Source organism: Streptomyces sp. NPDC038200 (assembly GCF_055600785.1).
Genome location: NZ_JBVJYH010000003.1, coordinates 508,100 through 558,263 on the forward strand (window position 1 = coordinate 508,100; position 50,164 = coordinate 558,263).

Sequence of the window (50,164 nt, forward strand, 5' to 3'; positions counted from 1 at the left end):
ATCTACTCGGGCCGCACGCAGCATCTCCAGGCGGCGGCCGTCCTGGACGGCGCGGCCACGCTCACCGGCCGCGAGAGCCCCGAGCTGCGCCGCATCTTCGACAACCTGTACGCGTCGAACCTGGACAAGGAACAGGAGATGATCGACTGGGGGCGGAAGCGTTCCGCCATGACCTATGTCGACCAGCTGAACAGCAACGGCGCCGCCGTCATGCTCGCCAACGCCTGGGGGGACACGGTCTTCCCGGTGAACCAGTACGCCTCGTTCTACGAGAAGCTGACGGTCCCCAAGCGGCTGGAGCTGCGCCCCGGCGACCACGCGACCGCGGAACTGACCGGCCTGTTCGGACTGCCCAACGACGTGTGGACGGACACCGAGCGCTGGTTCGACCACTACCTCAAGGGCGCCGACAACGGCGTCGACCGCGAGCAGCCGGTCCGGCTGAAGTCCCGTGGCGCGGGGGGATACGAGGGCTACCCGGACTGGAAGTCGGTCACCGCGACCCGGAAGAAGCTGGCGCTCGCCGGCTCGACCACCCTCCACACGAACGTCGACTCCGGCGCGGACGGCGGTGTCGTCTTCCTCTCCAGCATCCTGGACCAGGTCGCCCAGCTGCCGCCGGTCGCCTCGATGCCGCTGCTGCCGCGGCGCTGGGCGGCCGTCTGGCAGTCGGAACGGTACGGCAGCGCCCAGCGGGTACGCGGCACGGCCCGCCTGCACACCACGCTCACCCCGACCGACGAGAGCGGCACCCTCGTCGCCTACCTGTACGACGTGGGCCCGCTCGGCATCGGGAAGCTGGTCACGCACGCGCCCTACAGCTGGCACGGACGGACGCCCGGCGAACCGATCGCCGTCGACCTGGACCTGTTCTCCACGGCCTACGACGTGCCCGCCGGGCACCGCCTCGCGCTGGTGGTCGACACGGTCGACCCGCTCTACGCCGAGCACAACCCGTCCGGCGCGCAGCTGACCTTCTCCTCACCCGCGGACGACCCGTCGTACGTGTCCGTCCCACTCGGCGAGCAGTGATCTCCGGCTGCCGCCGGACGAGCCTGGCCCGTGTGAACTGCCGCCCCCCTTACGGTCGCGGGGCCATGGGGGGCTCCCCACCCGGCAGCAGCGCCCCGGGGCCGGCCGTGGCGAGAGCCACGGCCTCGGCCCTGGGACTGCGCTGCTCACGGCGGGACACCCAGCCGGCGAACCACGAGAGCAGCATGCACATCCCGATGTAGATCGGCGAGATCACCATCACCACGGGGATGAACGGCAAATCGTAGTCGAGGTTGGAGGCGATGAGTTTCCCGGCATGGAGGAACTCCTCGTAGGTGATGAGAAAGCCCAGGGAGGTGTCCTTCAGCGCGACCACCAGCTGGCTGATGATGGCCGGCAGCATGGCGCGCGCCGCCTGCGGGACCAGGACGTGTGCCATGACCTGGGTCTTGCGCATGCCGAGCGCGAACGCGGCCTCCCGCTGGCCGCGTTCGACGGCCTCGACACCGGAGCGGAAGACCTCGGCGAGCACCGAGCCGTTGTAGAGGGTGAGTCCGGCGACCAGCGCGGGCAGCGGCTGCACCTTCAGCGCCACGAAGATGAAGAAGATCATCACGAGGACGGGCATCGCACGGAAGAACTCCACGACGACCGTGGCGAGCCGGCGCACCGGCCGGTGGTCCGACAGCCGGCCGGTGGCCAGCACCACGCCGAGGGCGAGGGAGAGCCCGGCCGCGAGCGCGAACGCCACGAGGGTGTTGCCGAGGCCGCGCAGCAGCAGTTCCTGGACGCCCTTGTACGCGAAGGGCATCCACTTGGTGCGGGTGAACTGGCCGGTGTCGAAGAGGAGGAACAGGATCCAGGCGGCGAGCGCGAGCAGGGCGACGAGGGACAGGACGGCGTAGAGGGCGTGCCGTCGCCGGGTGCGCGGGCCCGGGACGTCGTAGAGCGCGGTGGCCTCGGTCATCGGACGACTCCGAACTTCCGCTCCAGCAGATGGAACAGGGCGCTGATGGCGAGCGTGATGATCAGATAGCCGACGGCGATCCAGACGAACGTCCAGACGACGCTGTAGCCGAGTTCACCGAGTGTCTTGTACGTGCCGAGCAGCTCGGTCACGCTGAACGCGCCCGCGATCGCGGAGTTCTTGGCGAGGGCGATGAGGGTGGAGCCGACGGGCGGGATCACGGACCGGAACGCCTGCGGCAGCACCACCAGCGACAGGGTCTGCCCGAAGGTCATGCCGAGGCTGCGGGCCGCCTCGCCCTGGCCCCTGGGCACCGTGTTGATGCCGGACCGCAGCACCTCGCAGATGAACGCCGAGGTGTAGCAGCCGAGGGCGAGGACCGCGAACACCTCGAAGGGCAGCACGAGTCCGAACCGGGGCAGGCCGAGCAGCACCGCGAAGAACAGCAGGGTGAGCGGGGTGTTGCGGAGCACGGTCACCCACGCGGTGCCGAAGAACCGCAGGGAGCCGACGGGCGCGACCCGGAAGGACGCCATCACGAAGCCCAGGACGAGGGCCAGCGAGGACGCGTAGACCGTCAGTTCCAGCGTGCCGAGGAAACCTTCGCCGTAGGTCGAGAAGTTGTCTGTCAGTACGTTCATGCCGTCCTCGCTCAGCGTGCCGGGTAGCGGTCGACGGCGGGCGGTTTCGGGGCGGGCACGCCGGACAGGCCGAGCGTGGCCTCGTAGGCCGCCTTCCAGTCGCCGTTGCGCTCGCGGGCCTCCAGTGCGTCGTCGAGGGCGAAGCGCAGGGCGTTGTCGGTGCGCGGGACGCCGATGCCGTACGGCTCCCTGGAGAACGGCCGGCCGACGACCTTGAGCTCGCCGGGGACCTTGGCCGCATAGCCGATCAGGATGGCGTCGTCGGTGGTGACCGCGTCGACCTGGTAGGTGAGGAGGTTGTCGACGCAGATCGAGTAGGTGTCGTAGGCGACCAGGATCGCCTCGGGGTAGTCGGTCCTGATGCGCTGGTACGGCGTCGAACCCGCCGCCGAGCAGACGCGTCTGCCGGCGAGGTCCTGCGGGCCGTGGATGCCGTTCTCGTCCTTGCGGACGAGCAGCGACTGGCCGGCCAGATAGTAGGGGCCGGCGAAGCCGACGAGCTTCTTGCGGTTGGCGTTGATGGTGTAGGTGCCGACGTAGTAGTCGATCTGGCCGTTCTGGAGGGCCGTCTCGCGGTTGGCGGAGGCGATCGTGCGGAAGCGGACCGTCTGCGGCGGGAGGCCCAGGGAGGCGGACATCATCCTGGCGATCTCGATGTCGAAGCCGGAGTAGGTTCCGGTGGCCGGGTCCTTCTCGCCGAGGTAGGGCTGGTCCTCCTTGGCGCCGACGACGAAGTGGCCGCGCTTCCTCGCCCGGGTCCAGACCGGGGAGTCGGGGAGGCGGAAGTCCCGGGCCACCCGGTAGTGCGGGAGCCGCCCTGGCGCCGGGCCCTTGCTCGGCGGGCTGCCCTCCTTGCCGCAGGCGGCGGCCAGCAGGACGAGGAGGACGCACAGGACGCGGTGCACCCGGGTGGTACGGCACATGGGTCGCGGTCCCCCGGTTCAGTGCTCGAGGATCTTGGAGAGGAAGTCCTTGGCGCGGTCGCTGCGCGGGTTCGTGAAGAACGCGTCCGGGTCGCGGTCCTCGACGATGCGGCCGTCGGCCATGAACACGACACGGTTGGCCGAGGCGCGGGCGAAGCCCATCTCGTGGGTGACGACGACCATGGTCATGCCGTCCCGGGCGAGCTGTCGCATGACCTCCAGCACCTCGTTGATCATCTCGGGGTCGAGGGCGGAGGTGGGTTCGTCGAAGAGCATCGCCTTGGGTTCCATGGCGAGGGCGCGGGCGATGGCGACTCGCTGCTGCTGACCGCCGGAGAGCTGGGCCGGGTACTTGCCGGCCTGGTTCAGCAGGCCGACCCGGTCGAGGAGTGCGCGGGAGCGGCGGTCGGCGTCGTCCTTCCCGCGCCGCCGGACCTTGACCTGGGCGAGGGAGACGTTCTGCAGGACCGTCCTGTGGGCGAAGAGGTTGAAGGACTGGAAGACCATGCCGACCTCGGTGCGGAGCCGGGCGAGGGCCCTTCCCTCCGCGGGCAGCGGCTGCCCGTCGAGCGTGATGGCGCCGGACTCGATGGTCTCCAGCCGGTTGATCGTCCTGCAGAGCGTCGACTTGCCCGAGCCGGAGGGGCCGACGACCACGACCACCTCACCCTTGCCGACGGTGAGGTCGATGTCCCTCAGGACATGCAGCTCCCCGTAGTACTTGTTGACGTTCCGCAGTTCGATCAACGGATCGACGGCCATCCGCTGCCCTACTCACTCTCAGCCGTGTCCTGGTGGCCGCAAACTATCCGGACGACAGCGGAGCCAAGGGCCGACACGCACTTTTCGGGCAATAGCCGTATTTACGTCAGCGGGTGGGCCGGCGGGGCGGGACGAGGGCCGCGACGGGGTCAGGTCTCGGCGATCTCGGCGTACAGCTGGGACAGTTCGGGCGCGCCGTTCACGGCCCATTCCTGCCCGGCCGGCACCACCTCGACCGCGCGGCCGGAGGCGAGCCGTACGACGGGTTCGCCGCCGGACCCGATCTGCCAGACGGCACCGGGTACGGTCCGCACCACCACCGTGCCCAGGTACAGCCCGGCGTCGTGCCCCAGCCAGGGCAGCGTCTCGGGGTCGTCCCGCCAGCGCGGGACCATCTGGTCCAGGGCCTCCAGGGAGGCCGGGGTGTTGTCGAGGCGGACGCCCGCCCGGGCCGCCTGCGAGCGGAGCAGCTCGCACTCGGACAGCAGCTCGGCGACCGCCTCGGGGTCGGCGGGGGGCCTCCCCCCTGCCGGCCTCGCACGAGCGGGACGGGCCCCCGCCGCGGGGGCACCCCCGTCGTCACCGTTCTTCTTGTGCCGGGGGCCCAGGAACGGAAGGTGCATGGACCCAGCGTGGCATCACACGTCGAGGTCGACCACCACCGGCGCGTGGTCGGAGGCACCCTTGCCCTTGCGCTCCTCCCGGTCGACGTAGGAGTCCTTGACGGCCTTGGCGAACGGCTCGTTGCCGTACACCAGGTCGATGCGCATGCCGCGGTTCTTCGGGAAGCAGAGCTGGCGGTAGTCCCAGTACGTGAACGGGTGCTCGTACTTCAGCGGGCGCGGCACGACGTCGCTCAGGCCGGCCTCGCGCAGGGAGGCGAGGGCGGCGCGCTCGGCGGGGGTGACGTGGGTGGAGCCCACGAAGGCCGCCGGGTCGAAGACGTCGTCGTCCGTCGGCGCCACGTTGTAGTCGCCCAGGACCGCGAAGGGGCGGCTGCCCTGCGCGTCACCGGCCACGGCCGCCTTCAGGGCCTCGAACCACTGGAGCTTGTACGCGTAGTGCGGGTGGTCGACCTCGCGGCCGTTCGGCACGTACACCGACCAGACGCGGACCGGGCCGCAGGTCGCCGAGAGGGCGCGCGGCTCGGCCAGGCCGTCGTAGCCCGGGTCGCCGGGCAGGCCCTTGACCACGTCCTCGATGCCGACGCGGGAGAGCACCGCCACGCCGTTCCACCGGCCGGTCGCGTGGACCGCGGCCTCGTATCCCAGCTCGCGCAGCTGGTCGAACGGGAACTGTTCCTCGGCGACCTTGGCCTCCTGGAGGCAGAGCACGTCGGTGCCGCTGCTCTCCAGCCAGGCCAGCAGCCGCGGCAGGCGGGCGGTGATCGAGTTCACGTTCCAGGTGGCGATGCGCATGTCTCACAACCTACCTGGCGGGTGTGACATCGCCCGGCCCGCGCTCAGAGCTCCGTCGACGCCCCGGGAGCGAGCCGCTGGTGGTCGGTGCCGCCCAGGGCGCCGATCTGGCGGTCGTAGAGGGGGCGGGCGAGGTCGGTGAGCAGGGCGTCGTGGACGTCGTAGGCGCGCCGCGGGCCGACCTCGCGGACGTAGTCGATGACCTCGGAGATCTTGTTCCAGGGTGCCATCACGGGCAGCATCAGCGTCTCCACGGGGTGGCCGGGGACGGTGAGGGCGTCACCGGGGTGGAAGACCTTGCCGCCGTCGATCAGATAGCCGACGTTGGTGATGCGCGGGATGTCCGGGTGGATCACCGCGTGCAGCTCGCCGTGGACCTGCACCTCGAAGCCGGCGGCGGTGAAGGTGTCGCCGTGGCCGACGGTGTGCACACGGCCCGGGAAGGCCGCCGTGATCTGGTCCGCGACGGATTTCAGGGTCCAGATCTCGGCGGCCGGGTCGGCCTCCAGGGCGGCCCGCAGCCGGCCCTCGTCGAAGTGGTCCGGGTGCTCGTGCGTGACCAGGATCGCGTCCGCGCCGACGGCCGCGTCCTCCTCGGAGAACCCGCCCGGGTCGATGACGAGCGTCCGCCCCTCCTTGGCGAGCCGGACGCAGGCGTGGGACTTCTTCGTGAGCTTCATGTCTCACCATCCTGCCGCGTACGGCCGCCCGGCGCGGCGTCACTCCGCGGGTGTGGTCTCCTCCCGGATGACCTGCTGCGCCACCCGGAACGCGCTGTTCGCGGCCGGCACCCCGCAGTAGACGGCGGCCTGGAGCAGCACTTCCCTGATCTCGTCCGGGGTCAGACCGTTGCGCAGGGCCGCCCGGGTGTGGAAGGCCAGCTCCTCCCAGTGCCCGCCCGCGACCAGCGCGGTGAGCGTGATGCAGCTGCGGGTACGGCGGTCCAGGCCCGGCCGGTCCCAGATCTCGCCCCAGGCGTAGCGGGTGACGAACTCCTGGAAGTCCCCGGAGAACTCGTCGGCCTGCGTCAGCGCCCGGTCCACGTGCGCGTCGCCGAGCACCTCGCGCCGGACCTTCAGCCCGGTCTCGTACCGGTCGGGCCGCGGCCCGGCGGGCTGTTCCGGTACGGCCGCCGGGGCGATCTCGGCGACGGGCGCGGCCTGTGGCGGCGCGGCCGGGACCGGCATGGCCGGTGCGGCCGGCAGGACGGTCTGACCGGTGTCGAAGGGCTGCTGCCAGGCGGTCGAGAAGTGATGGACGAGCAGGTCGGTGACGGCAGCGGGCTGCTCGACCGGTACCAGGTGCGAGGCGCCGGGCACGACCGCGAGCCGGGCGTCCGGGATGCCGGCCACCAGGGTGCGGGCCTCGGCGGGGCCGGTGACCTGGTCGTCGGAGCCGACCAGCACCAGGGTCGGCACTCCGACCCGGCCCACCTCGGGACGTACGTCGAAGGCGGCGAGGGCCTCGCAGGCGGCGATGTAGCAGCCCGGGTCGGTGGTGCGGACCATCTGCACGGCCCACTCGGTGATCGCGGGCTGAGCGGCGGCGAACCCGCCGGTGAACCAGCGGTCGGGCGCGGTCCGGGCGATCGGGTCCAGCCCGTTGGTACGGACGACCACCCCGCGCTGCCGGAACTCGTCGGCGGTGCCGAACCGGGGCGAGGCCGCGACCAGCGCCAGCGAGGCGAGCCGCTCGGGGTGGCGCAGGGCCAGCTCGATACCGATGGCGCCGCCCAGCGCACAGCCCGCGTAGCCGAACCGCTGCACGCCGAGCGCGTCCAGCGTGGCCAGCAGCCGGCCGGTCAGCTCGCCGACGGAACCGGCCGGGTGTGCGGGGGCGCCGCCGTGGCCGGGCAGGTCGAAACGGAAGACCCGCCATTGTTTGACCAGCTCCGGCACCTGCCGGTCCCACATGTGCCAGGTGGTACCCAGTGAGGGACCCAGGATCAGGACTGGGGCGTCTTCTCGCCCGTCAAAGCGGTACTGCAGGGTGTTCGGTGGCGTCTCACTCACGCCCCAGACCCTCTCACGTCTCACGAAATCTCACACAGCCAGGTGAACCCGGCGGCTCGTGACCTCGCGGCGCGGCACGCCCCTGCACTGCCGAGACCCTCATGGGTCCACGTACGAGTTCTTCGGTGTGCACGCCTGACCGTGGGGACAGTGCGTCCTCCCGGCTCGCGCACCCTGCCAATCCCTGCGCCGCACAGCTTCCCACCCTCGGCACGGCTTCCAGACGGTCTGGCTTGCAGCAAAGCGCGTAGTGCCGTCCCCAAGGATCGGCATGACGCACCTGAAAACCTTCCGGGATTCACCGACGAACAGCCCGAACGCCGCACGGCGGGCAAGCTCTGCCTTCCCTCGCAGGAGGGGAGACGTTGGCCGTAGCCTGGCCGCCCCTCCCCCGTTGCCGTCCCTGGTCCACAGCCAGCAGCCGGCCTCCGGGTCACCTCGGTTTGACTGCCATACGGCTCGGGAGGTCGCTCAATCGGCAGGCCGCCTGAGTCAGGCTTGCCCCTCCGTCGCAGCACCATGCAGGCCGTCCCACGTTGTGGCGGCTCCGCGGGGGTCCTCCCTGACGGTGACGTCCAAGCGCAGCCGGGCGAAACGAACCGGGTGGCGCCATGCCCCGCGGTCTTGAGACGTGTCGACCACGATCTCGGCCATCAAGTCAGGCTGGACCAGTACGACATCAAGTGGGGTACGCGAGCCCCAAGAGGTGGTGAACCGCAATCCTTCCCATGGGTGGTCCGGCCCGGCCCTGCAAGCGTCAACTGCACGGCCAGTTGCCGGGCGGCGTCCGGCCGCACCGGTGCGCTCCGCCCTGCAGGACGCAGCACCCCGTCCTGATCGAAACGTCCCAGCAGCAGGGTCTGAGGGCGGCGGGACGTGCCGGTGATCGCCCTGACGATGGCCTCCGTCGTGTCCCGACGGCGCACCTTGATGAGCGCTCGGGCTCCGGGGAGGTAGCGCTGGTGGCTGCCTCGGGTAACGAGGCCCTCGATGCCGGGCACCTGGGTCCAGGAGGTGAACCACTCCTGCGCGAGGGCAACATCAGTCGTCTCCGGGCACAGCCGCCAGGGATCACTCAGGCGGTGCTCGGTGAACATGGCCTCCAGGCAGGCACTTCGCTCGACGTACGGCGTCCGCAAGAGTTCACGCCCATCGATCTGAAGGGCGTCGAACACAACGAAGTGGGCCGGCAACTCACCGGCAAGCCGGGCAGCAGTCAGTCCCCCGGAGGCCGCACGCCGCTGGAGAGCCTCGAACGAGAGTCGCTCACCGGCAAGTACGATCAGTTCGCCCTCAAGGACCAGGCCGTCAGGCAGGCTGGACGCCGCGCTCACCAGATCAGGGAACCGCCCCTGGACGAGTGCCCCCGGCGAGACTGCAGCAGCACCGGTCCGGGCGACGGACAGGGAGTGAACAAGATCGCCCTGAAGCCGTCCCGCGGTATACATCCTGCCAGGCAGGGGCGCGCACAGCGATGGTCACGCGAGATCCCTACCCAGCTCGGTGTCCGGTCTGTAGAAGGCGCATGGCTCGATGGTGGGGTCGGTGAGCGCGGCTCGTGTCTCGTGTGCTCTGATCGGGTGCGGTACGCCCTCGATCATGGAGCAGTCTGCGAGGTGAACGAGGGCGAGCTCCGGACCGGTCGGGGTGCGCTTCTGCTGCACTACGTAGCCGGTCCTCACCTGCGCTGGAGGGAAGGCGGGCAGTGAGCCACCACCCTTCACAGGCAGACTCCAGGGCGAGGCCCGCGCCACCAGCGATGACGCCGGCATGATGATCACAATGTGGCCTTGGAGTCTGACCCGCCGCTGAGCTGATGGCGAGGGGAGGCGCCGCTGGCGCCTCCCCTCGCCCGCAAGCCGTGCCTGCTCAGCCCCCGGGCGCGTGAGCGGCTCAGTCGGTGCGAATGGTGGAGCGGACCGTGGAGGCGAGGGCGTCGCCGATAACCTTGGAGCCGTTCGTGTTGGGGTGCAGTGGAGTGGCGACGTCAGCGGGGATGAGGCCCTCGATGTACCGGTCGACGGGTGCCGCGCACACGTCGTGGCCGATGCCGAGGGAGTAGGTGTCCACGAACGTCGCGCCCTGTTGCCGCGCCGTGGTCCTGAGCGTGGCGCTGAGGTGGTCGGTGGCGCCCTGGATATAGGTGGCGTCGACGTCCCAGATGGGCTGGGTGGGGAAGCAGCCGCCGGGGCGGATGTAGTTGCCATACCCGATGACGAACACCTCGGCATGCGGCGCTCGTTGCCGGATCTGCTGAAGGGCGGTGGCGAACTTCGGCGCCCAGGCGTCGATGCCAGCCTTTACGACGTCGACGCCGTCCTTGCTGTTCTTGGCGGCGCAGCTGGTGCCGACAGGCTTCGGCAGCAGGTTGACGCATTCCAAGGCGGCGGCGACCAGCCCGGTGTCATTGCCGCCAATGGTGATGCTGACGACGTCGGTCTCGTCGGTGAGGGCGTCGAATTGGGGCTTGGTCGCCAGGTGCTGAGAGGTGGTGAGGTGGTCGGCGGTGGCGCCGGAGCAGGTGACGTCGGTGAGTCTGGCGCCCAGCGCCTTGGCCGTGATGTGCGGATAGTCGGCCAAGGAGCGCAGGCACAGCGGGTTCGAGGGGTCGATCGGCGGTACGAGAGGGGCAGCGGCGAAAGAGTCACCCAGGGCCACGTACTCAAGGGGTTCGGTGCTCTCGGCAGCAACAGACGGTGTGATGAGGGTCGTCGTCAGGGTTGTTGCGACCACGGCGGCTGCCAGCGCGGTTCGCAGGCTGAGGTTCACGTGCGGCTCCTTCAACTCATGAGGGCGCGCGAGCGCACCCGGACGCCGGGGGTTCGGGGGTGGTCAGCCCTGTTTACCGGCCGGTAAGTTTGTGGCGCGATACATCATGGCGGTCCGCGCTCTTCGTGCTCCCGGTCTGGAGAACAGCATTCCGAGAGGAGTTTTGTGTCCGTGAACAACGCCAGCACGCTTGTTGTCAGTGGCGAGAGCGTGCAGCAGTACCTGCTCAGGTCCGCTCATCGGCTGGAGGCGGCGGTTTTGGAGCGGCTGACCGCGGAACTTCCGGTGTACCGGAAGCTGCCCGCTGAACAGCTCTCCGGCGATGTGGCGCGCATGATCCGTCGCGGCATCGGCGACTTCGCGGAGGTGCTGGCGAGCGGCTCCATGCCAAGTCCCGAGCAACTTGCTCTGCTGACCAGCTCGGCCACACGCCGGGCGGAGGAAGGGCTGCCGGCCGAAGCCATCGTCTCCGCCTACTTCCTCGGGGCCCGCCTCTGCGCCGAGGACGTCGCCGCAGCCGCCCGCCGTGAAGACCTTCCGGCCATCACCACCGTGCACAGCCTGCTGCTGGAATACCTTCAGCATGTCACCACCGCCGTCACGGCCGGTTACCTGCAACAGATGCAGACCACCGTCGGTGAACGGCACGGCGCCCGCCAGCTTCTGCTGACTGCCCTGCTCGAAGGCCGCGTCGACAAGGCGGCAGCCAGAGAAGCGGGCCTCACCCTCCCACCCAGCTACCTGGTCCTCGCACTGGCCGTGGGGCCGCACGCCGACGAGCACGCACCCGACATCGACACGAACGCCGCGGCACAGCGCAAGCTCAGGCGTCTGCGCACGGAACTCGCTCTCCACACCCGCGGCACGGCCCTCACCTCACTGACCACCGAGGGCGGCCTGGTACTTCTGCCCAGTGCTACCGTCCCCTCCGAACTCACCCCGGCCCACTGGGACGACACCTCACAGCTCCTGACTCATCTGCAACGCGCCGCAGGCGCCACCATCCTTGCTACAGCCGTGCCGACGCTGCCCAGCGACGTCGCCCGCATGTGTCCCATCGCCGCCGAACTTGCCCACATCGCCACCGCGTCCGAGCGCCCACCGGGCCTGTACCGGCTGGAAGACCTCGCCCTCGAGTACCAGCTCTCACGGCCCGGTCCCGCCCGCGCCCACGTCTCCCGCCTCCTCGACCCATTGGATGCTCACGCCGACCTCCTGCTGACCCTGACAACCTTCCTGCGTCATGACCTGGACCGGCACGCCACGGCCGGAGTCCTCAGCGTCCACCCCAACACGGTGCTCTACCGACTCCGCAAGATCACCGGACTAACCGGCCTCGACGCCACCCGCTCGACCGACCTTCCCATCCTGCACGCGGCGCTCATCTGCCGCACCGTCAGGGAACCTTCCGATGCGCGGCGGAGCGCATGATGTCGCTCTGCGCGCCATCGCCGCAACGGGTAAGGGCCTGATGCCCCGAACTCAACCGGCCTCCCACGCGGCCGACTCCCCACTCGGCTACACCTCGCTACCTCCGACCATTCGAAGCGGTCGCCGACTCCTTTGGTGCCCTCGACGGTGAAGCGCTCGGCTCGGCCGAACGCCCTGCGAGCGCTGCGATTTCTGCTTCTTCCACGAGTGCCCACCGTGCGGGCGCGGCAACGCCATCAGTCATGAAGGCATTCTCTCCGTCGCGGGATCGAGCCGAGTCGGGCCGGGTTAGTGTGCGGGGATCAGCGGACCGGAGGCCACCCGACCGGGGTGTCTGGGACGACGGCTGCTGGCGCAGCGGTGAGGTGGGCGGCAGAAGAGCGGCGCGTTCGGCAGCCGTATGGGCCTGCATCTGTTCGAGACGGCGCGGGCGTTGGCGTAGAGGTCGATGGAGTCGGTGAGGTGGTCCCATTCTCGTCCGCGCGTTATTCGCCGTGTCCTGGGGCACCGGAGCATGTGTTTTGCTCCGGCGGCAATTTTCATCTTGGTCCCCCAGTTCACCGAGCGCTGGAAGCAAGAACGTTCGCCTAGGGTTCTCGCCCTGGGAGAAAAGTCTTTGGCAGATCGAAAGCGATGGTCAATGGCATGGCTGCTGCACAACGGTTTCCCTGGCTCGCTCCATTGCTTCTGGCCCTCACGGGCAGCGGCTCGGCCCTCGTTCTCATGGAAGGCGCCGCGGGCATGGGGAAAACTCACGTTCTGGGCGAGTTGAGCGCTCTGCCGGAGGCCGCCGAGGCCCATCGGGCACTGTGGCGATGCGGCGTTGCCGAGGAAGTGCCGGACACGGGCACGGGGCCCGTCCTTCTGCTGGTGGACGACGTACATCGGGCGACACCGCAGGAGAAGGAGTGGCTGCGCGGTGTCGCGGAGAGACCGCGACCCGGCCTGGCGGCCATCCTGGCCTACCGGCCCGAAGAACTGGAGACCGCGGGCCTCCCCCTCGGAACACCGGCCGTTTCCTATCCCTCAGGCCTATCGGTCTACCGCCACCGCCTGCACGTCTGGGACGCGGAGCGCGTGCGCCGGGCGGCCGCGGAGGTCCTGGGCGACCGTGCGACGTACGAGGCTGCCGAGCGGCTGTACGTACAGTCCGGCGGGGTGCCGCAGGTGGTGGTCGACCTGCTCGGCGCACTTCGCGCGGGTACGCGCTCCAAGTGCACGGCTTCAGACGTGGACGCGGCCGGAGTCCCGGTCAGGCTCGCGGAACTGACACTGAGCCGTCTTGACCGACTGGCCGCCGCGGACCGGCCCGTCGCATGGGCGGCCGCGGTACTGGGCGAGCCGGCCGACCGGGACGAACTGCTCACCGTAGCGGGCATGGGTGAGGCCCGGGGCCGTGACGCAATATTGGCTGCCCTGGCCGCCGCCGTGCTGTCTGAGACGGCGGACGGACGCTATGGATTCGCCGTGCGACTCGCCGCCAAGGCCGTACGCGAACGCGTTCCTGGTCCGATCCGTCAGGAACTGCACGAGCGGGCCGCGAAGGTACTCACCCGGCGGCAGCCCGTGGTGTGGGTGGAAGTCGCGGGGCACCGCAGGGCCGCTGGCCGCCGGAAGAGCTGGCTGCGGGCGCTGGAGAAGGCAGCCCGCGCGGCTGCGGAGTCCGGCCGCCACCAGGAGGCGATCCGGCTTTTGGAGCAGGCGCTCGCTGTACCGGAGGTCGCGCCGGGCGATAGGGCCCGGCTGGCACCGTTGCTGGCCCGCAGCGCTGTCATCGGCCTCCGCTCGGACCAGACCGTGGCCGCGCTGACGCAGCTTGTCCGCGACGCCGACCTGCCGGCGGACGCCCGCGGCGAACTCCGGCTCGACCTGGGCCTGATGCTGTGCAACCAGGTCGGGGACTTCGCCGCCGGAGCGCGGGAACTGGAGGCCGCAGCCGAGGAGCTGAGCGACGTGCGCCCCGCCCTCGCCTCGCGCGCGATGGCGGCCCTGGCCATGGCCGAGTGGCCGAGCGGAACGCTGGAGGGCCACCGGAACTGGCTGCGCAAGGCCGCCCGGATCGCGGAGGACAGCGGCAACGAAGTCGCGCGGGCCGCCGTCGCCGCCAACCACGCGTCACTGGCCGTCGCGTGCGGCGACCCGGAGGCACGGGACCTGGTGGCGGCCCTGCCCGTCGACAGTCCGCTGGCCGGGTGCAGGGAGCACGCCGCACGCGGACTGTGCAACGCCGCGGACGCCGCGGTCTGGCGAGGGGCGTACCCGTGGGGGCAGGAACTGCTGTCCGCCGGCCTCGACCTGTCGGCTCGCAGCAGTGTGCCGTACATAGAGCAGACGGCACAGGCCACGAGCCTGCTGCTGGACTGGTGGACCGGACGGTGGTCCGGCCTGGCCGAGCGGTGCGAGCAGTTCGTCGCGGCGACGGCCGACATGCCCCTTGTGGCCGCCGACGGCAACATGGTCCGTGGCCTGCTGGCCTTCGCCCAGGGAGACTGGGGATCGGCCGTGCACTGGCTGACCGCCCTGGGCGCGCCTTCCCTGGAGCGCACGCGGATGCCGCTGGCCGTGGCCACTTCGGGCGCTCTGATCCGCCTCGCCCTAGCCCGCGAGAACCTGTCGGCTGCGGCCGACCAGGCCCGCGCCGCATGGTCGGCCGTGGCGGACAAGGGCGTCTGGGTGTGGGCGGCGGAACTGGCTCCCTGGGCGGTGGAGGCACTGGCTCGAGCCGGCGACATGGCGGCCGCCCGGAGCGTGGTCGCCGAGTTCGCCCGGGGCCTGGAAGGGAGGGACGCGCCGGCCGGGCAGGCGGCCGTCGTGTGGAGCCGGGCCGGTCTGGAGGAGGCCGAGGGGCGTCTGACGGAGGCGGTGCGAGCCTATCGGGGTGCCGCGGCCGCCTACCGGCAACTGTCCCGCCCGTATGCCTGGGCCCTGACGACCGAGGGAGCGGCGCGCTGTTCCCTCGCGATGGGGGAGGAACGTCTCGACGCGGCCGGTGAAGCGATGGGTATGCCTACAGCGGCCGGTGAAGCGATGGGTATGCCTACAGCGGCCGGTGACGCGATGGGGGAGCGGACGCCTGACGCCGCAGAGGAGGACACCGGCCGGTTCGATGCCATCGCTTCGCTGCAGCGTTGCGTCCACGAGTACGGCGAACTCGGCGCGGTCTACGACGCCGCGCGCGCCCGTGCGCTGCTGCGCTCGCACCAGCCCGCGCAAGCGCGCCGACCGGGGCGCCCCGCGCTGGCGGGCCAGCTCTCTCCGAGAGAGGAGGAGGTGGCGGAACTGGCGGGCCACGGGCTGACGAACCGTGAGATCGCGGCGGCGCTGCATCTGTCCCCCAGGACTGTGGAGCAGCATGTCGCCCGCGCGATACGCAAGATGGGGGTGCTGTCGCGGCACGACCTCGCTCAGGCGTGTCCGCCAAGGGCGGGACGGTAGGCGAATGCGGGGCAACGGCGGCTTCCACCGGCGTTCACAAGTGCTCGTGGCAGCCGAGGCGCGCGGCGGGACGGAGATGTGCGGGGCGACGAGGCGCGCACTGGGATGAGAAGGGAGCGGGTGACGAAACGCGCAGAGGGACGAGTAACGAGCGGCTGACTGGAAGCGGCGGCACATCACCGCGACGGGGAGAAGCCCTGGTTCCAGACGTCGACGGTGGCTGCAGCCCAGTCCATGGTCCACCCCGGACGTACGCCGCGAGCTCCCCAGCCGTTCGGAAGCCTGCCGGGCGGCGGACACCCGGCCGCCTGTGCCGCGAGGGCCGCCTCGCATGTCTCGCGTGCCATGCGCAGGGCCTGCCGGCCGTCGTCAGCGTTCCCGGGGAAGACGTGCATGCCCCGGCGGTCTGTCCGGCTGCGCGATGCTCATCATGGACACGACGACCCGGAAATGGCGCTGGGTCATGGGGCCGCCTCTCGCGTCCTGGGGTGGCTCCGGCGCGTGCCGGCATGGCACTCCGCTCAGGGCGGTACCGCAGCCGTCCGATTGCTGCTGGCGACGCCATGCGCCGCCTACCCGGGCGGATATCCGTGCTCGGCGCGTCACCCATACCTGATTAACCTCCCGCAGGGGCGCGGGACGGTGCTGTGGTGCGGAACCGGGCGGACACGGGGGCGGGCTGTCTTGGCCGGCGCCGCCCTCGCCGCCGCCCCGCGGCCGGCGGGCCTGCCATCACGTGACCTGCCGCACGAGGCCCTGGCCGTACGCGCCGTTCGGTTGACGAGGCGTTACTCCGAACCGTCCCCCGTTGACCTCACGGAACGGTGAACCGGGGGCGTTCAAAATAGGGATCCGTATCTGGAGGCATCCGGATGCCGGTCTTGGGGGCGCCTTTGTAGGTTCTCTCTCGTCGGCAGATCGCTCACCACCCCACAGTGATCGGGCCGCGGCACGAAGGGCAGCGAGCGCACTCGCTCCACCGCCTTCCGTGTGCCTCTCCCCAGTCGGCCCTCCTTCGCGCGCTGCGCCGAAGAACGGACCGGCAGCAGGATGACGGGTGCGAGTGGCCTGGCCGCCACGAGCCCGCACCGACCGAAAGGAAACAGCGCTCGGTTCACCGGATCGCCAATTCCTCTCGGCCGTCGAACGAAGCAAAGTGGCGCGGATGACCAGCGAAGTAAGCGACTTGCTTTTGGCGCGTCGTCGACGAATTCAACAGCCACCCCCAACCCTGTGGAAATTGAACAACGGCCCCCACTTCGGCCAGAGTTCAGCGCAGCGGTGAAAACTTCCCCCATACGCCGCTGGACCGGTATTTCGCGTATCGCCGACGGTTGGCTCCCTTCCTCGGAGACCCCAAAATCCCGTCAGTGAACATGACATGCTCATGCAGAAAGGAAAGTTGTGCGCATTTCCCGGATATCCCTGGTGACCACCGCGGTCGGCACACTGCTGTCGGCTACCGCCGTCACGGCCTCTGCCCAGGCCGCCCCCACCGACGACGCACCCCGCTACCAGCCGGCGATGGTCGCGGCGCTCGCCGATTCCCTCGGCATCAGCGAGGACACCGCCGTGGCCCGGCTCGACCACCAGGCCGCCCAACAGGACGAGTTGGCCGAACTCGACCGTTCGGGCGTGGCGGCGGACGGCGCCTACTTCACCGCCGACGGCAAGCTGACGGTGAACGTCTCCTCCGCCGCCGCGGCCACGCAGGTCAGACAGCACGGCCTGACGGCCCGCGTCCCGCAGCGCGGCGAGCGCGCCCTGGACCGAATCAAGGCGTCGCTCGACGCGACGGCCCTCCGCAACGCCCCGGACGGCATCACCTCGTGGTCGGTGGACCTGCCGAGCGACACCGTGACCGTCCACGTCGTCCCAGGCCGTACGTCCGCCGCAGCGGAGTCGTTCCTCAAGGCGGCCGCCACCCACGGCAGCGCGGTGCGGATCGTCCGCGACGGGCAGCGCCTCGAAACCCAGTCCACGGTCTACCCGGGCAGCAGGATGACCTGGACCAACAACCAGGGCAGCTGGCTGTGCTCCGTCGGCTACGGAGCCCACGACTCCTCTGGTCGTCAGTACCTCGTAAGCGCGGGCCACTGCGTCGCCGACCTCACCGACCTGTACTACAACAACGCCCACTTCGCCAAGGGCACCCACAGCCGCTACGCCCTGGGCACCCAGAGCGTCGACATGGGCGTCGCCCTGGTCGACTCGGACGACTCCGTCGCCACCCAGGTCGGCACCTGGGGCACCGGAGCGAACATCGCCGTCAAGGGCAGCAAGCGAGCCGCCCCCGGCGCCTCACTGTGCAAGTCGGGCCAGACCACCGGCTGGACCTGCGGCGCGGTCGGCTCCTACAACGTCTCCGTCACCTACAAGGACGAGCACGGCGGTCCGGACACCGTGGTGACCGGTCTGGCCACCTCCTCGGTGTGCACCGAGGGAGGCGACAGCGGCGGCGCCTACATCTCCGGCAACCAGGCGCAGGGCATGACCTCGGGCGGCCCCATCGGCCAGCAGTGCTGGGGCACCAACTCCCGCGGCTCCTCGTACTTCCAGCCCCTCGACGACGCCCTGTCGTACTACGATCTGACACTCAACACCAACTGACCGCCGAGTCGAAAGAGCGAGGGCGGGCCCGCGGACGGCGGGCCCGCCCAGCCCGTCGGACGCCCCCACCACAGAACGCGCGCATTCCCAGAACACGCCACCCCAGAACGTGCACCAGCGGCGCGGAGGCTCCATGAGAAGCCCACACCGCGCCGAACCCGCCGGCCAGGCCCCCACACCCTCTGGGCGTACCGCCACCCCCGACACTGAGGCAGCCTTCGCCCTTGCCTTTCGTGAGGCGGTCCAACGGCGCGGACTCTCCCTCGACCGGGTCCGCGAGCGGCTGGCAGCCCAGGGCAGCAGCATCAGCCTCGCCACACTGAGCTACTGGCAGCGCGGACGCAACCAGCCCGAACAGGCCCACTCCCTGAGCGCCGTGGACGCCCTCGAAACCATCCTCGGCCTCCGGGCCGGCACTCTGAAGTCCCTCATCGGCCCGAGTCGCCGCCGCGGCCGCATCACCGGCGAGGCTCCCGGACTGGATGCCTCACGCCAGGTGCTGGGTGAGCACTCCCATGTCGAACTCGCCCTGGGTGAGGAGTTCCCCCAGTTCAATGACGACCTCCTCGCGTTGAGCATCCACGAGACCCTGCAGATCGACGAGCACCGCCGGCGCCAGGCAGTCACCGTGGAGCAGGTCATGCGGGCCGCACGGGACGGCACCCGCCGCATCACTGATGCCTTTTCCATCTTCACTCTGAGCAGATCAGCTGCAGGGTGAGGATGACCTGGACGAGTTTGGTGGTCCGGGTGGTTGAACACCGCAGTTTGCGAAGGAGTCGCTTCATCCCGTGTTTCTTGTGCTTGCCGGAGTAGAACGGGCGGTCCGCTGCGATGCGGTCGATCGGCAGGAGCGTGCCGTCCAGGATCGGATACGCCTTCACCGACGCCGTCCGCTTTGCGTCGGCCAGGCTGGGGCGAGGGTGGCCAGGAGCTCGACGGCCTCGGTGACGTAGCGGTAAGCCGTGGTTGTTCCAACATCGAACCCAACTGCGAGCTGAGCATAGGTGCGCCCACCCGCAGCTGGGCCAGCGTGAGCAGGGCTTGACGGCCGGCACTCAGACGCCGCCAGCGTGAGCCGATCTCGCGGCGATGCCACCGCAACTGCTGAGAGAGCCAACGCAAGGCAGAACTGGACGCCTCGACGCCCGACGGATAGGCAAGCATGTGAAGCCCTCTGGTGAAGACGGTTCTCTTGGTCGAAAACCCATCTACCAGGGGCTTCATCATGTTGCCACCCCAACCGGTCGCCTTCAGAACCAAGTTGGAAGAGCTCATTGCCACCGACGTGGTGGATCCGCAGACGGGCGCCGGGCGTGCACGGCATGTCCTGGGAGCGGCCCCGCTGACGCAGGGCGCCTACGACGCGGCGCGGACGGCGAAGTTTGGGACCGAAATACCGGCCCCGCCGCTGGGGGCGGCCGACCCGCGAGCTGGCGACGAATCCACGGGATCGACCTGGCGGGCTCGGTCTTCTGTGATCACTTGGCAAGGCACCAAGGCTTACGGTGAACGCTCTTCTGCCCATCGACGTGAGCACGTCACGGGCCATGGTTGTGCCTGCCGCCTGGAACTCGCCTGGCAAGTCCGCACGGCGATCTCTGTCCTGACTGCCCACAAGCCGCCCGATCCTGTAGGCCGGTCGGGATTGCTCGTCGACGGCGGAGCGGATGTAGCTGCAGCGATCACCGGATGTCGATGTGGATCAGCTCGCCCGGTTTGGCCAGCTCGTAGGGAAGGACTCACCGCAGCCCTGTGCTATTGCAAGCGATTCGTCCGCCTCGCTACGTAGGACACGGTCTAAAGACGGCGATGTACTCATCGAAGGCCGACGCCGTCTGCGCAACTGCGGCTGGGCCTGTTCTCAAATTGTGAGGCCGTGAGCCCGAAGAGCATCCATCGCGTGAAGGTGATGCAGGCAAGGCGCGCTTCGCCCGGCTCGATCGGCCAGCAGATGCAACTCACCCGCTGGCCTGCCAGCTTGGGGATGACGCTCCGTCGGGCCAAGCAGGTCGACCTCGCGTACCAAGGGGAGGCGGGCACCGTGGTGCAGGAATGGGCGTGCGGTCAGGTCGGGGCAGAGGCGATGTAGCCCGTCACCCAGTTCGAAAACTCGCATGCCAAGTGCCACTGGTGCTCGGCGAACATCCACGGCGGCAGCGTCGCCGGGAACGCCACAGTGAGCTTTGCGCTGAATCCGCCGCTGGGGATATCGCGAAACTGGTGACGGACCGCGCCAATCTTGGTGCCGTCGAGGGTTCGCGCCCAGCCGGAGGTCCGAACCGGGGAGAGGGGGTCCTCCTCGATCGGGACGCCGGCGGTGTCCGTGTAGTCGATGAGGAACTGGGCGGCCAGCATGGCGCCCCCGGTCACCTCAATCACTTCCTGGGCACCGGGCCGGGAGCTGCTGATGAGGTAGTGGTCGGGGTTGGCGACGAGCATGGCGGGTTCGTCGTTCTGCTCTATCCGTCCGTTGAACCAGCCCAGGAAGCCCTGGGTGGTGCCGAGCGAGCTGTCGACCCGGGTCCGGCTGACCGACCACTCGCCCGCTTCCGGTGTCCCGGCCCACATCCTGCTGCGCCGTGCGGGCCAGGAACAGGTCGGTAACCAGATCCACCTTGTTCGGCCAGCGGCGGTAGACGGTCGTCTTGGTCACCTGTGCGCGGGCCGCTACCTCGGCGAGGACCAGTCCTTCGTATCCCACTTCCTCCAGCAGTTCCTCGGTCGCCCGTCGTACCGCAGCGACCACCAGGGCCGCACGACCACCCGGTCGTTGGGGCCGCTTCTGGGCTTGAACCCGTACCGTCACATCCCGCCCCCTTCCGACTGGCACACGCAGTCATCGTAGAGGGAACCCTGCGGTGTCCTCGGGGCGTACGCACGCCTCGATGACCGCGGCGACCTGCTCCACAGCGGGTATGTTGCCGTGGGCTCGCCGGCCCAGGACGAGGTCGACGACTTCGGTCTCGGCCAAGGGCACGTAGGTCACGCCGTCGAGCCGGAGGCTCTGTACCGACTCGGGCACCAGGGCCACGCCGTGTCCGGCGGCCACGAGGACGACGAGAGTGGCTGTCTCGCCGACCTCGACGAGGGAGGGCGGCTGGAAGCCGGCGCGTGCGCAGGCCGTGAGCACTCGGTCGTGCATGGCGGATCGGGGCTGTGCGGGGTGGATGACGAAGGGTTCGCCGGCCAGTGCTTTCAGGGAGACGTGTGGTTCACCGGCCAGCGGGTGGTTCGCGGGGAGGACGGCCACCAGCGGCTCGGTGCGCAGGGGGGTGACGACCACTCCCTCGGGGTGGGCGCCGGGCCGGAGGACCGCCAGGTCGTAGGCGCCGGTGAGCAGGCCGTCCACAAGCTGCGGGCTGAGGAGTTCGCCGCGCAGTTCCAGGGTGATGTGGGGCTGTTCGGCCCGTACGGTGCGGGCGACGCGCGGGAGGACGTCGTAGGTGGCGGTGCCGATGAAGCCGAGGGAGACGCGGCCCGCCCGGCCGGTGGCGAGCTCCGTCATATGGACGCGGGCGCGTTCGACCTCGGTGACCAGGGTGCGGGCGTAACCGGTTAGGTGCCGGCCCGCCTCGGTGAGTTCGACGCGGCGGGTGGAGCGGTGGAAGAGCGGGATGCCCAGCTCGCGCTCCAGCTGTTTGATCTGCTGGGACAGCGCGGGCTGGGCGACGTGCAGACGCTCGGCTGCGCGTCCGAAGTGACACTCCTCCGCGAGCACGAGGAAGTAGCGGGCTTGTCGGAGCTCCATCCGACTATTTTATGCGTCTGGCTTATCAATGGAGAAGGACTGGGTCTTGGACGTAATGAAATGCCCGGTCCTACCGTGAGGAAATGACCGAGAGTTATGTGTACGCGGCGGTGAGAACGCCCTTCGGGCGGTTCTCGGGAGCCCTGTCCGGTGTGCGGCCGGACGATCTGGCCGCCATAGCGGTGAACGGCATCCTGGCCAAGGTGCCGGCCTTGGACCCGGGTGGGATCGACGACGTGGTCTGGGGTAATGCCAACGGCGCCGGTGAGGACAACCGCAATGTCGGACGGATGGCCGTGCTCCTGGCGGGGCTCCCCACATCGGTGCCCGCCACGACCGTCAACCGCCTGTGCGGTTCCTCCCTGGACGCGGCGATCATCGCCTCCCGGGCCATCGAGACCGGAGACGCGGACATCGTTCTGACTGGCGGCGTGGAGTCGATGACCCGGGCCCCCTGGGTGCTGCCCAAGCCCGATCGGGCCCACCCCGCCGGGGACGTGACCGCCGTCTCCACCACCCTCGGCTGGCGTCTCGTCAACGAACGGATGCCGAAGGAGTGGACCGTCTCCCTGGGGGAGGCCAACGAGCAGCTCGCCGACCGGTTCGACATCGGTCGGGAGCGGCAGGATGCATTCGCCGTACGGTCCCATGCCCTCGCCGACGAGGCGTGGACGGCCGGCTTCTACGACGACATCGTCCTGCCGGTGGTGGCGGATCGGAAGGGCACGACGCTGGAGCGGGACGAGGGCATCAGGGCCGGATCCACGGTCGACAAGCTCGCCGCGCTCAAGCCGTCGTTCCGGCTCGACGGCGCGATCACGGCGGGCAACGCCTCGCCGCTGAGTGACGGCGCTTCCGCCGTGCTCCTCGGTTCTGAGGCGGCCAGGGCCCGCGTCGGCATCGATCCGCTGGCCCGCGTCGCCGGGCGCGGGGTGTTCGCGCTCGACCCGCAGGCTTTCGGTTTCGCGCCGGTGGAGGCCGCGAACCGGGCCCTGAAGAGCGCGGGTATCACGTGGTCCGACGTCTCGGCGGTCGAGCTCAACGAGGCGTTCGCCGTGCAGGCCCTGGCCTGTGTGGACGCCTGGGGGATCGACCCGGTGATCGTCAACGCCAAGGGCGGTGCGATCGCCCTCGGCCACCCGCTGGGCGCCTCCGGTGGCCGGCTGATCGGCACCCTCGCCCACCGGCTGGAGCGGTCCGGCGGGCGGTGGGGCGTCGCCGCGATCTGTATCGGGGTCGGACAGGCGCTCGCCGTGGTCCTGGAGAACGTGACGGGAGCGAGCCGGTGACCGTCCAGCTGTGTGACACCGCGGACGAGGCGGTCGCCGGCATCGAGGACGGATCCACCGTGCTCGTCGGCGGCTTCGGTATGACCGGCATGCCGGTCGCGCTCATCGACGCGCTCATCCGCCAGGGCGCCAAGGATCTGACCGTCGTGTCCAACAACGCCGGCAATGGCGACACCGGCCTGGCGGCGCTGCTGGCCAAGGAGCGGGTCCGCAAGGTCGTCTGTTCCTTCCCCCGGCAGACCGACTCCTACGTCTTCGACGAGCTCTACCGGGCGGGCAGGGTCGAACTCGAGGTGGTTCCGCAGGGCAACCTCGCCGAGCGGATCCGGGCCGCCGGAGCCGGCATCGGCGCCTTCTTCTGCCCCACCGGCGCGGGGACCCTGCTCGCCGAGGGCAAGGAGACCCGGGTCATCGACGGCAGGACGTACGTCCTGGAATACCCGATCAGGGGTGACGTCGCGCTGATCGGCGCGTACCGGTCCGACCGCATGGGCAACCTCGTCTACCGCAAGACCGCCCGCAATTTCGGCCCCGTCATGGCCACCGCCGCCACCACCGTGATCGCACAGGTCCGCGACCTCGTCGACACCGGCGGCATCGACCCCGAGACCGTGGTGACACCGAGCATCTACGTCGACCGCGTGGTACAGGAGGCGAGCGCGTGAACGAGCACATCAGCCGGGCGGATGCCGGCGGCCGACCGCTGGGCAAGCACGAGATCGCCGCCCTGATCGCCCGGGACGTTCCCCACGGCTCGTACGTCAACCTCGGCATCGGCCAGCCGACCCTCGTCGCCGATCACCTGTCCGCGGATGCCGGAGTCGTGCTGCACACCGAGAACGGCATGCTCCACATGGGCCCCGCCGCCCACGGCGACCAGATCGACCCCGACCTCACCAACGCCGGCAAGATCCCCGTGACCGAACGGCCGGGAGCCGCATACTTCCACCACGCCGACTCCTTCGCCATGATGCGCGGAGGGCACCTCGACCTATGCGTCCTGGGCGCCTTCCAGGTCTCCGCCGCCGGTGATCTCGCCAACTGGCACACCGGCTCACCGGACGCCATTCCGGCGGTCGGCGGCGCCATGGACCTGGCGATCGGGGCCAAGAAGGTCTACGTGATGATGACGCTGTTCACCAGGACCGGGGCCCCCAAGCTGGTGCCCCAGTGCACCTACCCGCTGACCGGGCTCGGCTGCGTCGACCGCGTCTACAGCGACCTCGCCGTCCTCGACATCACACCGCAGGGCGTCACTGTCCGGGAGACCTTCGGCATCAGCGTCGACGAACTCTCGGGCCGCCTCGACCTCCCCCTGCTGACGACGCGGGCCTGAACCCGGTCCGGAGTCCGACGACCGCCGGGCCATGCTTGGACCCGGCGGTCAGCCGCCGGACACGAAACCCTTCATGCCGAGGCGCCGGATCGCGTCGCCGGCGTCGAGCGGGCTCGGAGCCCTGCCTGCGGCGATCTGGGAGAGGAGGTCCGAGAGTCGTTCGCGGGCATGCTCGGCGGTGTGGGGGCCGATGACATACCACAGGCCGCGGGCCGTTGCGCGGCCGTGGTTGACGTACAGGTGCGGGCGCGTGGAGTCGAAGCAGAACGAGTCACCGGCACCGAGTTCGTACCGGTCGAACTCCAGCGTCAGCGTCAACGATCCCTCCATCAGATAGGCGAACTCGAAGCCTCCGTGCCGCATGAGGGCTCCCTCCGCCGAGCTGCTCGCGCCGGGCGGGTAGGTCACGAGGAGGGCCTCCACCATGCCGTCGTCGAAAGAGGCCAGGCGTTCCCAGCGCACGCCGCTGTCCATGTTCAGGACGGGACTGTCAGCCGCCCGCTGGAGGGTGAATCCCGGGCGGCTGACACCGGTGGGTCCGGCGGCGCCACTGGGGGCAACTTCGGCGGGCGTTTCCCTCACGTCGAGGCCGAGCAGGTCGTCGAGCGAGATGCCCAGTCTGCTGACGAGTAGGTAGAGCGTGCTCACGGAAGGCTGGGACTTGCCGTTCTCCACCTGTGACAGAAGGCTCGCCGAGACTCCTGTGTCCGCGGCGAGGGCCCGCAGGGTGATACCACGGGCCTTTCTCGCCTCGCGGAGAGCCGGCCCGATGCGTTCCTCCATGGACTGCCCCCTCCTCCCGGGGACCGGCACTCTCACCGGTCGCTGCCATTACGGAACGCTACACGCGTTCGGTGTGAGTGAACAGCTGATGGAGTCGGGGTGCCTGGCGAAGGCCGAGAGAACGGCATTTCTTCGTAACAACCCGTTGACACCACCGCCACCGATGTTCAATATGGACGCACATGTTCAGTGTGACTAAACAGAGATTTACTTCAGGTGCGCGAGCCGCCCCGTCGGGAGATCGGCCGCCGGCCGTTTCCAGAGCCGCAGGCCTGACGCGGAGGGGACCGCCGACGACGCTTCGCCGGTGCCCCAGAACTGGGAGTTGATCATGGCTGGGACGATGCGTGCTGCGGTGTACCACGGTGTGCGTGACATCCGCATCGAGGATGTGCCGGTACCCACCCCGCGAGACGGAGAGGCCCTGATCGCGGTGCGACGCAACGGCATCTGCGGCACCGACGCCACGGAGTGGGCCAAGGGCCCGGTGATGGTTCCGCTCGCGGAACGGCACCCGGCGAGCGGCCATGTGGGACCCATGATCCCGGGCCACGAGTTCGTGGGTGAGGTGGTGGACGTCCGCGGAGACGTGACCCTGCGCGTGGGAGACGTCGTCGCCTCGGGCGCCGGCGTGTGGTGCGGCGCTTGTGACCGCTGCGCACAGGGGCGGACCAATGTTTGCCGCCGCTACTACACACTGGGGCTCAACGCCCACGGCGGTCTCGCCGAGTATGTCGCGGTCCCCGCGCACACGCTGCACGTGGTTCCCGAGGGGTTGTCCCTCGATCACGCCGGCATGGCGCAGCCGCTGGCGGTGGGACTTCACGCCGCCCGTCGTGCGGGCGTGCGTGACAGGGACCGCGTCGTGGTGATCGGCGCCGGCGCGATCGGAACGTTCGTCCTCGCCGGCCTGCAGCATCTGCACGCGGCGGATGTGACGGTCATCGACCTGCCGGGCCCGAAACTGGCACGGGCGCTGAAACTCGGCGCGACGCGCACCCTCTCCGCCCACGACGACGTCATCGCGATGGTGCTGGAGGCGACGGCCGGTGTGGGCGCCGATGTCGTGATCGAGGCCAGCGGAGCCCCGGGGCAGTACGAGAATGCCCTTGCGATGGTCGCAACCGGGGGGCGAGTCCTTGCCGTCGGCCTGCCCAAGGAGAAACCGGCCGTGGACATGTTCGCCCTAACTCTCCGCGAGATCACCATCGACTCCACGGTCGCCCACGTCTGCGACGAAGACCTGCGGCCGGCCCTGGAGATCCTCGCCACCGGACCGCTGGGAAGTCTCCTTCTCGACGAGGTGATCCCCCTCGACAGGCTGGTGGATTCCGGCCTGGCGCGCCTGGCGAACGGCTCGGTGGACGGAAAGATCCTGGTGGAGCCCACAGCGCACAGCTGATGGGCTGATCCGCCTGCCCCGCCGTGGGCGTCGTGTCTCCTCCACGCCCCGGATCGGGCGGACGAGCGGTGCCTCCTTGCCGATCAGGCCGGATGGCTTGTGGAAATCGGCGCACCTTCCCAGTCGCCGCATGCGGCGATCGATGGTTCATCAACAGAAAGGCCGCGCGGGATGTTCGAGTACTTCCCCGGAAACTACGTATGGAATCTGTCCCTCAATCTGGCACTGAGCACGGGGGGCGTCGTCGACGAGGTGGACGAGGCATGTCGGCCCCTGCTCACCGCCGACCCCGAAGAAGCGTCGACGGAGCAGTTCTTCGAGTCGTGGTGCGGCGTGGCTCAGCGTCTGGCTGGTCTCGCCGATGCCGACGCGGCTGAGGGGCGCGGTTACTCGGCGGCCGCACGGTACCGACGCGCTGCGGTGTACTTCCTGACCGCCGAGCGCATGCAGAAGCACGGCTACGCCCCCCGCGCGCAGGCATACAAGTCGGGCCTGGACTGCTTCCGCAAGGCGGTCACCCTGGGCGAGGAGAACTGCGAGTTCGTCGAGGTCCCCTACAAGGACGATCAGGGTGATCGCTCGTTGCCGGGTCTGCTCGTGAAGGCGCGGACGGGCGGCAGGAGCCCCTTCATCGTCTTCTTCAACGGACTCGACTCGACCAAGGAGATGGTCTACGGGACCGGCATCGCCCAGGAGCTCGCCCGGCGCGGAGTGTCGACCCTCATCATCGACCAGCCGGGGTCCGGTGAATCCCTCCGCCTGCGGAGCATGACCGGATTCGCGGAGAGCGAGCGTTACGGCACAGCCTGTGTGGACTACCTCGAGACCCGCGCCGACTGCGACCCGGCGCGCATCGGCGTGGCAGCCTGGTCCCTCGGCGGATACTACGCACCCCGCGCGGCCGCCTTCGAGCCCCGCTTCAGCCTGTGCGTCGCCTGGGGAGCCATCTACGACTGGGCGGAACTGCAGCGCCGGCGCCTGCAGCAGGACAACCCGCACGCTGCCGAGAAGTCGGTTCCGCACTTCGTCGAACACCTGCTGTGGGTGTTCGGCAAGGACTCGGCGGACGACTTTCTGGAGTTCGCTGACACGATGAGCCTGGTGGAGGTCAGCGACCGCATCCGCGTGCCGTTCCTCGTCCTGCACGGGGTGAACGATCGCCAGATCCCCGTCGACATGGCGCGCAAGCAGTACGACGCCGCGGTCAACAGCCCGCGGCGAGAACTGAAGATCATGACCGAGAAGGACGGCGGCGTCGAGCACGTCGCGGCGGACAACATTTCGCCCACCACCAGCTACATCGCGGACTGGATCGCCGACGTGTACGGGACGGCCCCGGCGCAGCGCTGATGCCCTCGGCCACCTGACGGCTTCCGGACCCCCTCGCGCTCGAGTAGCAGACGTCGCGCTGTCCGTACGCCCCTTGCCGCGACGAAACGGTGCCTCTCTCTGCCGCCACGCTCACCCTTCTCCCCCTGCAACCAACGGAGTTTGCGATGACGAGCAGCCAACCAGCCCGCACCGTGAGCGAGCCCGACGTCAGATCCCCGCGAGCGGAGGCACTCAAGCAGGGCGCCATCGGCGTGTTCGGGGCGGCCATCATGGCTATCGCCGCGATATCACCGCTCACCACGATGTCGTCCAACCATTCGATGAGCCTCGTGCTGGGCGTCGGCCCGGCCACCGTGCTGGTCATCCTGCTAACCGTGCTGGTGTTCCTCTTCTTCACCGCCGGCTACGTCGTGCTCGGCCGGTACGTTGTCGGCTCCGGCGCCTACTCCGCCTACGTGGCCCATGGCCTCGGCCGCACAACGGGATCGGCCATCGCCGTCATCGCGACCCTCGGTTGGATCAGCGTGATCGCCGCCTCCGTACGCGGCAAGATCACCGGGTCGCTCCACGCCACACGGATCGCGCCGGTTCTCGCCACGCTCGGCTTTCTGACCGCCGGATCCTTGATCGTCGGCCACTACTCGCGGGTGACCGAGAGCAATGCCGCCTGGGTCAACTGGATGCCGCTGCTCCTCGTCGTGTGCGCTGCCTACGGCGCCCTGCGGCACCAGCACCTCCATCGCCGCCGCCAGACCGGTCAGGAGGTCCCCGAACACGCAACCTGAGCGGGATACCTGCAACACAAGCGCGGGTGTGCAAGAGGGCCGACATCGCTGCTCGAACCTCGACCTCGCTCCCCTCATCACCGACCGGGAGGTTCGGTGCCCGACATGCAACGCAATGGAGAAACTCCGTGCTGATCGGAATCGCAGGTCTCGGGCGGATGGGCCGCCCGATGGCCACTCATTTGGCACAGGCCGGACACACGGTCCTCGGCCATGATCCGGGCCTGGACCAGGCCCCGGAAGGCGTCGAGCTCGTGAGGTCGACGGCCGAGCTCGCCAAGACGCCGCTGACAATCAGCATGCTGCCGGACGGGGCGACGACCCGGGACCTGGTCCTGAACGGTCTGACCAACGCCGCACCGGACCACCTGCACGTGGTGATGGGCACCGTCGGACCCGAACTGGTACGGGAGTTGGCCGACACCGCGACGGTGCACGTCCTCGACGCCCCGGTGTCGGGGAGCGTGTCCATGGCTGAGACCGCGACGCTGACCACGATGGTCGGCGGTAGCCCGGAGCACTTCGAGCGGGTCCGCCCCTTCCTCGCCGCGATGACGGCGGCACAGTTCCACTGCGGGCCCGTCGGCGCCGGCTCGGCGGCGAAACTCGCCGTCAACGCCGTGCTCGCCGCACTGAGCCAGGGCGTCGCCGAAGGGCTGCTCATCGCGGAGGCAGGCGGCCTCGACCTCACAACCTTCTACGGCGTGCTGCGCAGCAGCGCGGCCGGCGCGCCGTATGTCGGCTACAAGGAGGAGGCGTTCCTCTCGCCGGACACCGCGGGCGTGGCAGCCCCGGTGTCCCTGATCCGCAAGGACCTCGGCCTGGCGCTCGACCTGGCCCGGACGCGCCGGCTCAGCCTGCCTGCCTCCGAAGCCGCCTTCGCCGTCCTCGACTACGCGATGGAGACCGGGCTCGGCCAGGAGGACATGGCCCGGGTCCTCACCGCTCTGCGGCTGCGCAACGGTTCGCGCGGCGCGTGAAAGAAAGTAAGGAAAGAGAAGATTCCGTGACTGCCGACAGCACCTCCACGACCGAGGCCGAGGCGACGATCCGCGCCCTCGAAGACGCCCGCTACACCGCAGTGATCGCGGGCGACGTCGACGCCTTCGCCGATCTCGCCCATCCGGACCTCGCGTACACCCACTCCAACGCGCAGGTGGACTCGCTCGACTCGTACCGGGACAAGCTCCGGTCGGGCTTCTACGTGTACCACCGCATTGACCACCCTGTGGACCGGATCATCGTGCAGGGGGACGCCGCCGTGGTGATCGGCGAGATGCACGCCGACATCACCGCGGGCGGGGTGCGCAAGACGCTGGCGAACCGGTGCATGGCCGTCTGGGTGCGCGAGAACGGCACCTGGCTGCTCCTGGGATACCAGCCCACCGTCCTTCCGGAGGAAGTCCGATGACCACCTTCACCTATGACGCCCTCCCCGCACGCGTTGTCTTCGGCCGCGGGATCGCGAGCACCCGGCTGCTCGCTGAGGTCGACGCGTTCGGCGCGCAGCGAATCCTGCTGATCGCCGGTGAGTCCGAGACCGCACTCGCCCGCGAGCTGTGTGTCCCGTTCGCCGACCGCGTCACGGCTACCTTCTCCGGCATCCGCCCGCACGTCCCGGTCGAGGTCGCCGAGAGCGCCCGTGAGGCGGCAGCCGATGCCGATCTGGTGCTGTGCGTGGGCGGCGGGTCGACGACGGGCACGGCCAAGGCCGTAGCGCTGACCACGGGACTGCCGATCGTGGCTGTACCCACCACCTACGCGGGATCCGAGGTCACCCCGGTGTGGGGCCTGACGCAGGGAAGCCGCAAGACCACCGGCACGGACCCGAAGGTGCTCCCGCGCACCGTTGTGTACGACCCCGACCTCACCCTGACCCTGCCGGCCGCGCTGTCGGTGGCCAGCGGCCTCAACGCCATGGCTCACTGCGTCGAGGCTTTCTGGGCGCCTCGGCGCAACCCTGTGTCGAGCGCCGTCGCCGAGGACGGCATCCGCCACCTCGCGGCGGGGCTGCCGGCCGTCACCACAGATCCGGAGGACGGCGGAGCGCGCGCCGATCTGCTGCTCGGCGCCTACCTCGCCGGATCGGCGTTCGCCGTCGCCGGGTCCGGGCTGCATCACAAGATCTGCCACGTCCTAGGCGGGGCTTTCGACCTGCCTCACGCCGAGACCCACGCGATCGTGCTGCCTTACGTCCTGGCCTTCAACGCCCCGAACGCACCCCGGGCCGCCACCCGCATCGCGGCCGCGCTCGGCAAGGACGACGCCGTCCAGGGGCTTCACGAGCTCGGCCACAAGCTCGGCATCCCCGCCGGTCTGCGCGAGCTCGGACTGGCCAGGAGCGACGTGGACACCGTCCTCGACGACATCCTCGCGCTCGCGCCCGCCGACAACCCGAGCCCTGTCACAGCCGGTGACCTGAGAACGCTGCTGCAAGCCGCGTGGGCCGGGACGGCTCCCACCGGGGAGGACGCATGAGCACCGAGCACACTGCGGTCGCCGCGCGGGAACAGGCCGTGACCGACGAGGTTCTCGCCAGCTTCGACAAAGCGGCGGATCCGCGGCTCCGAGAGGTCATGCAGAGCCTGGTCCGGCACCTGCACGCCTTCGCGCGGGAGGTCAGGCTCAGCGAGCCGGAGTGGAAGCAGGCGATCGAGTTCCTTACCCGCGCGGGGCACATCACCGACGACCGTCGCCAGGAGTTCATTCTCCTGTCCGACGTCCTGGGTCTGTCCATGCTCACGGTCGCGATCAACGAGCCGAAGGCGCCCGGGGCGACGGAGGCGACCGTGTTCGGGCCGTTCTACGTCGACGACGCTCCGGAGGTCCCGCTCGGGGGTGACATCGCGCGCGGAGCGGTGGGCACGCCGTGCTACGTCTCGGGTCAGTTGCGGTCCGTGGACGGCAGCCCGCTCGGCGGTGCACTGCTGCACGTCTGGGGAGCCGACGACGACGGCTTCTACGACGTGCAGTACGGCGCCGACCACTCCGCGGGCCGTGGCTGGCTGCGGGTGGCCGCGGACGGCTCGTACCGGTTCTGGACGGTCCTGCCGACGCCGTACCCGATCCCGCATGACGGCCCCGTCGGTGATCTCCTCAAGGCCGCGGGTCGTGGGCCCATGCGCCCGGCGCACCTCCACTTCAAGGTCGTCGCGCCGGGCCACCGGACCCTGATCACCCACATTTTCGTGGCCGGAGATCCTCACCTCGGTGACGACGCCGTGTTCGGAGTGAAGGACAGCCTTGTCGTCGAGGCCGAGCACCACGCAGCCGGCCCGGCCCCTGACGGAGCGCACCAGCAGGGGCCGTGGACGAGCATGAAGTTCGATCTTGTTCTCGTCCCCGACGAGGACCACTGATCGGCTGGGGTCTCTCGAGCCGTAACCGAAGTGTCGAGGACGCTCCGCTGCGCGTAGACGGCTGAGTCAAGCGGAGCGTCCTCAGCGTCACAATCGTGTGCCGATGGCCGGTCTGACGACCAGGCGGCCCGAACAGAGGGCCTGACCGCGAGCCCCGAGGGCTTCCGATCGATTGCTGCACCGCGCGCCCACCGACTTCGAGCGCGCCAGGAACGGGTGTTGCCGGGTCCCGGCCCCCGACGCGTCCCGGCAGGGACTTCTCACTCTCACGCGACACGCAGATCAGTGCTGCCCGGATGCGCCGGCAGCCCGACCCGGAGGTGCAAGCATGCGACGTACTCGTTGGATGGTGCTCGGCGGGTGTTTCCTCGCCTATTTGTTCGATGCCCTGGAGATCGTCCTCCTGTCCCTGACGCTCCCGGAGATCCGGCAGGACATGAACCTGACCGCCACCCAGGGAGGACTCCTCGCCACCGCCACCCTGCTGGGCATCGGAGTCAGCAGCGTTCTCGGCGGTTATGTGGCGGACAACTTCGGCCGCAAGAAAGCGCTGGTCGGCTCCCTCGTCACGTTCGGCGCGTTCACGGCCGCCCTCGCCGTCGTGCCGAACTTCACCGTCTTCCTGATCCTGCGATTCCTCGCCGGCATAGGTCTCGGCTCCGTGTGGAGCGTCGTGTCGGCCTACGTCGTCGAGACATGGCCCGTCAAGAGCCGCGGCCGCGCCGCGGCCTTCGTGATCAGTGCGTTTCCGGCAGGCGGCATCATCGCGGCTGTCCTCTCGAAGATGCTCCTGCCGGACTGGCGGCTGCTGTTCCTCGTCGCCGGCGCCGCCGTGATCGTCCCCGTCGCGATCGTCCTGGTCTGGTTCCGGGAATCCGCCGACTGGGCGGCGGAGAAGGCTGATCAGGCCACCGAGTCCGTCTCGGCGGGCGACGTGCTGAGAGGACCGCTGCGCCGCACGACACTGCTCGGCACTCTCATGGCGGCGCTGGTCCTCACCGGCTACTGGGGGGCGATGACCTGGCTGCCGACCTACCTCACCACCGAGCGCGGTCTGCCGGCGGAGTCCATGACCTGGTTCGTGACGGTACTGAACGTCGGCATCTTCATCGGCTACAACGTCTTCGGCGTGCTCGCGGACCGGATCGGCCGACGTGCGACCATCGTCCTCACTCTCATCGGCACGGTCGCGACCCTGCCCGTCTATGCCCTCACCACCCACGACACGACCCTGCTGTGGCTCGGCCCGCTGTTCGGCGCCTTCACGGCGTTCTTCGCAGTCTTCGGCTCCTACCTCGGCGAACTGTTTCCGACCCGGGCCCGCGCCACCGGAGCGGGGTTCTGCTTCAACGTCGGTCGTGGCGTGTCCGCGTTCGCTCCCTTCGCGCTGGCGGGCCTTGCGGGCTCGATCGGCTTCAGCGGCGGCCTGATGGTCTGCGCCGGATTCTTCGCTCTGGGTGCCGTGGTGGCACTGCTGCTGCCGCGCACCGGTGACCACGCTGCGGGGCCAGCCCTCGAGCCCGAGGCCAGGGCAACGGTCCGGCCGAGCGCCTGACCGCCTCTCCGGTACGCCGTACGGGCGGCAGGACACCGTCGCAGCACCGTGTCAGGCCCTGCGGAACCACCGCAGGGCCTCCGCCCTGACTCCGCCACCCCCTGCCCCATAAAGGAACGTTTACCCAGGTCCGCCGGGCCGTTCGGAGCTATTCTGGGAGAGCCGCGTTGCCCGGCAGGAGGTGAGATGGCCACGGCGAACAGCCACCCGGCAAGTGACGTCGCCACTTCGCGAGCCGCACGGCTGCGCCTACTGGAGGCCGACGGATCCGCAGGACCAGCGCCACTGGCGCTCGCCGCTCAGCAGGCGATGGCGGGCCTGGGCGGCCTGGGCGGACTCGTCCACTTGTGCGATGTCGTTCACGGCGAGCTGCGTCTGACCGCGGCCGGCGGCCTGGGGCCTGGCCTCACCACGGCCTGGGCGACGCTACGGGGCGACGAGGAGGTGCCACCCGCCCGCGCCACTCGTTCAGGCTCAGTCGTCTGGTCCCCCGACTCCATGGGAACCGGCGCCACTGGCACGGCCTCGGTCCCCCTACCAGGCCCCGACGGACCGATCGGCGCGCTGTCGGTGCTCACAACCGGGAACGGCTCACCGGACCCGGAACAGTGGTCGTTCCTCGCTGCGGTGGCCGCCTGGGCCGCCCAAAAGGCCCCGCACCCCGGTAACGCGACCGACCCGTGGTCCCGAGCGGCCGTCGGCGCCGGGGGTGGGGAGGACGCCGAACTCCGGATGGGCGAACTCACCGTGGCGCTCGCGGAAGCCGTCACCTCCCTGGACGTGGTGCGCGCGGTACAGGAACATGTCCTGCCGCCGTTCGGCGCCGACGGGATGCTGGTCGAGGTCATCGACCGCAACCGTTTGCACATCCTTGGCTCTACCGGCTACTCGCATGACTTCCTGGCCGAGATCGAGGGGGTCCCCCTCACCACCCACACCGCGGCGACTACCGTCCTGCGCACGCGGACGCCCGCATTCGCAGAGTCGCCAGCCGAATTCCTCCGGCTCTTCCCTCCACTGGACAGCCTCGTGGCCGCATCGGCCAAGCGAGCCTGGGCGGTGCTGCCCCTCATCGCCTCCGGCCGCGCCATCGGATGCTGCGTTATCTCGTTCGCCAGGGAGCGCTCTTTCAACGACGAGCAGCGCACGCTGCTGACCGCTCTCAGCGGCCTGGTCGCACAAGCACTGGAGCGGGCCCGTCTCTACGATGCGGAACACGCCCGCGCCCAGGAACTCCAGCGCGGTCTTCTGCCCCGTGCGCTGCCCACCCTGCCCTCCATCTCGGCCGGCGTCCGCTACCTCCCCGCTGGGCAGAGCGACGAGGTGGGCGGTGACTGGTACGACATCATCCACTTGTCCAGCGACCGGGTGGCTCTGGTCGTCGGCGACGTCATGGGACACGGCGTCACCGAAGCGGTCACCATGGCCCGTCTGCGCACCGCGGTCCGCACCCTCGCCGATCTCGATATCCCGCCGGACGAGCTCTTCGCTCACCTCGGCGACCTCGTCCGCGGCCTCGGCGACGACTCGTACGCCACCTGTCTTTACGCCGAGTACGACCCCGTCACACGAATCTGTACCTTTTCATCGGCCGGGCACCCCCCGCCGATCGTCCTCCACCCCGACGGCACCGTCGTGCGCCCCGAGGCGACCGTCGACCCACCACTGGGTGCGGCCGAACCGCCGTTCGCCACTCACGAACTGCATCTGCCCGACGGCAGCCTGCTCGTGTTCTGCACGGACGGCCTCGTCGAATCCGCCACAAGAGACATCGACGAGGGCCTGAACCAGCTGGAGCGGTCCGCGTCCCGCGCCGTGGCCCAGGCTCTTCCCTCCGACGCGCGCCGGGAAGGCGAGCTCGGACCCGCTCTGGACCAGCTGTGCGACGCCGTCGTGTCGGACCTGCTGCCCGATCGTGAGCGCACCGACGACGACGCGGTCCTGCTCGTCGTCCACACCCGCGGCATCCCCGAAGGTGACGTCGTCTCCTTCGCCCTTCCCGACGATCCCCGGGCCGCTGGAGAGGCACGGCGGCACGTCCGGGAGCAACTGGGCCTGTGGGGGCTGACCGATCTGGAGATGACCACGGAGCTCGTGGTCAGCGAGCTGGTCGGCAACGTGATCCGGTATGCGAGCGGCCCCGTCAGGCTGCGTATGCTGCGCGGAACCTCCCTGATCTGCGAGGTGTACGACAGCAGTCCCACCACCCCGCGCATCCGACGTGCGGCCTCCACCGACGAGGGCGGACGAGGTCTGCAGCTCGTGGCGGCCGTGTCCCGGCGCTGGGGCACGCGCTTCCTGCCCGAGGGCAAGTGCATCTGGTCCGAACAGCCGCTCACGGCCTGACGGGGAGTCAGCGCCCAGCGCTGAAGGCGAACTCCACCCAGTTGGAGAATTCGATGGCCAGGTGCCGGCGGTGTTCGGAGAGGATGCGCGGGAGGGTCGTACGGGGAAACTCGACGCACAGGTGGGCGTGGAAGCCTCCTGATACGTCCCGGAACTCGTGGCGCACGCCGCCGATGTGCAGGCCCTTTCCGCTGATGGCGACGCCCGCCGTCTCGGCATCGGTAGTGGGGTCGGAGTGCGTGGTGAGCGTGGAGAGGTCGGTGTAGTCGATGAGGAATCGGGTGGGCAGGGGGCTGCCACCGGTGGTCTCAATCACTTCCTGCCGCCCGTCGGGCAGGGCCTGGATGAGGAAGTGGTCGGGGTGCGCCGCAGTCATGGAGCGGATGTAGTCGTCCCGGGAGGCGTCCTCGAACCACTGGACGAGCCCGGCCGCGCTGCCTCCAGTCACCTGGAGCTCGCACACGGATGTGGCACGCCCGCCGCGGGAGATCCGGGCGGTGGTGTTCGCTACGACGTCGCCGACGCGAAGGTCGCGACGCAGGCGGCGTTTGATCTCGTCGGCTCCCAGGGCGAGCTTGCCGTCTGCGAACTCCGCGCGCTGCCGGGCGAGGTCCCCGGACGGCACTGGGAGGCCGATCTTCGAGGCCGCCGCGGGCAGGCGTTCGGCCTCCCACGCCAGCACCTGGTCGCGGCTGAATCGGCGGCCGCCGATGATCGCGTGCATGGTGGGCGATGCACTGCTCATGGTGTTGCTCCGTTCCTGTGAGGCGAGCTTCGATGGTGGTGCGTTGCCGTGCCGTCTCAGTCGTCGGCCGTCGGCGACGCGGCACGGCCGGGCATCGATGCGGCCCGGATGCCCTGACGGCTCAGCGCGAGCTCGACGGAGCGGTCGACGAGGCGGTCGTCGAGCGGCCGGCCCGTGACGAGGAGCCGGAAGTACGCGGGTGCGGCAAGATCCTCGATCAGCTCGTACGGGTCGGTGTCCGGGGCGAGTTCACCGCGCTCGACAGCACGGGCCACGATCGCGGCGGCGCCGGCGAACCGCGCCTCCCAAAAGGTGCCCTTGGCCGCCACCACTTCGTCGTCGTCCGCCGCGAGGGACACGATGGTGAGGATCACCCGCCGGACCTCGGGCCGTTCGACAAGCGCGACGACCTGGCCGAGCAATGCCCGCAGGTCCCCTTCGAGCGTGCCGGTATCCGGTATCGGGTTCCCGGTCCTCGCAAGCTCGGACAACGCGTCGGCAGCCAGGTGCGCCTTGCTCGGCCAGCGGCGGTAGACAGTGGTCTCCGCGACCTGGGCCGCGGCGGCCACACGGGCAATCGTGAGGTGCTCGTAGCCCTCGTGGAGCAGCACCTCCGCGGTGGCGCGGAGGACGTTCTCACGGTTGCGGGCAGTGCGCCCGCCGGGGCGACGCTGCACGGACTTCTCGGTCATGGATTCCTTCGCGCCACGGTGAACGGCCGACGGTCGAATGCCGCCCCTGGCTTCTTAGTGCAGTACTTCTTGCATTAGAGTACGGCATGCAAGCTCACCCAGTAGCAGGGCGACAGGCGCGGAATTGACCCCTCCGCGCCGCGAAGCCCTTCCCGGCCGTCCAGTTGACACCGGCGTGGGATCCGCAATTCGGCGACGGCTCCGGTGGAGCCCATCGCCGCCAGGCCCCTTTCGCACGTGACCGCCTGTCCCGGGCCGTCGCTCGACGGCCGACCATCCGCTCACCTCGCGTACACACCACGCCCGGGTGACTGACGCGGGCGAGCTGTCCCCACCCGGTGACAGCGCCACGTACGGATCCTCGACGCGGACGGAAAGCACAAGACGCCGCACCCGCACCTCGGCGGAGTGCGCGCAAGATCCTGCTGACCCGCACATGCCCCCCCGTACGCGTCGCCGGCGGAGCACCGGTTCCCGCTTGAATTGAGCACTTAGAGGTGACCGGGCTGGGCCGGGATCCGCCGGGGGTTCCGCTGGTCGGGCTTGCCCTCCGGTGTGGACGGGGTGTGGGTGGGCATCTTGGTCGGTGTGGGATTCGGCAAGAACGAGGCTTTCGAGTTGGTGAGGGTTACGGTGACCGGGGCGCCTGGGCCTGCGGTGAAGGTCTTGGTGCGCGTGTAGAGGTCGTATCCGGCGGGAGCCTTGATCTCCTTGATCCAGAACTCGGCTTCCGGTTGCTCACCGGCAAGTCACCGGTGGCCGTCCCCTTGGGTCCGGTGGTGAGGGTGAGCAGGTTCGTACCGCCGCAGCCGATGTTGACGGTGGCGCCCGGGGAGGCGCTTGCCGGTTTGTCGTCCTTGGCCTGGAGCAGGACGTGGGCGGGCTTGAACGGGGCGACGATGGCCAGACGGGGTGCGCCCGCGCCTACGGCACCGCTTGCATCCACGAGCACGCCTGCGCCCGCTGCTCCCTCTACGTCCCGACCTCGCCCAGCGCTGCCAAGATCGACCAGATCGACGCGGCGGTACCTGGCGGCCCAGTGCTGCTGGGACTGCCGACGCTACGACACACCCCACGGGGGTAATCAGGCACCGAGGCTAAGAACTCCTAACGAAATGATCTTTGTGTTGGTAGGAGCCTTCCAATACTGAGTGCTGAGCTGAGACCGCCCGACGGCATCTGCCGCAAGGAAGTTGGCCAGCGCGGCCAGATCGTCCGCTCGGCACTGAGCATTGGGTTACGTGGTTGCGGTGAGCCCGGTGGGTGGGGCGATGATGCAGCGGTGCGTGCTGAAGCGAATGAGGTCGAAGAGGCAATCAGGGGGGAGCTGCGGCTCATGGATCCCACCGTGCGAACGTCGCGGGCGGAGGCCAGGCAGCTGTTGGACCCGGAGTTCGTAGAGATCGGCGCCTCGGGCCGGCGGTGGTCGTACGAGGAGATGCTGGCCGAGTTGCCGGAGATGCCCGGCAACTCGGAGGAGGGTCCTCGGTACGTGCCTTCAGGTATGACGGGTGTCGTGTTGGCTCCTGGTGTGGTGCACCTGACGTACGAGACCACGATCGAGGGACGGCGGGCGCGCCGGAGCTCGCTGTGGCGGAGGTTGGGCGAGGCGGCGGGTTGGCGCATGTACTACCACCAGGCCACGCACGTCCCGTCCCAGAGCGACTGACGGTGCGGGTCACCAGCGGCGACGGAGTTCGGATCGCCTTCGAGGTTGTGGGCAGCGGGCCGCCGTTGGTGCTGCTGCACGGTTTCTTCGGGGACCGCACGACGTGGCGGTCGGCTGGCTATGTCGACGCACTTGCCGGGTGCCATCGCCTGGTTCTCGTCGATGCCCGTGGCCACGGTGGGAGCGATGCACCCCACGATGTGGACAGTTACCGGATCGACCGTCAGGTGGGTGAAGTCGTGGCCGTACTCGACGCACTCGATATCTCCCGGGTGGCCTTCTGGGGTGCGTCGATGGGCGGCATCATCGGCCTCAACCTGCTGGCGGGGCACCCGGAACGGCTTACCGCGCTGGTTGCCGGCGGGGCACATGGTGGACGTGTCGCAGCTGCTCCGGCGGAGGTTCAGCAGGAGGTCGGACTGCTCCGCTCTCGGGGAACGGCTCCCTTCATCGGTGGCGGTGGTGATTGACGCCTTCATGGAGAACCACCTGGAGCATGTCCGCATCCCTGAAGAGCTGCCGGTCCGCGCTGCTCTCCTGGCGCATCTGAAGCTGCTGATCGCCCGTTACGCGGGCGCCCAGGGCAAGTTGATCTCCCAGATCATCGCCGAGTGCCAGTACGGTCCAGCGGCCCTGAACGACTTCCGTTCCCGGTTCTGGAACGACCGGTACGCGGCCGTCGAGAAACTCGTGCAGCGAGGCATCGACGAGGGTGTATTCCGGTCGGACATCGATCCGGGCCGTGCCGCTCAGCTCTTCTACGCCCCGGTGTATCTGCATCTGCTGTTCAGCCTCGGCCCCCTCGACGACTCGCTGGTGGAACGGCTCGTCGACCTGGGGACACAAGGCGTCGCGGCCCGCCCGGAGGCGGACCCGACGGCTTCATAGCAGACCTACCGGCCGATCGCCACTTCCCAGACGCACATGACCCTGGTCACGAACTCGTCTATCGCGTTCGCCGTCCCCACGGGTCGGAGGTCGCCGGCTCGCTGGCGTCGAAGAGACTGGGGAGCCAGGTGTCCTCGTCCAGCTCCGGGAACTCGGTAGTGTGCCCCGTGGTCTTGCCGTTGGGGTCCTTTGAGTGCGCAAAGCAGTTGTCGTCGGCGCGATGGCGGCCCGGGCCCCACTCTCGCACTCGGCCCTGAGGGCGGGATTCTTAGGCCCTTGCTGAGCAATGTGGCTCTCTCGTCCCGGCTGGCCCCGTACGCGGCCGACTTCGTCATTTTGGTCTCGGGCACCCGAGCACTTGCCGAGACACTGCTCCCAGAAGTGGCGGACGTCCCCTCCACCGTCAGCTTACGGCTGTCGGAGGAGAAGACATTGATCACGCGCATACACAAGGGCCTCGACAAAGCCAGGCCCTGGCCCGCATGCTGATGCGCCCGGCAGGACGTGGAGTCGGGGTGTTCACCGCCCACTCTCGCCTGCGCTGCGCGCTCTCCCGCCCCTGCCGCCCTGGCCGTCGCCAGGGCGGCGGTCCTATGTCCGGTGGCGCTCACACCATCTTGAGGCCGCCGTCGACGGTGAGGACCGTGCCCGTCGTGTGCGTGTTGCGAGGGCTCGCCAGGTAGGCCACTGCCTCCGCCACCGCCTCAGGCTCGGCGAAGGACCCGATCACCTGCCGGGCCAGGAGTTCCGGCTGCGCCCCGTCGCGGAGAGCCTCGGTCAGATCGGTCTTGACGATGCCGGGAGCGACCGCGTTGACGAGGATTCCACGGGATCCGAGTTCCACCGCCATGGCCTTGGTGAACGCCTCCAGGCCGCCCTTGGACGCGACGTAGTTGGACTGGCCTTTTCCGGGCTTGCTCGCGGCCGCGGAGGTGATGTTGACGATGCGTCCGGAACGCTGACGCAGCATGGTGAGTGCGACGGCCTGGGTGAGGAACATCGGGCCGACGAGGTTGGTGGCGATGACCTGGTGGATGTCGTCCGCCTCCATGGTCAGCAGGAGCTTGTCCCGCGCCATGCCCGCGTTGTTCACCAGAATGTCGATCCGGTCGAACTTCTGGTGCACCGCGGCCACCAGCTGCCGTGCGGTCTCGGGGCGGGAGATGTCACCCGGGAACAGTTCGACCTTGCGGCCCAGTGCGGCGATGCGCTCGGCGGCTTCCTCGGCCTGTGACTTCGAGCTGTGGTAGTTGAGCGCGATGTCGCATCCGGCTTCCGCCAGCCGGACGACCGTCGCACGGCCGATGCCCTTGCCGGCCCCCGTCACGAGCGCGACCTGACCTTCGAACTCCATGTGCTGTTCTGCTCCATCCGTTGGTTACGGGAGACGACCGGACGGCGGTCCGACGACCGCCGGCGACGGTGGTGCCCCGGCACACGGTCCCGCACCGTGCACCGGCCGGGTGGTCAGCGGGACTGCCGGTGGCTCTGGGTGAGCCGCTCCAACACCGGTACGGTCTCCGCGGGGGTGGGGTTGGACCGCATCTCGGCCCGCAGCCGGTCCGCGGTCTGCTGGAGGGAAGGCTCGGTGAGCACTCGCCGAACCGCCGCGCGCAGTGTGGCCGCGTCCAGGTCCTCGGGCCGGATGAAGATGCCGGCGCCCAGGTCGTCGAGTTGCCGGGCCCTGACCGGCACGTCCCAGTGCGCGCCGATGACGATCTGTGGAACGCCGTGCAGGAGGGCTGTCGCCGAGGTGCCGGCGCCACCGTGGTAGACGATCGCGGCGCAGCTCGGCAGCAGCACGTCCATCGAGATGAAGTCGACGATCCGGACGTTGTCGGGGACTTCCGTCAGGTTCTCCCGCTGGGTGCTGTCCAGCGTGGCGACGATCTCGATGTCGAGGTCGCCCAGCGCCGTGAGCAGGTCCTGGAAGCGGACGATGTCCTTGCCGTGGGTCTCGCGCCCCGACACTCCCTGGGTGAGGCAGACGCGCGGTCGCTTCGGCTGCTCGGACAGCCAGTCGGGTACGACGGCAGGGCCGTTGTAGGGAACGAAGCGCATGGGCAGGATCGGCTCGCGAAGGTCGAGCCGCACACTCTTGGGGCCTGGGTCGATGACCCACTGGCCGTTCAGCAACTCCTCCAGCCCGTCTCCGGCCGCCGGGAGGCCCAGCCTCTCCAGGGTCCAGCCGAGCCACTCGGCCATCGGGTCCTCCCGGTGCTCGGGAGCCTGCTCTGCCTTGGCCTCCAGGAACCGTTCCCGGGCCTGACCGATGACATCGGGGCCCCACAGGATGCGGGCGTGCGCCGCGCCCACGGCATGAGCGGCGACCGCTCCCGCGTAGGTGAAGGTTTCCCAGATCACCAGGTCCGGCTGCCAGGAGCGGGCCAGCGCGACGATGTCGTCCATCGTGGAGTCGCCGTTGAGCGGCGCGAAGCACAGCGAGGTCAGAACGGTCTGCTGGCCGAGCAGATGCTCCCAGGACCGCGCCTCGGGCCGCTCCTCGGCGAAGTCCAGTCCCTCCTGGTACGGAGTGATGTCTCCGCCGATCTCGGCGAACAGCTCCATCATGTCTTTGTCGTCACCGACCGGTACGGCGGTGAGGCCGGACCCGGTGATGATGTCGGTGATGCGGGGCTGGCTGGCCACTCGCACCTCGTGGCCCGCGGCTTTCAGGGCCCAGGCCAGCGGCACCAGATGGTAGTAGTGCGTGTTGTGGGCGATCGACGTCATCAGGACGCGCATCGGCTCGTCTCCCCGTTCGGCAGTCGGTGTTCGTCGCGGGTGCTCATGCCGCACCCGGGTGGGTCAGTGCCCCGGAACCCGTCCGGGCGACGGGGAGGCGGGCGTGGCCGAGCGTGACGGGTGCCCGCCTGAGACGCACCGCTGTCCCGCTCGGCCGCAGGTCCGGCGCCTCCTGCGCGAGCACCCGCAGCGCACCGCGGGAGAGGGCGCGGACCGTCCGGGCGGCAGAGGTGGAGTGCGCCTCGCCGAGGAGCCCCAGGGGGACGCCGGTGCCGTTCTCCGTCGGGGCTGGGGTGACCGCCGGGTCGCGCTGGGCGGCGGCGACGAGGATCGCCACATGCCCGTCTGCGGGGATCGGTACTCCGGCCAGTTCGACGTCCTGCTGCGCGATCCGGCTTTCCACCCGCACCGGCGGCTGCCGCCACCAGGTCTCCGCCATGACGGCGTCGGCCTTGTCCGGGTTCTGGCAGAGGGCGTCCCATTGCCCGGGAGAGCTGCCCAGCGCCTCGAACGTGTTGCAGATGAGCGCACCGGCGGGTGCGGCCACCTCGACTGCCAGAGCGAGAGCCGCCTGAGCGGACCGTGGTCCGCCGTCGCCGAGGTGGCGCGCGAGCAGGTCCCGAAGCTCGGCCGCTGCCCCCAGGCCGGTCCGTGTGATGTCGAGAGTCTGCGGGCACAGCCGGCTGTCGAGGCTGCGGGCACAGCCGGCCAGCAGTTCCTCGAACCGGCCGCGCCGGGCCGCGGGCAGCCCCAGGAATTCCGCCAGGACCTGTGCCGGCAGGCGTCGCGTGAAGTCGGCGACGAGGTCGAAGCCGGCGCCGAGCCCGCCCAGGAGGGTGCGTGACACCTGCTCGGCGAGGGCCTCCACGGCCACCTCGTCCTGCGCCGACACCGCCGGCTCGGCGCCGGCCGGCACGCCGCCGTGCTCCCGTGCGCGGGCCGGACCGGTCTCGGGGCCTGCCGGCGGGAGAAGTTCCGCGCGGTGCCGTCCTCCCGCGCGGGTCAGCGCTCCGAAGCGGGCGTCGGTCAGGACGGACCGGGCGAGGGCGCCGTCCGCGATCACCCAGGTGTCCAGCACTTCGCTGTGGAACACCGGTCCGCGTGCGCGGACCTCCTCCTCGTAGGGGGTGGTGTCGTCCCGCTGGGCGCGCAGGATCAGCGCGTAGGGGTCTCCCTGCGTTCCTGCGAACCAGTAGCCCACGTAGGTTCGTTGAAGCCTGCGGCCGAGTACGGACGGGGTGGTCCACTGCGCTGTCACGGGAGTCCTCCAAGGTGTCGCGGTGTACGGAAACGGGGGAAGCAGCCGTCCGGCGCCCGGCGCAGTTCTCCCCGGGGTGGTTCACAGGGTGTCGAGCCAGCTGTGGACGGTCGCCGCGAGGTGGCGGGCGTGCTCGGTCATCAGCGTCAGGTGGGTGCCCGGCACGTCGACGGCGGTGTGGTCGCCGCCGTCCCAGCGTGCCCGCCAGCTCTCCGGTTCCCCGGACCACTGCCCCACCGGCTCCGTCGCGCGCAGGAACAGGACCGGCGCCTTCGTGGGCCTCGGCGCCCACTCCAGGAGCATCTGGTTGTAGGCGCCCATCGCCGTCAGCCGGGAGTCGTCGATCGACACCACGGAACGCTGCATGACCCAGTCGAGCATCTCGTTGCGCCACACCCCCATCGCCCCCGGCGAGCTGGGGAGATAGACGTCCGCCAGGATCAGCGCCGTGGGACCCGCGCCGCGCTCCTCCAGTCGGCAGGTCAGCGCGTGTGCCAGCGCCCCGCCCGCCGAGTGGCCGAGGAGGGCGTACGGCCTGTCACCGGTGTGCCGCAGCACCGCGTCCGCCTGGGCGTCGAGCAGCCCGTCCAAGGAGCCGGGCAGCAACTCGTCCGCGCGGAAGCCGGGCTGGCGCAGCGCCGACACGGTCAGCCGGTTGTCCAGGGCCGCGGCCAGTGCGGTGAACTCCTCCGGACCCGACGCCACCGCCGTGCCCGCGCAGCAGATCAGCTCCGGTCCCGCACCGTCCGCGGTGGCCAGGGGTACCGGAGCCGGCTGCCATGCGGCGGCCGCCTGCCCGAGGGTTTCTCCTTCCGCGAGGACCTGATCGGCGGCGAAGACGGGCCGGAAAGCTGCGAGTTCGGCGAGTATGCCGATGAACGGCTCGGCCCGGCCGAGCCGCACGGCCCGCCGGTACATCGCCACCAGGCTGCTCTCACCGGCCGTGCCCGGGCCTTCGGCAGGCGTGCCGTCGCTGCCGGCGGCCGTCAGGGCGGCCGCCAGGTGCCCGGCCAGTTCCCTGGGGGTGGGGTGTTCGAGGACGAGGGAGGACGGCACCTCCAGCCCGGTGGCACCGGTCAGGGCGGCGCCCAGTTCGATGGCGGCGAGCGAGTCGAAACCGATGTCGCCGAAGGGGGTGTCGGCCGGTACGTCCTCCAAATCGGCGTGGCCGAGTGCGGCCGCCGCCTGTGTCCGCACCAGCATGAGCAGGTCCTGCGCACTCAGCGCGGGCCGGGTCGCCGGATCGGTGGTCTCCTCCGCGTCGGCCGGTCCGGCCGTCCCGCCCACCGCGGGCACGCCGGGCCCGGCGTCCCTCGCGGGCACGGGGGCCGCCGCCTCCAGCCAGAACCGCTGGCGCTGGAAGGCATAGGTGGGCAGTGTGGCGTGGCGGGCGCCGGTGCCGGCGTAGAACCGGGACCAGTCCACCTGCACGCCGCGCGCGTAGGCCGTGGCGAGCGCCATCAGGAGGGTACTGCCCTCCGGCCGCTCCCGACGCATCACGGGCACCAGCGCGGCCCGCGCCCGGCCGGGCGCCTCGGCGGACGTGTCCCCGGCCGGCTCCTCCTCCAGGGTCTCCAGGGCCAGGCCGCAGAGCACGGCGTCCGGCCCCAGCTCCACGAAGGTGCTGACGCCGCGCGCGCGAGCGGCGCGCACCCCGTCGTGGAACCGGACGGTCTGCCTCGCCTGCCGGACCCAGTAGTCGGCGGCGGTGAGTTCCCCGGCCTCGGCCGCGCGGCCGGTCAGGCCGCTGATCACGTCGAGCGTCGGCTCGTGGTACTCCACGGCGTCCGCGACCCGGCGGAACGATTCCAGCATGGAGTCCAGACGGGGGGAGTGGAAGGCGTGGCTGACGTTCAGGCGCTTGGTCCGCACGCCGTACTCGGTCAGCTCCTCGGCAAGCGCCGAGACGGCGTCCTCGTCCCCGGAGACGACGATGGAGCGGGGCCCGTTGACGGCCGCCACCGCGATGCGGTCCTCCTGTCCGGCGATCAGGTCCCGCACCTCGTGCTCGGCGGCACGGACCGAGAGCATCGCGCCGCCGGCCGGCAGTTCCTGCATGAGCCGGCCGCGGGCGGCGACCAGTGCGCAGGCGTCCGCCAGCCCGAACACCCCGGCCACGTGGGCAGCGGCCAGCTCGCCCACGGAGTGACCCAGCAGCACGTCGGGGCGCAGCCCCCAGCCTTCGAAGAGCCGGAACAACGCGACCTCTACGGCGAACAGGGCGGCCTGGGCGTAGTGCGTGCCGTCGAGCAGCGCGGCCTCCGGCGAACCGGCCTCCGCGAACATCACCGTCGACAACGGCCGGTCCAGATGGGCGTCCAGATGCTTCGCGATCGTGTCCAGCTCCCGTGCGAATGCCGGGTACTGCGCGTACAGCTGCTGCGCCATGCCGGGTCGCTGACTGCCCTGCCCGCTGAACAGGAAGGCGGTACGCCCTTCGCCCTGCACGGTGTCCCGCACCGCCCCGCCCGGGTCGCGGTCTTCCGCCATCGCCTTCAACGCCGCGAGAAGTTCGGCACGGGATCCGCCCTCGGCGGAGGCGTCCGCGAGCAGCACGGTCCGGTGCTCGAAGTGGGTGCGGGTCACGGCGAGCGAGAACCCGACGTCCAGCGGGTCCAGGCCCGGGTGCTGTTCCAGGTGTGCTGCCAGACGCGCGGCCTGCTCGCGCAGCGCCGGCCCGGTACGGCCGGACAGCGTCCACGGGACCAGGGCCGGCCGCCCCGCCACGGCCGGCCGCTCCTCTTCGAGCTGTGCGGGCGGCGCCTCTTCGAGGATGACGTGACCGTTGGTGCCGCTCACGCCGAAGGCCGAGACTCCGGCCCGCCGGGGGGCGCCGGTCCGCGGCCACGGCACCGTCTCGGTCAGCAGCCGCACCCGCCCGTCGCCCCAGTCGACGTGCCGCGTCGGGCTGTTCACATGGAGCGTGCGGGGAAGCACACCGTGCCGCAGCGCCATCACCGTCTTGATGACGCCGCCCACTCCGGCTGCCGCCTGCGCGTGACCGAAGTTCGACTTCAACGACCCTACCCACAGGGGACGTTCGGGGCTCCTCGGCTCACCGTACGTGTCCAGCAGGGCCTGTGCCTCGATGGGGTCGCCCAGCCGGGTACCGGTGCCGTGCGCCTCCACCGCGTCGATCTGGCCGGCGTCGAGCCGGGCGTCGGCCAGCGCGCGGCGGATGACTCGCTGCTGGGAGGGTCCGTTGGGCACGGACAGACCGCTGCTGGCACCGTCCTGGTTCACCGCCGTACCCCGCACGACGGCGAGGACCCGATGCCCCTTGCGTACCGCGTCCGACAGCCTCTCCACCACCAGGACCCCGACGCCCTCGGCCCAGCCCGTACCGTCCGCCGCGTCGTCGAACGCCTTGCAGCGCCCGTCCGGGGCGAGCCCCCGCTGCCGGGCGAACTCCACGTAGGCGGCCGGGTTGGCGAGCACGGCGACTCCGCCGGCCAGGGCGAACTCGCACTCCTCGCGGCGCAGCGCCTGCACCGCCAGGTGCAGTGCCACCAGTGAGGAGGAGCAGGCCGTCTCGACGGTCATGGACGGGCCTTCCAGGCCCAGGAAGTAGCTGATCCGGCCCGACAGGACCGCGTCGGCATTGCCGGTGAGCAGGTAGCCGTCGGACCCCTCCGGCAGACGTCCCGACGCGGCCGCGTCGCCCGGCACGTAGCCCTGGTTCGCCGCGCCGACGAACACACCGCCCTGGCTGCCGCGCAGCGCGCGCGGGTCCAGCCGGGCCTGTTCCAGGGCTTCCCAGGACGCCTCCAGCAGCTGACGCTGCTGCGGGTCCATCACGGTGGCCTCGCGCGGCCCTATCCCGAAGAACGCCGCGTCGAAGTCTCCCGCGTCGTACAGGAATCCGCCCTCGCGGCAGTAGGTCGTGCCGGGGACCGACGGGTCCAGGTCGTAGATCCGCTCCACGTCCCAGCCCCGGTCCTGGGGGAAGGGACCCACCGCGTCCGTCCCCGACACGACGAGTTCCCAGAGGTCCTCGGGCGAGCGGACCCCGCCGGGATAACGGCAGGCCATGCCGACGATGGCGATGGGCTCGTGACGGGCCGCGAGGAGTTCGCGGTTGCGTTTGCGCAGCCGTTCGGCGTCCTTGACGGAGGTGCGCAGTGCGTCGAGCACCTTCTCCTGGGACAGAGCCATGAGTGGTCTCCTTGCTGAGCTCCGGGCCGTGGCCCGGTCAGGTCTGTGTGGTTCGTGCGGCCGAAGGCGGCGGCGGCACGGCGGGCCCCGGCGGCGCCCGCAGCGGTCAGGAGTCGGACTGGTTGAGGACGAGGTCGACCAGTGCTTCGGCGTCCAGACCGTCGACGTCCGCCAGGGCGGACTCCTCGTCCGGCGTGGCCGCGCCGCGATTCGGCTCGTCGCCCGGCAGGTCGGCCCGGCCGCCGGACTCCGTTCCCAGTCCGGCGAGTTCGAGCAGACCGTCGAGGAGGCCCGCGGCCCGCAGCCGGGCCAGCGGCACGTTCTGCAGTGCCTGCCGGATCTCCGCCTCCTGCGCGGCCGCGTCGCTCGGCACCGCCAGCAGGACGTCGAGGCGGGCTGCCGCGGCACGGGCGTTGGGGTGGTCGAACGCGAAGGTGGCGGGGATCTTGGTGCCCACGGCCGCACCGAGCTTGTTCGCCAGTTCCACGGCGGTGACCGAGCTGAACCCCAGCGTTCGGAACCCGGCGTCGGGCTCGATGTGCTGCGGCCCCGGGTGACCGAGTACTGCGGCGGCGTGGCGGCGTACGAGATCGAGCAGGATCTCCCGCCGGTCGTCGCCGGTGGCCCGGGCGAGCCGTGCCAGCACTCCCTGGTCGGCTGCGCCGCCGGGCCGTGCGCCGCCCGAGAGGCCCTCCGACGGTCCGCCCGCCGGTCCGTCCGGCGCGGTACGCACCCCGGGCAGGTCCGCGATCAGCGGGCTGGGCCGGAAAGCGGTGAACGACTGTGCGAACCGGGACCAGTCGACGTCGACCACGCTCACGCAGGTGTCTTCCCGGTCCAGGGCCTCGCCCAGGGCGGCGACGGCCGACTCGGGCTCCATCGCCCGCAGACCGAGGGCGGTGAGGAATTCCTCGCCCTGTTCGCCCGCCATGCCTCCGCCGTCCCACAGCCCCCAGGAGACCGATGTGGCGGTCAGTCCCTCCGCCCGGCGCTGTTCGGCCAGCGCGTCCAGTGCGGCGTTGGCGGCTCCGTATGCGCTCTGCCCGCCACTCCCCCACACACCCGCTCCCGACGCGTACAGCACGAACGCGTCCAGCTCCTTCTCCCTGGTGAGGTCGTGCAGATGGCGTGCCCCGACGACCTTGCCCGAGACTACGGCGGCGAGCCCTGCCACATCCGTCTCGGCGAGCGGCGCCGAGTGCGGGACACCGGCAGCGTGGAACACCGCCGACAGCGGCTGCCTGGCCGGCAGGGTGTCCAGCAGCACCCGCAAAGCGTCCCGGTCCGCCACGTCGCAGGCCGCGACGGTCACCTCCGCACCCAGCTCCTTGATCTCCGCTGACAGTTCCGCGGCTCCTGGTGCGCCCTCGCCCCGCCGCCCGGCCAGAATGATGTGCTCGGCGCCGTTGCGGGCCAGCCACCGTGCCAGATGGCCTCCGAGGGATCCGGTTCCGCCGGTCACCAGAACCGTGCCGCGCGGCTGGTAGCCGCCCTTCGCGGCCCGGCGGGCGGATACGGAAGGGCTGGAGGCGGGCAGCAGCCTGCGGCCGTACGCGCCCGACGCCCGCAGCGCCACCTGGTCCTCGGTACAGGTCTCCGACAGCACACGGACGAGCTGCCGCCCTTGCCGTCCGGCATCCCGCGCCTCCCGGGGAAGGTCCACCATCCCGCCCCACCGGGTGGGGAGCTCGAGCGCCGCACAGCGGCCCAGGCCCCAGACCTGGGCGCCGGCTGACGACGGGCGCTCGGCGGGGGACACCGCGACCGCCCCACGGGTCACGACCCACAGCTTCGGCTCCACCCCCCGGGCCACGTCCGCGTCCAGATCCGCGCACGCCTGCGCGAGCAGCATCGTGGCTGCCGTGGCACGGTCGACGCCCGGATGATCCGGGTGCTGCCGCTCATCGGTGCCCAGGAGGGACAGAATGCCCACGAGGGGTTCCTGCGCTTCGGCCGCGGTGGTGGTGAGCCGTGCCGACAGGTCGGTGCGGTCCGTCGCCGTCACGTCGACCGTGAGGCGGGAGACCGTGGCGCCGTGGGTGGTGAGGGTTTGCTCGACGTCGTGGGCGACACGTGTGGCGTCCGCGTCCAGGTGCTCGGGTACGACGAGCAG

General features: G+C 70.2%; 42 protein-coding genes and 2 pseudogenes (1 of these 44 only partly in view). 21 read left to right on the forward strand and 23 right to left on the reverse strand.

All coding sequences use genetic code 11. The features are described from left to right. A protein-coding gene (locus ACZ7KF_RS09640) for an alpha/beta fold hydrolase (RefSeq protein ID WP_471070805.1) crosses the window boundary here: on the forward strand, positions 1-1,032 show its 3' portion. Its footprint begins 534 nt before the window's first position; the window shows 1,032 of its 1,566 coding nt (coding positions 535-1,566); the start codon falls outside the window, past its left edge; it ends in the stop codon at positions 1,030-1,032. A 49-nt stretch (positions 1,033-1,081) separates the two neighbouring features. Here ACZ7KF_RS09640 and ACZ7KF_RS09645 read toward each other — a convergent pair whose 3' ends face one another. From ACZ7KF_RS09645 to ACZ7KF_RS09695, 11 genes are all read right to left on the reverse strand, one after another. Then, complete coding sequence (locus ACZ7KF_RS09645) at positions 1,082-1,960, reverse strand: amino acid ABC transporter permease (RefSeq protein WP_471070807.1); 879 nt, start codon at positions 1,958-1,960, stop codon at positions 1,082-1,084. Beyond that, positions 1,957-2,601 (reverse strand): amino acid ABC transporter permease, encoded by a 645-nt coding sequence (locus tag ACZ7KF_RS09650; protein WP_471070810.1) that lies wholly within the window; start codon positions 2,599-2,601, stop codon positions 1,957-1,959. The genes ACZ7KF_RS09645 and ACZ7KF_RS09650 overlap by 4 nt, the downstream gene beginning before the upstream one ends. A gap of 11 nt (positions 2,602-2,612) precedes the next feature. Next, positions 2,613-3,524: a glutamate ABC transporter substrate-binding protein gene (locus ACZ7KF_RS09655; RefSeq protein ID WP_471070813.1), complete on the reverse strand. Its 912-nt coding sequence runs from the start codon at positions 3,522-3,524 to the stop codon at positions 2,613-2,615. Positions 3,525-3,542: 18 nt separating this feature from the next. Then, positions 3,543-4,286, reverse strand: coding sequence for an amino acid ABC transporter ATP-binding protein (locus ACZ7KF_RS09660; RefSeq protein ID WP_471070816.1), 744 nt, complete (start codon positions 4,284-4,286; stop codon positions 3,543-3,545). A gap of 149 nt (positions 4,287-4,435) precedes the next feature. Continuing rightward, on the reverse strand, positions 4,436-4,909 hold the full coding sequence (locus ACZ7KF_RS09665; RefSeq protein WP_471070818.1) for a DUF6278 family protein: 474 nt from the start codon (positions 4,907-4,909) through the stop codon (positions 4,436-4,438). A gap of 15 nt (positions 4,910-4,924) precedes the next feature. Further along, complete coding sequence (locus ACZ7KF_RS09670; protein ID WP_471070821.1) at positions 4,925-5,704, reverse strand: exodeoxyribonuclease III; 780 nt, start codon at positions 5,702-5,704, stop codon at positions 4,925-4,927. Between the two features lie 44 nt (positions 5,705-5,748). Further along, the gene (locus tag ACZ7KF_RS09675) at positions 5,749-6,384 is read right to left on the reverse strand and encodes an MBL fold metallo-hydrolase (protein WP_471070824.1); all 636 of its coding nucleotides are present in this window, start codon (positions 6,382-6,384) and stop codon (positions 5,749-5,751) included. Between the two features lie 39 nt (positions 6,385-6,423). After that, a complete protein-coding gene (gene pcaDC, locus ACZ7KF_RS09680) occupies positions 6,424-7,716 on the reverse strand; it encodes a bifunctional 3-oxoadipate enol-lactonase/4-carboxymuconolactone decarboxylase PcaDC (protein ID WP_471070827.1) in 1,293 nt (430 codons plus the stop codon). A 653-nt stretch (positions 7,717-8,369) separates the two neighbouring features. Continuing rightward, complete coding sequence (locus tag ACZ7KF_RS09685) at positions 8,370-9,050, reverse strand: ATP-dependent DNA ligase (RefSeq protein ID WP_471070829.1); 681 nt, start codon at positions 9,048-9,050, stop codon at positions 8,370-8,372. A 144-nt stretch (positions 9,051-9,194) separates the two neighbouring features. Continuing rightward, positions 9,195-9,488 (reverse strand): DUF6233 domain-containing protein, encoded by a 294-nt coding sequence (locus ACZ7KF_RS09690; protein ID WP_471070832.1) that lies wholly within the window; start codon positions 9,486-9,488, stop codon positions 9,195-9,197. 121 nt (positions 9,489-9,609) lie between these two features. Then, positions 9,610-10,485, reverse strand: coding sequence for an SGNH/GDSL hydrolase family protein (locus ACZ7KF_RS09695; protein ID WP_471070835.1), 876 nt, complete (start codon positions 10,483-10,485; stop codon positions 9,610-9,612). Between the two features lie 171 nt (positions 10,486-10,656). Between ACZ7KF_RS09695 and ACZ7KF_RS09700 the strand changes: the two genes are divergently transcribed. From ACZ7KF_RS09700 to ACZ7KF_RS09715, 4 genes are all read left to right on the forward strand, one after another. Then, the gene (locus ACZ7KF_RS09700) at positions 10,657-11,916 is read left to right on the forward strand and encodes a PucR family transcriptional regulator (RefSeq protein WP_471070838.1); all 1,260 of its coding nucleotides are present in this window, start codon (positions 10,657-10,659) and stop codon (positions 11,914-11,916) included. A gap of 870 nt (positions 11,917-12,786) precedes the next feature. Further along, on the forward strand, positions 12,787-15,351 hold the full coding sequence (locus tag ACZ7KF_RS09705) for a helix-turn-helix transcriptional regulator (protein WP_471070841.1): 2,565 nt from the start codon (positions 12,787-12,789) through the stop codon (positions 15,349-15,351). Between the two features lie 1,404 nt (positions 15,352-16,755). Continuing rightward, the gene (locus ACZ7KF_RS09710) at positions 16,756-17,961 is read left to right on the forward strand and encodes a S1 family peptidase (protein ID WP_471070844.1); all 1,206 of its coding nucleotides are present in this window, start codon (positions 16,756-16,758) and stop codon (positions 17,959-17,961) included. A gap of 133 nt (positions 17,962-18,094) precedes the next feature. After that, positions 18,095-18,682, forward strand: a complete 588-nt coding sequence (locus ACZ7KF_RS09715; protein WP_471070847.1) for a hypothetical protein — start codon at positions 18,095-18,097, stop codon at positions 18,680-18,682. 64 nt (positions 18,683-18,746) lie between these two features. Here the strand turns inward: ACZ7KF_RS09715 and ACZ7KF_RS09720 are convergent. Beyond that, positions 18,747-19,128, reverse strand: a pseudogene (locus ACZ7KF_RS09720) (transposase family protein); the annotation flags it as partial. A 712-nt stretch (positions 19,129-19,840) separates the two neighbouring features. Here ACZ7KF_RS09720 and ACZ7KF_RS09725 point away from each other — a divergent pair. Then, positions 19,841-20,053: a hypothetical protein gene (locus ACZ7KF_RS09725; RefSeq protein ID WP_471070849.1), complete on the forward strand. Its 213-nt coding sequence runs from the start codon at positions 19,841-19,843 to the stop codon at positions 20,051-20,053. On the opposite strand, the gene ACZ7KF_RS09730 is transcribed toward ACZ7KF_RS09725, so the two are convergent. The 3 genes and pseudogenes from ACZ7KF_RS09730 to ACZ7KF_RS09740 form a co-directional block, all read right to left on the reverse strand. Then, a complete protein-coding gene (locus tag ACZ7KF_RS09730) occupies positions 20,029-20,532 on the reverse strand; it encodes a hypothetical protein (RefSeq protein ID WP_471070985.1) in 504 nt (167 codons plus the stop codon). The genes ACZ7KF_RS09725 and ACZ7KF_RS09730 overlap by 25 nt on opposite strands. 43 nt (positions 20,533-20,575) lie before the next feature. Continuing rightward, a pseudogene (locus ACZ7KF_RS09735) lies at positions 20,576-20,794 on the reverse strand (helix-turn-helix domain-containing protein); the annotation flags it as partial. A gap of 6 nt (positions 20,795-20,800) precedes the next feature. Then, positions 20,801-21,712, reverse strand: a complete 912-nt coding sequence (locus tag ACZ7KF_RS09740) for a LysR family transcriptional regulator (RefSeq protein WP_471070852.1) — start codon at positions 21,710-21,712, stop codon at positions 20,801-20,803. Between the two features lie 83 nt (positions 21,713-21,795). Here ACZ7KF_RS09740 and ACZ7KF_RS09745 point away from each other — a divergent pair, with 83 nt between their 5' ends. The 3 genes from ACZ7KF_RS09745 to ACZ7KF_RS09755 are packed head-to-tail and all read left to right on the forward strand — an operon-like array spanning position 21,796 to position 24,337. Beyond that, the gene (locus ACZ7KF_RS09745; RefSeq protein ID WP_471070855.1) at positions 21,796-23,001 is read left to right on the forward strand and encodes a thiolase family protein; all 1,206 of its coding nucleotides are present in this window, start codon (positions 21,796-21,798) and stop codon (positions 22,999-23,001) included. After that, positions 22,998-23,666 carry a 3-oxoacid CoA-transferase subunit A gene (locus tag ACZ7KF_RS09750; RefSeq protein ID WP_471070858.1) on the forward strand — a complete coding sequence of 223 codons (669 nt, stop codon included), beginning with the start codon at positions 22,998-23,000 and terminating at the stop codon, positions 23,664-23,666. The genes ACZ7KF_RS09745 and ACZ7KF_RS09750 overlap by 4 nt, the downstream gene beginning before the upstream one ends. Then, entirely contained in the window at positions 23,663-24,337 is a 675-nt protein-coding gene (locus ACZ7KF_RS09755; RefSeq protein WP_471070861.1) for a 3-oxoacid CoA-transferase subunit B, read from the forward strand. Before ACZ7KF_RS09750 ends, ACZ7KF_RS09755 begins: the two co-directional genes overlap by 4 nt. 48 nt (positions 24,338-24,385) lie before the next feature. Here the strand turns inward: ACZ7KF_RS09755 and ACZ7KF_RS09760 are convergent, their stop codons facing one another. Beyond that, on the reverse strand, positions 24,386-25,120 hold the full coding sequence (locus ACZ7KF_RS09760; protein ID WP_471070864.1) for a helix-turn-helix domain-containing protein: 735 nt from the start codon (positions 25,118-25,120) through the stop codon (positions 24,386-24,388). A gap of 307 nt (positions 25,121-25,427) precedes the next feature. Here ACZ7KF_RS09760 and ACZ7KF_RS09765 point away from each other — a divergent pair, with 307 nt between their 5' ends. The 9 genes from ACZ7KF_RS09765 (at position 25,428) to ACZ7KF_RS09805 (ending at position 35,899) form a co-directional block, all read left to right on the forward strand. Continuing rightward, positions 25,428-26,522: a zinc-dependent alcohol dehydrogenase gene (locus tag ACZ7KF_RS09765; RefSeq protein ID WP_471070867.1), complete on the forward strand. Its 1,095-nt coding sequence runs from the start codon at positions 25,428-25,430 to the stop codon at positions 26,520-26,522. 99 nt (positions 26,523-26,621) lie between these two features. Then, positions 26,622-27,872, forward strand: coding sequence for an alpha/beta hydrolase family protein (locus ACZ7KF_RS09770; protein WP_471070870.1), 1,251 nt, complete (start codon positions 26,622-26,624; stop codon positions 27,870-27,872). 146 nt (positions 27,873-28,018) lie between these two features. Next, entirely contained in the window at positions 28,019-28,639 is a 621-nt protein-coding gene (locus ACZ7KF_RS09775; RefSeq protein WP_471070873.1) for a hypothetical protein, read from the forward strand. Between the two features lie 128 nt (positions 28,640-28,767). Further along, positions 28,768-29,619, forward strand: a complete 852-nt coding sequence (locus ACZ7KF_RS09780; RefSeq protein WP_471070876.1) for an NAD(P)-dependent oxidoreductase — start codon at positions 28,768-28,770, stop codon at positions 29,617-29,619. 26 nt (positions 29,620-29,645) lie between these two features. Then, positions 29,646-30,050 carry a nuclear transport factor 2 family protein gene (locus ACZ7KF_RS09785; RefSeq protein ID WP_471070879.1) on the forward strand — a complete coding sequence of 135 codons (405 nt, stop codon included), beginning with the start codon at positions 29,646-29,648 and terminating at the stop codon, positions 30,048-30,050. Next, positions 30,047-31,117, forward strand: coding sequence for a maleylacetate reductase (locus ACZ7KF_RS09790; RefSeq protein ID WP_471070882.1), 1,071 nt, complete (start codon positions 30,047-30,049; stop codon positions 31,115-31,117). The genes ACZ7KF_RS09785 and ACZ7KF_RS09790 overlap by 4 nt, the downstream gene beginning before the upstream one ends. Beyond that, positions 31,114-31,998, forward strand: a complete 885-nt coding sequence (locus tag ACZ7KF_RS09795) for a dioxygenase family protein (RefSeq protein WP_471070884.1) — start codon at positions 31,114-31,116, stop codon at positions 31,996-31,998. Before ACZ7KF_RS09790 ends, ACZ7KF_RS09795 begins: the two co-directional genes overlap by 4 nt. A gap of 328 nt (positions 31,999-32,326) precedes the next feature. Beyond that, positions 32,327-33,553 carry an MFS transporter gene (locus ACZ7KF_RS09800; RefSeq protein ID WP_471070887.1) on the forward strand — a complete coding sequence of 409 codons (1,227 nt, stop codon included), beginning with the start codon at positions 32,327-32,329 and terminating at the stop codon, positions 33,551-33,553. Positions 33,554-34,285: 732 nt separating this feature from the next. Further along, positions 34,286-35,899: an ATP-binding SpoIIE family protein phosphatase gene (locus tag ACZ7KF_RS09805; protein WP_471070890.1), complete on the forward strand. Its 1,614-nt coding sequence runs from the start codon at positions 34,286-34,288 to the stop codon at positions 35,897-35,899. A 7-nt stretch (positions 35,900-35,906) separates the two neighbouring features. On the opposite strand, the gene ACZ7KF_RS09810 is transcribed toward ACZ7KF_RS09805, so the two are convergent. Both ACZ7KF_RS09810 and ACZ7KF_RS09815 read right to left on the reverse strand, forming a co-directional pair. Continuing rightward, positions 35,907-36,644: a hypothetical protein gene (locus ACZ7KF_RS09810; RefSeq protein WP_471070893.1), complete on the reverse strand. Its 738-nt coding sequence runs from the start codon at positions 36,642-36,644 to the stop codon at positions 35,907-35,909. A gap of 56 nt (positions 36,645-36,700) precedes the next feature. After that, positions 36,701-37,336 carry a TetR-like C-terminal domain-containing protein gene (locus ACZ7KF_RS09815; protein ID WP_471070896.1) on the reverse strand — a complete coding sequence of 212 codons (636 nt, stop codon included), beginning with the start codon at positions 37,334-37,336 and terminating at the stop codon, positions 36,701-36,703. A 1,336-nt stretch (positions 37,337-38,672) separates the two neighbouring features. Between ACZ7KF_RS09815 and ACZ7KF_RS09820 the strand changes: the two genes are divergently transcribed. Genes ACZ7KF_RS09820 through ACZ7KF_RS09830 form a run of 3 tightly spaced genes read left to right on the forward strand, consistent with a single transcriptional unit; the run spans position 38,673 to position 39,893 of the window. Next, positions 38,673-39,005, forward strand: a complete 333-nt coding sequence (locus ACZ7KF_RS09820; protein ID WP_471070899.1) for a nuclear transport factor 2 family protein — start codon at positions 38,673-38,675, stop codon at positions 39,003-39,005. Between the two features lie 2 nt (positions 39,006-39,007). After that, positions 39,008-39,475: an alpha/beta fold hydrolase gene (locus ACZ7KF_RS09825; protein ID WP_471070902.1), complete on the forward strand. Its 468-nt coding sequence runs from the start codon at positions 39,008-39,010 to the stop codon at positions 39,473-39,475. Next, the gene (locus ACZ7KF_RS09830; RefSeq protein ID WP_471070905.1) at positions 39,459-39,893 is read left to right on the forward strand and encodes a TetR-like C-terminal domain-containing protein; all 435 of its coding nucleotides are present in this window, start codon (positions 39,459-39,461) and stop codon (positions 39,891-39,893) included. The genes ACZ7KF_RS09825 and ACZ7KF_RS09830 overlap by 17 nt, the downstream gene beginning before the upstream one ends. A 607-nt stretch (positions 39,894-40,500) precedes the next feature. Here the strand turns inward: ACZ7KF_RS09830 and ACZ7KF_RS09835 are convergent. From ACZ7KF_RS09835 to ACZ7KF_RS09855, 5 genes are all read right to left on the reverse strand, one after another. Next, positions 40,501-41,247, reverse strand: coding sequence for a 3-oxoacyl-ACP reductase family protein (locus tag ACZ7KF_RS09835; RefSeq protein WP_471070908.1), 747 nt, complete (start codon positions 41,245-41,247; stop codon positions 40,501-40,503). 113 nt (positions 41,248-41,360) lie between these two features. Continuing rightward, a complete protein-coding gene (locus ACZ7KF_RS09840; RefSeq protein WP_471070911.1) occupies positions 41,361-42,638 on the reverse strand; it encodes an activator-dependent family glycosyltransferase in 1,278 nt (425 codons plus the stop codon). Positions 42,639-42,681: 43 nt separating this feature from the next. Next, the gene (locus ACZ7KF_RS09845; protein WP_471070914.1) at positions 42,682-43,896 is read right to left on the reverse strand and encodes a cytochrome P450 family protein; all 1,215 of its coding nucleotides are present in this window, start codon (positions 43,894-43,896) and stop codon (positions 42,682-42,684) included. An 81-nt stretch (positions 43,897-43,977) separates the two neighbouring features. Continuing rightward, entirely contained in the window at positions 43,978-48,051 is a 4,074-nt protein-coding gene (locus tag ACZ7KF_RS09850) for a type I polyketide synthase (protein ID WP_471070917.1), read from the reverse strand. Positions 48,052-48,157: 106 nt separating this feature from the next. Next, positions 48,158-50,164, reverse strand: a 2,007-nt coding sequence (locus ACZ7KF_RS09855) for a beta-ketoacyl reductase (RefSeq protein ID WP_471070920.1), incomplete at its 5' end; no start/stop codon positions are given.

Coding starts and splice junctions, on each gene's coding strand:
- ACZ7KF_RS09810 (WP_471070893.1), bottom strand. CDS start 36,644: ATGAGCAGTGCATCGCCCACCATGCACGCGATCATCGGCGGCCGCCGA.
- ACZ7KF_RS09790 (WP_471070882.1), top strand. CDS start 30,047: ATGACCACCTTCACCTATGACGCCCTCCCCGCACGCGTTGTCTTCGGC.
- ACZ7KF_RS09835 (WP_471070908.1), bottom strand. CDS start 41,247: ATGGAGTTCGAAGGTCAGGTCGCGCTCGTGACGGGGGCCGGCAAGGGC.
- ACZ7KF_RS09675 (WP_471070824.1), bottom strand. CDS start 6,384: ATGAAGCTCACGAAGAAGTCCCACGCCTGCGTCCGGCTCGCCAAGGAG.
- ACZ7KF_RS09795 (WP_471070884.1), top strand. CDS start 31,114: ATGAGCACCGAGCACACTGCGGTCGCCGCGCGGGAACAGGCCGTGACC.
- ACZ7KF_RS09805 (WP_471070890.1), top strand. CDS start 34,286: ATGGGCGAACTCACCGTGGCGCTCGCGGAAGCCGTCACCTCCCTGGAC.
- ACZ7KF_RS09715 (WP_471070847.1), top strand. CDS start 18,095: ATGAGAAGCCCACACCGCGCCGAACCCGCCGGCCAGGCCCCCACACCC.
- ACZ7KF_RS09815 (WP_471070896.1), bottom strand. CDS start 37,336: ATGACCGAGAAGTCCGTGCAGCGTCGCCCCGGCGGGCGCACTGCCCGC.
- ACZ7KF_RS09660 (WP_471070816.1), bottom strand. CDS start 4,286: ATGGCCGTCGATCCGTTGATCGAACTGCGGAACGTCAACAAGTACTAC.
- ACZ7KF_RS09740 (WP_471070852.1), bottom strand. CDS start 21,712: ATGGAGCTCCGACAAGCCCGCTACTTCCTCGTGCTCGCGGAGGAGTGT.
- ACZ7KF_RS09690 (WP_471070832.1), bottom strand. CDS start 9,488: ATGCCGGCGTCATCGCTGGTGGCGCGGGCCTCGCCCTGGAGTCTGCCT.
- ACZ7KF_RS09645 (WP_471070807.1), bottom strand. CDS start 1,960: ATGACCGAGGCCACCGCGCTCTACGACGTCCCGGGCCCGCGCACCCGG.
- ACZ7KF_RS09665 (WP_471070818.1), bottom strand. CDS start 4,909: ATGCACCTTCCGTTCCTGGGCCCCCGGCACAAGAAGAACGGTGACGAC.
- ACZ7KF_RS09820 (WP_471070899.1), top strand. CDS start 38,673: ATGGATCCCACCGTGCGAACGTCGCGGGCGGAGGCCAGGCAGCTGTTG.
- ACZ7KF_RS09775 (WP_471070873.1), top strand. CDS start 28,019: ATGACGAGCAGCCAACCAGCCCGCACCGTGAGCGAGCCCGACGTCAGA.
- ACZ7KF_RS09655 (WP_471070813.1), bottom strand. CDS start 3,524: ATGTGCCGTACCACCCGGGTGCACCGCGTCCTGTGCGTCCTCCTCGTC.
- ACZ7KF_RS09745 (WP_471070855.1), top strand. CDS start 21,796: ATGACCGAGAGTTATGTGTACGCGGCGGTGAGAACGCCCTTCGGGCGG.
- ACZ7KF_RS09840 (WP_471070911.1), bottom strand. CDS start 42,638: ATGCGCGTCCTGATGACGTCGATCGCCCACAACACGCACTACTACCAT.
- ACZ7KF_RS09650 (WP_471070810.1), bottom strand. CDS start 2,601: ATGAACGTACTGACAGACAACTTCTCGACCTACGGCGAAGGTTTCCTC.
- ACZ7KF_RS09800 (WP_471070887.1), top strand. CDS start 32,327: ATGCGACGTACTCGTTGGATGGTGCTCGGCGGGTGTTTCCTCGCCTAT.
- ACZ7KF_RS09760 (WP_471070864.1), bottom strand. CDS start 25,120: ATGGAGGAACGCATCGGGCCGGCTCTCCGCGAGGCGAGAAAGGCCCGT.
- ACZ7KF_RS09670 (WP_471070821.1), bottom strand. CDS start 5,704: ATGCGCATCGCCACCTGGAACGTGAACTCGATCACCGCCCGCCTGCCG.
- ACZ7KF_RS09850 (WP_471070917.1), bottom strand. CDS start 48,051: ATGGCTCTGTCCCAGGAGAAGGTGCTCGACGCACTGCGCACCTCCGTC.
- ACZ7KF_RS09730 (WP_471070985.1), bottom strand. CDS start 20,532: ATGTGGGCCGGGACACCGGAAGCGGGCGAGTGGTCGGTCAGCCGGACC.